Consider the following 57,494-nt stretch of genomic DNA (forward strand, 5'->3'; position numbering starts at 1 on the left):
CCGGCAGCGACCCTGGCCTCCAAACGCCCCCACTGCCTCAACGCGGCCACCGAAGCGTCATACACCGCTTCCTGCTCCGCCAACCACTCACCCGCAGCAACAACCCCCGCAGCAAACACCGGATCCAGAACCCCGCCATCCCCCCGCACCGGAAACCCCGGATGCGGCCGAAACACCCCACCACCACCAGACCCGGAACCGTCCGGCAGGACCACAGCAGCCAGCAGCGCCGCCGTCGTCGGCTGCTTCCCCGACCCGCCCGCCGTCGGCTGCGTCCCCGACCCGCCCGCCGTCCCCGATGCTCCCGTCAAACCGTCCATAACCCAACACTGCCACCACCCACTGACATTCAGACCTCACCAGCACTTGCACGTTGAAAACCTGGACCTGCGAGGGCTTCTGCGCTGGGCACGCCCGGCCGTGCACAGCCGATGTAGCTGTCCTAGCCGCGGGTTGGTCCACTCGACAGCGGCACGATCAACGCCTCCCAGCAACGCGGGTACCGTCCCTCTACAGCCCCTCTACAGCCCCTCTACAACCCGTCGCACCACAACGGGCGGCGCACTACTGCTGTTGCTGATTCCCAACGCCGAAATGATGCCGCCGGCGGCGAAAAGCACCGCGGTGACAGTCAGCACGCGGTGAAAGCCGGCCACGTCGAGGGCCCCGTTGACGATAACGCCGGCAAACGCGATGGCGACCAGCCCGGCCACGCGGGAGACGGCATTATTGACTGCCGAGCCAATGCCGCTCTGGCCGGGCGGAACCGCCCCCAGGATGGCGGCTGTCAGCGGGGCAACCGTGATGGCGAGCCCGAGTCCGAAAAGGATCAATCCAGGCAGTACCTGAGTCCAGAAATCGAACGGCAGGTGCGACGTGAGCATCAGCAGGTATCCGATTCCGGCCACCAGCGGCCCCGCGGTCATGAACAACCGGGGTCCGTGCTTGCCTGCCAACCCACCGAATACCCCTGCGAGCAACAGGGACAGCAACGCCACCGGGATCGTCGCCAGTCCCGTCCATGCTGCGGAGAGCCCCGCAACTTCCTGCAGAAAGAGCACTACCACCAACTGGCCCAGCGAGACGCCGGCATAGATGAAGGCCGTGGCGAGGTTCCCGACTCCGAAGTTACGGATCCGAAACAGCCCCAGCGGCATCATTGGCTGCGGTGTTCGATGTTCCCACCAAAGGAAGCCGCCGAAACAGAACACACCGAGGACGAACGGAACGAAGACGGTCGGGTTTTGCCAGCCCAGCTGGAGTTGTTCGATGAGTGCAAAGACCGGACCGCCGAGGCCTGCCGCGGCGAGCAACGCGCCAACAAAGTCGATCCTGCGCCGCGTCCCCGCCGGTGCCGGGCTTTTGATGCGCAGCAGGAGCAGGAGCGTGGCTCCGATGGGAATGACGTTAATGGCAAAGATCAGCCGCCAGCTCACCGAATCCACCAGCAGGCCGCCGAACAAAGGGCCTGCGATAAACGCGGTGCCGGTCCAGCCGGTCCACGTTCCGATCGCCCGCGCCCGTTCCGGGCCGCTGAAGGTCTCGGTGATCATGGCAAGGGAGCTTGGAACGAGCATGGCTGCGCCGGCTCCCTGCACCGCACGGGCTGCGACGAGCAGTGCACCTTCCGGGGCGAATGCGCACCCCAGCGATGCAACCCCGAACACGATCAGGCCTGCGCGGAGGATCCGGACCCGTCCAAATGCATCCGAGACGGCGCCGGCAATCAGAATCAGCGCCCCCAGCGAGAGCAGATAGGCATCAACTACCCACTGCTGCAGCACCAGGCCGCCGCCCAGATCCGCAGTGATCGCGGGCAGCGCTACATTGACGATGGCTCCATCGAGGAACGCCACGAAGGAGGCGAGGATGGCTACCAGCAGCACCGTCCGCTCCACCGAGGCTGACGGGGATAGCTTCCGGGACGACTCACCGGAGGACTTGCGCGCGAAAATTTCGCCGTCGCGCCCTATCCCACGGGTCATCATGACAGTCCTTTCGGCGTTTCTTTCCATTAGTCAAGGGTGTGGGCCCGCTGTCAACGGTTGACGAGCGGACGAATGCAGACAATGCTGAATTCAGGCACAGGGCTGATCTCAGTTACCTCGAACCCACGCAGCAGGGAGCGCACATGCTATCGACGAAGAAACCACATGTCCTAATTCTCGGCGGCGGCTACGTAGGGCTCTACACGGCCTGGGGCCTGCGCAAGGAATTCCCTGCGGCGGAGCTGAAGATCACCGTCGTCGAGCCGAATGCCTACATGACCTACCAGCCGTTGCTTCCGGAAGTAGCAGGGGGCGAGCTGGATGCGCGCAGCGTCGCCGTTGATCTGGCGCGTGCTTTGAAGAACGTTGACCTATTTCGGGGCCGGCTGACCTCGCTGGATGTGCACACCAAAAAGGCTGACCTTGAATCAATCACCGGCGCCGCGGTCAGCATGGAGTATGACCATGTGGTGTTCGCCATCGGTGCGGTCACCAGAACTTTCCCTACGCCAGGGCTAGGCGAGAACGCTGTGGGTTTCAAGACGCTCGAAGAGGCCGTGTACATTCGGGATCTGGTTCTGCAGAATGTTGCTCTCGCGGCGGCCACCGACGATCCGGCCGAGCGTGCCAAGGCCCTGACGTTTGTCTTTATCGGCGCCGGATACACCGGAGTCGAGGCGCTCTCAGAACTGAGCGATCTGTCTAAACTTGCCATCGATCAATACCCTACGCTGCAAAGATCGGACCTGCGCTGGGTGTTGATCGAGGCGCTGGACAGAGTTGCCCCGGAGGTCGGTGAGCGGCTCTCCGGCTGGACTCTGGGCCTGCTCCGCCAGCGCGGCGTTGACGTTCGGCTCAAGACCACGATGAAGTCCTGCATCGACGCTGAGGTGGTCCTCAGTGACGGGGATTCGTTCCATGCCAATACGATCGTGTGGACCGCCGGGGTAAAGCCGAATCCCGCACTTGACGGTACCAACGTTCCCCGCGGTCCGAAGGGACATGTCAATGCCAGCGCGCGGCTGCAGGTGATTGACGACGACGGCACACCAGTTCCGGGGGCGTGGTCGGCCGGGGATAACGCGCAGATCCCCGACCTTACCGCCGAGAAGCAGCCGGCATATTATCCGCCGAATGCCCAGAATGCCGTCCGGCAGGCCAAGCTGCTTGCCAAAAACATCGCTGCCGACATTCACGGCCAACCCATCGCAGAGTACAGGTACAAGTCACTCGGTGCGGTCGCCTCGTACGGTGTCGGCCGCGGTGCTGCAATCATCCTGGGTGTGGAGCTAAAGAACAGGGCTGCCTGGTATGTGGACCGTATTTACCACGGCCTGGCCACACCTACCTACAACCGAAAGTGGCACATTTTCTCCACTTGGATCACGCACGCCTTCGCCAAGCGGGATCTGTCCCCACTGAGTGCAACCGAGCATCCGAGGGAGGCGTTCCGGCGCAGCGTCGAATCTGCCGGCAAGCCTTAACTGCGCTCTTGGTCCAGGCGCAGCGTCAGTGAAATCCGCTTTCGGCCTGGATCAACGTCGAGCACCTTGACGCGGACTACCTGTCCGGACTTCACCACCTCGTGCGGATCGGCGACGAAGCGGTTAGCCATCGCAGAGACGTGAATCAGTCCGTCCTGGTGCACGCCGATGTCAACGAACGCGCCGAAGGCCGCAACGTTGCTGACTGTTCCCTCCAGAACCATGCCAACGTCCAGATCACTGATCTTGTCGATGCCCTCGGCGAAGGCGGCCGTCGCGAACTGCGGGCGTGGGTCACGGCCCGGTTTGACCAGCTCGGTCATGATGTCCCGGACCGTGGGCAGCCCGAACGCCTCGTCGGTAAATTCCTGCGCCTCCAACGCGGCGACCGCGCCCGATGAGACGACGACGTCGTTCCGGCTGGCGCCGGCGGCAGCAAGGATCTTCCGGGCAACGCCGTAGGCCTCGGGATGAATGCTGGTGCGGTCCAGCGGCTCCGCTCCCCCGCTGATGCGCAGAAAACCGGCACACTGTTCGTATGCCTTCGCGCCCAGCCGCGGCACTTTCAGCAGATCAGACCGCTTGGCGAACGGTCCGTGGACATTGCGATGCGCCACGATATTCTCACTGAGCAGCGTCCCTACGCCGGCCACGCGGGCCAGCAATGCGGGCGAAGCGGTGTTCGCGTCTACCCCCACGGCGTTCACACAGTCCTCCACCACCGCATCCAGGGACCGGTCCAGCATTTTCGGCGTCAGATCGTGCTGGTATTGGCCTACGCCAATGGACTTCGGCTCGATCTTGACCAATTCGGCCAGCGGGTCCTGCAGCCTGCGGGCAATAGAGACGGCACCGCGCAGCGAAACGTCCAGGTCCGGGAGTTCGGCGGAGGCCAGCGCGGACGCCGAGTATACCGAGGCGCCCGCTTCGGAAACAACCAGCCTGGCGACCGTTCGGGCGGGATTCAGCCGGTTAAGTTCGGCGATCAGTTCCCCGGCCAGTTTGTCCGTTTCCCGCGATGCTGTCCCGTTGCCGATGGCAATCAGCTCGACGGCGTTCTCCCGCGCCAGGCGCGTCAGGGACGCCAAAGCGTCAGCCCATTTCCGCGCCGGTGCGTGCGGATAGATGGTATCCGTGGCGACTACCTTCCCGGTGCCGTCCACCACGGCGACCTTGACACCCGTGCGCAGTCCCGGGTCCAGGCCCAGGGTGCACCGATTCCCCGCCGGTGCGGTCAGCAGCACATCCCGCAGGTTTGCCGCGAAGACCCGGACCGCTGCTTCCTCCGCGGCCAGAAACAGCCGTGCCCGCAGATCGCCGGCAAACCGGGTGATTAGCCGGGACCGCCAGGCCAGCCGCACGGTTTGGGCTAACCAGGCATCAGCAGGCTGGTGCTCGCTGCGTAAAACGCGCTCGTCAATGCGTAAAGACCGCGCTACGGCGCCTTCATAGCGCGCCCGGGCCGTGGACAGGGCTTCGGGGTCCCGGGGATCCGCCTCCATCACATCCAGCGCGAGCACGCCTTCCTTTTCCCCGCGCAGGAGGGCCAGCACCCGGTGCGAAGGCAGCGACTGCAGCGGTTGGGCGAAATCGAAGTAGTCCTTGAACTTCGCGCCCGCCGCCTCCTGGCCGGGCTTGACCTGCGCGCGCAGCCGGCCCTGCCGCCAAAGCCGTCCGCGCAGCTCAGTCACGAGCCTGACGTCCTGGCCGGCCCGCTCGGTCAGGATCGCCCGGGCACCAGCCAAGGCATCGGCCGGATCGCCGATGAGATGCTCCTGGCTGAGGTATTTGCCCGCTTCCCGCTGTGGATCCAGCTTCGGGTTCCGCACCAGCGCGTCGGCCAGCGGCTCCAGTCCCGCAGCGCGCGCAGTCTGCGCCTTGGTCCGTCGCTTGGATTTGAACGGGAGGTAGAGATCCTCAAGCGCGGACTTTGTCTCTGCAGCGTCGATGGCGGTCCTGAGCTCAGCGGTCAGCATTCCTTGACCGTCAATGGCCTCCAGGACTGCCCGCCGCCGGTCCCTCAAGTCCCGCAGGTAGCGCAGCCGTTCGTCGAGTTCACGCAGTTGCGCGTCGTCCAAAGTGCCCGTGGCTTCCTTGCGGTAGCGGGCGACAAATGGAACGGTTGCGCCGCCGTCGAGCAGCTCAACTGCGGCCTTGACCTGCCAGGTTTTTACCCCGAGTTCACCGGCGATTGTGCTGTGGATTGTATCGATGCAGGTTCTGGCACTGGGATGTTCCGTCGTTTGTGTCACTGGATACATTTTGCCAGTACCGGCCAGGCCTTAGCGAGCGCCGGATGCAGCGGCAGACCGTCCACATCGTCTACCGGAACCCAGCGCAGTTCTATGCTCTCCGGATCCGAAACAACCGGCTCGAACGGCTCACAGACGCGCGCGACGACCGTGGTGTACTGCCAGTAGCCCAGGTCCAGGACGGAGGTGGCCAGGATCTGCAGCGCTGCTGCGGGGACGGCGGCTTCTTCGTGTGCCTCGCGCAGAGCCCCGGCGACAGGGTCCTCATCCAGGTGCAGGGCTCCGCCCGGAAGCCCCCACGTCCCGCCGTGGTCACTCCACAGCGCTCGATGCTGCAGCAGAACACCTCGATCGACATCGTGCACCAGCAAGCCGGCGGCACCGAAACGTCCCCAGAATCTGCCGCTCTTGCCGTCAACCCATGCATCTCCCAAGTCACGTGATCCCTTTGGATGGGGAGGGAGACCGGCTGCAGGGGATGTTGGACTAGTCATTGTTCCAGACTCTCACGGGTGGACGCCCAGCCGGGTGTGGAAATCCGTAGGCGACCCCGGGAACGGCACTGGGAACGCTGTCCGGACGGGGCACCATGCCACTGACGATCACCGGGCCGAAGGCTCCAGGGCCGGCCAATCCGGACCGCGCCGATCCGGACCGCGCCGAATCCGGACCGCGCCGAATCCAGACCGTGCTAATCGGGGTCACAACCCACCCCCACAGGATCTGACCCATCTGAACGGCGTGGCCATGTTGACCCTGGGAATCGACCTGCGCCTGATTCGTCTTGACACCACCCGTCGGGTCAGGGGCTGATCCTGTCATCGCACTGGCTGGATGGCTCGTTTCTGTGCCGGGATGGGCGGGAGGACGGCTTGTCCGCGGGCTGCCCTGAGTCCATTGAGGATGACCACGACTTCGGCCAATTCATGGACGAGTACGACACCAGCCAACCCCAGCACGCCGAAGAGCGCCAGCGGGAACAGCACGATGATGATGGCCAGGGCGAGGGCGATATTGCCAGCCATGATGCGCCGTCCACGGCGTGCATGGGCCAACGCTTGCGGGATGAGCCGCAGGTCTGTCCCGGTGAAGGCCACATCAGCTGACTCGATGGCTGCCGCGGATCCCGTGGCTCCCATCGCGATTCCGACATCGGCAGCAGCCAAAGCAGGGGCGTCATTGACGCCATCGCCGACCATGGCAGTGCGCTGGTGAAATGAGCGGGCTTCAATGGCGGCTGCCTTGTCCGCAGGCATTTGCTCTGCCAGGTAGTCGCCAATACCAACGTCTCGGGCCAGGGCTTGGGCGGTGCGGGAGTTGTCCCCGGTGAGCATCACCGTCGTGATGCCTTGGACGTTGAGTTCTGAAATGGCTGCGGCCGCTTCGGGTTTGAGTTCATCACGGATCCCGATCAGCCCGGCAGGGATTTCGTTGATGTCCACGACGATCACTGTCATGCCCTCAGATTCCATTCGCTCACAAGCGCTAGCCAAGGGTCCAGGCGTTACCCAGCGGGGGCTGCCCACCCGCACTGATGCGTCCTCGAGCGTCCCTGCAATGCCTTGGCCCGGAAATTCCCGGACGTCGGTGACGGTCAGAGGTGCTGGGTGTTCGGCGAGGATGGCTGCTGCTAGCGGGTGGGTGCTGTGCGCTTCAAGTGCCGCGGCAATGCCAAGGATTTGGGTGTCATCAGCACCGGTGGCCGTTTCCACAGCCACGACTGCCGGTATGTTGCGTGTGAGGGTCCCGGTCTTATCGAAGGCCACCAACTCCACCGCACCGAGTTGTTCAAAGGCTTCACCGGACTTGATAACCACCCCAAAGCGACTGGCCGCGCCGATAGCCGAGATGACCGTCACGGGCACAGCAATGGCCAGTGCGCACGGTGATGCAGCCACCAACACCACCAGGGCCCGTTCACTCCAGGTACCCGGGTCCCCAACCAGGAAGCCAAACAAGGCCACCAGCCCAGCCACGAGCAAGACGATGGGAACCAAGGGACGCGCGATCCTGTCGGCCATCCGGGCCCGGGATCCCTTTCTGGACTGTGCGCTTTCCACGAGCCGGACAATGGTCGTCAAGGAGTTATCGCGCCCGTCTGCCGTCGCTTCCAGTTCCAAACTGCCGGTGCCGTTGATTGCTCCTGCCGGCACACCATCGCCGGGCCCCACTTCGACGGGGATTGATTCACCGGTGATGGCAGAGGCGTCCAGGCTGGACCGTCCGGACGTGACGACCGCGTCTGTTGGGACCCGTTCGCCCGGGCGAACGACCAACACGTCCCGGATACGGATCTCACTGGCCGGAATGACAAGCTGTCCGGCCGGGCGAGAAATGGTGGCCGTCTCGGGAATCAGGGAAAGCAAAGAACGCAGCCCGTGCCTGGCCTTGTCCAGGGCCCGGTCCTCCAGCGCCTCAGCGATCGAGAACAAAAACGCCAATGCGGCGGCCTCTCCCACATGCCCCAGCAAGACCGCACCAACGGCCGCGATAGTCATCAATAACCCCACGCCCAGACGTCCACGCATCAGCCGACGCACAGCGCCCGGTATAAACGTCGAAGCACCCGCCAGCAAGCTCAAGGCCAAAACAACCGTGTTCGCCGGGGTACGGGCAGCCCACTCCAATAAATAGCCAATTCCGAGCAGCAGGCCGGCGGCGATGGGGACCAACAGGTGCCGGTCCTTCCACCAGGGAGTGAACTCCTCCGCCTCGTCGCCAGTATCGGGACCTTCAGGAGATGAGGGAAGTGTCTCTGTTGCGGGTCCCGTTACCGGGGGTGCGCTCGTCACAGGCAGGAGAGTCAGCCCCGGCCGGGGGCCGATCGAAATAGGCTCATCGGGCCCGCAGCATTCCCGACTCACGCCGGTACTCCCTTCCCGCAGCACAACGGAACATCACAGTCCGCGTCAACACAGTCTTCACCGTCGTCGACGGCCAAGACCACGTCCACCAAGGCAACCAACGCCCTGGTCAGGTGCGGGTCGGCAATCTCATACCGGGTCTTTCGACCCTCGGGCACCGCGGCCACGATGCCACAACCTCGCAGGCAGCTCAAATGATTGGAAACATTCGAGCGGGTCAATCCCAACTCGGTGGCCAGTTGTCCCGGATATCCGGGCTCCTCAATTAAACTCATAAGGATGCGCGAACGGGTCGGATCAGCCATGGCACGGCCAAGACGATTCATGACATCTACACGGGAAGCAATAGTCAGCATGCACTGACTATACAGTGGATACTGACCAATAATCCACCAGTCAACGGCGCTGTTGTGTGATCCGGGAACCGATTCAAACGGGTTGCCTCCCCAGGAGCATGCGGACCGCTTTATCTTGGACTTCGGTTCGTACAACAAGATCCAACGTTTCGCATGGCTGGCTATGCCAGCCATCAAAGGAGCAGCCTGCCCCTACCTACGCCCCATCGGTCCGGCGACAGGAAAACCCTAACGTCGCCTCGACGACCAGAGAATCGGCCTGTCCGACCCGTGAAAAGCGAAATCCACCACGACAACCAGCGAAGTGGCCAGGAAATGGCAAAGATACGAAAGATCCACACTGTCCTATAACGACCGGTTCTGCTAGGCCCAGACGGAGTTCTGCAAGCCCGGAAGGGGAACTCTGACAGGGACGCTTGCTACCGATCCAATGTAGTTAGGGGTTGGACCCACGAGCAAGGGTAGTGCCTCTTGCTTGATCGCTGATCTCAGAAGCACCAAGCCGGTAGGCTCATCTGCGGAGATCGCACTGTTATGGAGAAGACAAAATCAATGATGAAGGTGCCGGAGGTTGCTCCAGAAGGACGCCTTGACTTGGATCAATAAGAAGCACCGCTTGCTTGCTCATGAGGATGGATCTTACGATTGGACCCTCTCTGGAGACTACCGAACAAGCGAAGCGTGTATGTTTCACGACGTCACTCAAAGTAGAAGAAACAAAGCAGCAACGATCACAAGACAACCTTCTGATCCGCGGCGATGCACTGCACGCATTCAGCCCCCCCCCACACAGCTCCCTGAGTTTGCGCGCCCCTACGTGGGGAAGGTGAAGCAGGTGTATATCGATCCCCCATTCAACACAGGGCAAATCTTCAACCATTATGACGATGCTCTGAAGCACTCTGTTTGGTTAACAATGATGAGATACCGGTTAGCGTGGTATTTGTTCAGGTCGGCCTGTTCAGTGCTACTTAGGGAACAAAGCTGACCCATCGAACATGAAGCACTCGTTCCAATTGCCGGTCTTGTAGCGAACTGTGCTTTGGTACAAAGTTGCCCATGCACCACCGTTGAAGTTGTAGTAAACATAACCATTATTGTTCCCCGTACACAGATATTGGATCTAAGTTTTCCATACGTAGGCACTTCCGGGGTTGGCAAAGCAGAAAGTATTACCATTCCAATCAATCATCCGGTAATAATCGAGGCGTCCACCGCAAGCGACTTCATTCGTCTGGGTGGAGAGTTCCGTGGATTCGGGGCTGGCGAAGGAAGTAGTCGCTCTGAAACCCGAACCGGGGCAGGGATGCTATTGGATGGAGAATTTTTCCGATGATTTTCAGGGTTCGAACGTCTGTCCACTCTGTGCCTACTAGAGTTGTCCCGCCGCTCCCGTCGGCACTACCGATGGGCGGTTGATTTGGTGTGGACGCCGCTGCAGTACTGGAACCAATTAGACATAAGACACTTAAAATAGCTAATGTTTTACTGACTTGGCTCAGAATATTTCTAGACATTGACAGCCCCAATCGCTAATGTTGCTCCCCCATTGAGTGGCGTTCTCAACGTAGTATGTCGGGTAATTCTACGGAAGTTTTTTTGTGAACGCTTATTTTACTTTCTGGCGATGATCGCCGAGTTCGAAGCCGACCTCATCACCATGCGCACCCGCGAAGGAATGAAAGTTGCCAACGCCGAACTGGCCGAACTATTCTGGCTCTTCAGAATTGAGAGTGTAGTTTCGGTCTGAATCCGCCGGATTCCAGCAGTGATCTGGCCACATAGTTGGTGAGATTCCGGAAGCCGAGGGCAGATCCTCGTAGGTGTTCGAGTCTGCCATTGATCGCTTGGGCCGTTGGAAGTGCCGGGCCGGTCGAAGTAGGCCAGCACGTCTGCGGCCCGGCGTTTGAGAGTGCGCCCGAGAGTCCTCAGCTCGGTCAGGGCGGTGGGGACGCCGCTGCTGAGGGAGTCAATCACAGCTTGCATCAGCTCCCGCCCTATGGTCCGGTCTGGTTCCCGGTAGGCGGCAACCATGCGCTGGTAGGCGCCCCAGCTGGCCTCCACCTCGACATGCGTATCGGCGGTGAACAGGGTTTCCAGGCGTGTGCGTTGTTTCTCGGTGAGCAGGTCCGCGCCTGTGTGGAGGGTCCGGCGGGCCGAATACAGCGGGTCCCCGGCTCTGCCGCGGTGCCCGCAGCTCTGTTGCTGAACCCGCCGGCGGCACGAGTCCAGGGCATCGCCGGCCAGACGGACGACGTGGAAGGGATCCATCACCGGGACCGCGTCGGGGAGTTCTTCGGCAGCGGCGCTCTTGAACCCGGAGAACCCGTCCATGGCCACGACCTCAACCCCGTCCCGCCAGTGCTGGGGGCGTTCCTGCAGCCAGGTCGCGAAGGCTTGTTTCGAGCGGTCCTCGACCATGTCCAGCAGGCGGGAAGGGCCGGTGCCGTCGCGGATTGGGGTCAGGTCAATGATGACGGTGACGTACTTGCCTCCGCGGCGTGTGTGCCGCCAGACATGCTCATCAACACCAATGACTTTCACACCGGCGAAGCGGTACGGATCATCGATCAAGACTCTCCGTCCTTCGGCCAGGACGGCCTTGTTCGCGGTATTCCAGGTGACGCCGAGTCCTTCCGCGATCCGGGCGACCGTGAGGTGTTGGCAGACGATGCCTTCCAACGCCCAGCGCAGCCCCTGGCGGGAGAGTTTCGCCCGCGGCTCGGCAGCCTTGGAAGTGTCCTGCCGCCACACGTGCCCGCACCCCGTGCAGCGGTATCGGCGGATACTGAGCAGCAGCGTGGTCGGCCGCCACCCGAACGGCTCATGGCCCACTTCGCGAGTCACCGTGTCACGGGGAACGCCCTGGCACCCGCACTTCCGGCACCAGTCATCAGGATCAACAACACGGCAGGCAAGGACGGCGCGATCCGGGCGCACATACTGCCCGGTCACTTCGAGTCCGAGTCCGTCGAGACGGCAGAATGTGGTCAGGTCAGGGCATTGGAAGGTAGCGTTAAACACGAGGGCCTTGCGGTAGACAAATCAAGATCTAGACAATCCGACTCTCTCCCAAGGCCCTCACCTCAGCCGAAACAACCTCCCGCCCCGGACTTCTCACGAGGCAGCGCCGATTACACTCTCAATTCTGAAGAGCCACTATTCTCCATCAGCCGATCCACCATCTACTTGGCTGTTGAACGCGGACAACGCAGAGCAGCCGAGCTAAGACACCCTAAAAGTGAATTTCCGTACCGATCCTCCTCAGAGCCCCTAATCCAGCTCGCGGATCCGGGCCCATTCGGCCATTAGTTCCGGGAGCCTGGCCGCCAAAAAGCGGTAAAAACGCGCCATTTCCCGCACCCGATGCGCCACGGGGGACGCCGGGTCCGCCAACGCGTCGACGGCCTTGTCCGCCAGTGAAGCCAAGGCGCCGTAGACCGGACTTTCACTGGCTGCCGCGGTATACCAGGGGTCATCCGGAAGTTCGTAGCGGTCCCGACGGCTTCCGGACTGCGCAACGCGCCGCAGTATCCCGATGCTCTGTAGATATCTCACGGCGCCGGAAACGGCCGCCGGGCTGGCCTCGAGCTGCCCGGCGAGCTCTGCTGCCGTGAGGGCGCCGTCGTCGGACACCATGAGGGCCATCAGCACCCGGGCCGGCATTTTCGGCAGCCCTGCCGAGGTGAGGACTGCCGCCGATTGCTCGACGGCGGTCCGCAGCGCTTGTTCATCTCGTGCCATCTGTACTGTGTCCTAATCCTCGGGTTTCTAATTGCCCATCAGTTGGGTCGGAGTTCGCGCCTTCGCATGGCCACCAACGCGACGGCCACTGCAGCCGCGGCGATAACCAGCATCCACAACGCCCCACTGAAGTCTGCGCCACTGGAAGGAACAGGGGTGTGAGTAAAGGGAGAGATGTTCCGCGCCCATTGCGGCACGCCGACCAATCCACCAAAGAAGCCAAAGAAAACGCCCGCTCCGATGCTGATCCACGCCAGAGTGATGGTTACACCAGGCAGGACGACGAAGAGCAGAGCGAGCACCCCAAGATAGACCAGCGCCGCCGGCAGCTGGGCGGCCGCGGCGGCGAATGAATCGCCGATCCTCGCAGGATCGCCGCCCACGGCAAGGGCACTTAATCCCGATACAACCGCCCCCGAGAGCAGCACCAGGACAATCGCTGACAGCCCCAGCAGCAGGTAATCCCGGAACCAACGCGTCCGGGAAACCGGTGACGCCAGAATGAGCTCGGCTCCACCTCCTGCTTCCTCTTGGCGCATCCGGATGATCGTCTGGGTCGCGGCGGTGGCGGCGAGGATGCCAATCAGGGAGAACATGACGGAGAGCAGGACGTGGTGCATTGAGCCACCGCCCTGCACCATGTCATGGAGCACCTTGCTGACAGTGGGATCTGCGCTGCCCGCCTGCTCGACAAGCTTGGACAAAGTGCCGGCGAGCAAACCGGTGAACGCTCCCCCCAGACACCAGCCAATGATCGACGGCAGCTGCAGCCGCCAGCCTAGTGCCAACGGCCCGGACAGCACGGAACGGGCAGTGATCCGCCCGGCCCTGCCGGCCAGCAGGCTTGCCCCGCTGTCGCGGCGTGCCTGTAAACCGAACACGGCCAGCAGGCACACGGCAGCAAGGACAATGCTCAGCAGCATCGGCGCGGCATTGTTCGCTGTGTACGCAGCCGACTGCTGCCCCCAACCAATCGGGGAGAGCCAGCTTGGCCAGGCCGGGCTCATCTGTGTCCCGTCCGTGCCCGAAGTGCCCAGTGCATCACCGAGCCCGCGCAGTACGTAGGCTATTCCGACGACGGATGCTGCGGTGCCGTTGGCACCGCGCGAAGTGCGCATGAACTGGGCAGCGAGCAGACCGACGGCGAGGAACGCCACTCCCGTCGATGCGACGGCAGCTCCGGTGACGAATGATCCATACGCGTCGAGATTCCCGGCGATAAAGGCAAGGGCAACGACGATGCCGAGCAGCACACTTGCCAGGACCCCGTGAATCAGTGTCGCCACGGTCGGCGTCATCCTGGCGGCCGGTGTTGCGGAAACGATTTCGGCGCGGCCCGATTCTTCCTCCGCACGGGAATGCCGGACGGCCAGAAAAGTGCTCATGAACCCGGCCAGCAACGCCAGAAAGGTGAAAATTTCGAAGAAAACAAACGCATCGAGTCCGCCTCCCCGCGGGGTCCCCCGCAACATCAGAATGGCCGGATTGGCGATGGCGAGACGCAGGATGCTCACCCGCCCCGCATAATCGCCGTATGTCTGTGCGACCGCGGCGGCCGAGAACAAGGCCAAAAGCCCGGTGCCGCCGATCCAGCTGACCAACTGCCACCGGTCGCGGCGCAGGCGCTGGCCCAGCAGCACTGACAGCGCGCTCATCGCGCCGAGGCCTGCGCTGCCCGGCGGCCTCTGGTGCCTTGCGCTTCATGACCATAGTGGCGCAGAAAGAGCTCTTCCAGAGAGGGCGGCTTCACCGTCAGTCCCTGCACCTTTAGCGCAGCGAGCATCGGCAGAACGGCGTTAACCCCGTCCGTGTCCGTCGTGAAGCTGACTCGGCCGCCGGTTACCGTGAGCTCGTGGGCACCCGGAATGCGGCTGAGTTGGTCCTGGTCGAGACCCTGCGCGGCGAAGGAAATCCCGGTCCGCGTCAGATGCCGCATTTGTGCGAGTGTGCCGGTCTCCACGGTTTTGCCGGCGCTGATGATGCTCACCCGGCTGCACAGGTGCTCTACCTCAGAAAGAATGTGGCTGGACAGAAGAACCGTAGCTCCCGCCGCCGAAACGCGCTCGATCTCCTGGCCGAAAACAGCTTCCATCAGCGGATCCAGCCCGCTGGAGGGTTCGTCCAGGATGTAGAGGTCCGCGGGCGTGGCGAAAGCGGCAATGAGGGCGACCTTTTGCCGGTTTCCCTTTGAGTAAGTCCGCCCCTTTTTGCCGGGATCCAAAGCAAATGTCCGTGTTAGCCTGTCCTTGGCGCGGGCATATCCAGCCCGGTCTGCTGTTCCGCCGCGCAGCCGGCTGATCAGATCAATGGCTTCGCCGCCGGAGAGGTTTGGCCACAGGCTGACATCCCCGGGGACGTAGGCAAGGCGGCGATGAAGCTGCGCTGCATCCTTCCATGGGTCTTGGCCGAAGACCGTTACGGTGCCAAAACTGGCGCGGGCCAAGCCAAGCAGCACCCTGAGGGTGGTGGATTTTCCTGACCCGTTGGGTCCCAGAAAACCATGTACTTCCCCGGCGGATACACGCAGATCCAGCCCGTCCAGCGCGCGTACCCGCCCAAACCGCTTACCGAGCCCGCGGGCCTCGATGACCGAAGCTCCGGGCGTCATGCCGATCTCATTTATGCCCCGCATGGCGCTCATAGGATCAAGATACGCTTATTTCACAATTTTGTGAATACCCAAGTATCCAGCCGGGCCACGCCATAGTGGCAGGCGGAAATGTGCCCATTCGGCGGTACCCGGATGCGTCCAGATGCGTCCAGATGCGTCCAGATGCGTCCAACATGGGAGATTGTCAGCTTTGCCCGGTGCTCTTGAGGTCGCCGGCTATAAGAGCGCTAACATCGTCGGCGACACTTTTCTCCAACGCAGCACGGACGCAGGCAGCCGCCAGTCTCGGCAGGTCCGCGGGGCTGACCAGATCAGCCAGCTCTCGCGCTGCGGTCGGCAGCCCAAGTCGGGAGGCGCCGTCGGCCACTTTTTGATCCAAAAACGGCGCGACGTCGGTCCAGACGGCTTGGACCTCCCGACAGAAGATCGCCGCACCCACCGGTCCGACGCCGGGAAAATCCTGCAGGCTAAGGATCAGCTCCGGCGTACTGCCCGCCAAATCATGGAGCCGGCGCAGGTCTGAGCGGTATTTCGCCGTCAAGAGCTCGGCGCCCTCCCCCAGCATTGTCGCCGTGCGCTCGTCGTAGCGGCGGTAGTGGCCCCGGCCCAGGGCATCGACGCGCTGCTGCCAACTGGCCGAGCACATCGCGCGCGGCGTACGGTACCCGGCCGTGAACAGCTCATGCGCTGCGGCGACCGCCACGGAAGCACTGATTCTGGCCGACAACAACGTGGACAACACCAGCAGCTGGTAAAGCGGCGACGGCGTATCCTTGACGGTGATCCCGGCTTCCTGCGCGTAGGTGCGTCCATAGCGTTCCAGCAGTACGCCAACCGTCCTATCCTGGGCCGTTGTCATGGAAAATCCTCTCAGTAGTGCGTCATCGTGACTCTACGCTCGGCGTAGTCTGAAAGAGTACCTACTAAGGAGTTCTAATGTCCCACCAGCAGCGCTTGGATATTTGGCAAGTCGATCCTGCAGCGTTGCAGGCCGTTCTGGGAATGGAAAAATCTGCACATCGGGGATCGTTGGAAAATTCATTGCTGGAGCTGGTCAAGATCCGTGCGTCACAGCTTAATGGCTGCGCCTGGTGCCTGGACATGCACAATCGGGATGCTGCTGCCGAGGGCGAATCGCCTCGACGCCTCTACGTATTGGCCGGCTGGCGTGAAGCTCCTGAACTCTACACTCCCCGGGAACAAGCCGCGCTGACTATGACCGAGGCCGTGACGCATGTATCGCAGGAAGGAGTGCCTGACCACGTGTGGAACCAGGCAAAGGACTGCTTTGATGAAAAAGAACTAGCACAGCTGTTAATGGCCATAGCCACCATCAATGTTTGGAACCGGATGGCTGTAGCGACGCGGCAGGCGCTTCCCGACGAGCCGCCAACTGCAGATTGACTGCCCAAGGCCACGAGCATGCAGCACGCACCGCTGCCAAATAGCAATGACGGTGGGGCGTGGCACAACTGAGGGGTTGTGGCGCGGCTTAGTTGCCGGCAGGGAGGAGTTCCGCTGAGATCTGCCGGGCGGCGGCGAGGATCTCGTCCTCGCTGGCATCCATGTCTCCGGCAGTCATCCCCACCATATTGATGACGGCCAAGGAAAGACGGGCCCGCAGTTGGTCAGCCACGCTGGCATTGGGCGGAGTGAGAATTGCAAAAAGCCGTTTCAGCTGCTCTGCCATTCCCGATTTATCCGGCGTAATCTCCCGCATGGCCACATGATTGGCACTGATAAAACGAAACATCCGCAGTCCCTGGTCCTGCATGATATCGGCCCATCTGGAGAGCACTTCCCGGCGTAGCGCGGGGCCCGGTTCCTGTTTCTCAGCCCATTGAATAAGTTCCGCAGTCTTCAGCAGCATCGTCTCGACCAGCGCGCGGACAATGTCCTCCTTGCTGGCGAAGTGGTAATACAGGGCCGCCTTGGTGATACCAAGCTGCTCCGCGATCGCCCGCATGGATGTCGCTTCGTAGCCGTGGTCGGCAAACAGCTGCAGGGCCACCGTTTGGATCTGTGCCCGGGTGCCACCCGTTTTACGTCCTGCAGCAGCACCCACTGTGATCCTCGCCTATCCCTTGGTTTGGTCGGTCAACTTGCTAACTGACCGGTCGGTAAGTACGATACTAACCGAGCGGTAAGGCAGACGCAATTCCGGCCCCACCGCAATGGCAGCAACTCACAGGAGAAGAAAGAACCCGATGACCGAGTTACCGGCTGTACCGCCATCTGTGGCAGCAGCGAATAAACGCAACATCCTGCTCGTTTTCGCGGGGCTGATGGTCACGATGCTGCTGGCATCGTTGGATCAGACCATATTCAGCACCGCCCTGCCGACTATCGTCGGCGAGCTGAACGGCGTGAACCACATGCTCTGGGTCACGACGGCCTACATCCTGGCTTCCACCATCATGCTGCCCGTCTACGGCAAGCTCGGCGACCTCGTCGGGCGCAAAGGCCTGTTCATCGGAGCCATTGCACTGTTCATTGTCGGTTCCGTAGTCGGCGGCCTTGCCCAGGACATGACATGGCTCATTATTGGGCGCGCGGTCCAGGGCCTTGGCGGCGGCGGCCTGATGATCCTCTCGCAGGCCATCATTGCTGACGTTGTCCCGGCGCGGGAGCGTGGCAAGTACATGGGCATCATGGGCGGCGTGTTCGCACTCTCATCGGTTGCAGGCCCGCTGCTGGGCGGCTGGTTCACCGAAGGCATCGGCTGGCGTTGGGCATTCTGGATGAACATCCCACTGGGGATTCTGGCCATTGCCTCGGCAATGTTCTTCCTCCGACTGCCCGAGGTTGCCAAAAGGAAACCTCGTCTGGATGCCGCCGGCATCGGCCTGCTGGCGATCGCTTCGACCTGCTTGGTCCTGGTCACTACCTGGGGCGGAACAACCTACGACTGGAACTCGGCAACCATCACCGCCCTGATGGCCGGCACCGTCGTTGCAGGGACCGCCTTTGTCCTGGTGGAGCGACGCGCCGCCGAGCCGATCATGCCGCTGCACCTGTTCAAGGACCGAAACTTTAACCTCACCACGGGGGCTGGTCTGATCATCGGTATTGCGATGTTCGGTGCTCTCGCCTATCTGCCGACCTACCTGCAGATGGTAACGGGAGCCAACGCCACCGAGGCAGGGTTCCTGATGATCCCGTTGATGGCGGGGCTACTGGTCACCTCGATTATTTCCGGCCAGCTGGTGAGCAAGACCGGGCGCTATAAATGGCTTCCACTGGTGGGAACTCTCATCGTTGCCGTCGCGTTGGGCTTGCTCTCCACGATGACTCCGGCACTCGCTACCTGGGTACTGTGCAGCTATCTGGCAGTCATGGGCGTAGGTCTTGGGATGAGCATGCAGATTCTCATTTTGATCGTGCAGAACTCATTCCCGATCTCTCAGGTGGGTACGGCAACCGCGTCCAATAACTACTTCCGCCAAATCGGTGCGTCCTTGGGCTCCGCCATCGTGGGAAGCCTGTTTGTCGCCAAATTGACCACTCTGCTGGCAGAACGCATGCCTGCACCCGGTGCCGGCGCAGCAGGTGCCAGCAACTCCTTCACTCCCGCAATTGTCAGGGATCTGCCCTCTGCAGCCCGCAATGTCATCATTGGCTCCTACAACGATGCGCTGACACCGGTGTTCCTGTACATGGTTCCGCTGGTCCTCGTCGCCGTCGTCCTGCTCTGCTTCGTCAGGGAGGTTCCGCTGGCCACCACGATCGAACGTGACATCCTGCCGGAATCACTGGAAATTGACGGCATGACCAATAACCGGCTCGAGAGCCCAGTACAGAGCGGTGTGCTGGAAGAGGAGCTTGCCGGCGGCCGGGGGCGCTGAAAGTCCGGCCCGCTAAAATGAGCACATCGGAAGGCACGGCGCTAAGTGGCGGGCTGCTGCGGGTAGGCATCGCGCCACAGTTCGGTGATGACTCTTTGGGCCGGTTCTGCCCGGCTGTGCCTAAATCCGGTGCCTGCCCACAGCGCCAGGCCATCGGGATCACCGGCCCGTGCCGCGGCGGCCCGAAGCGGCCGCGTCAGCTGATTGACCTCAGGGTATGCAGCGGGAGCCTGACCGTCGTGCTCACGGATGAACCGGTTAGTCAGTCCGCGGGCCGCGCGTCCGGAGAAAGCCCGCGTCACGCTCGTGCCGGTGTATTCACCCGAGGCCAGAGCGTCCTTGTGCGTCTGCTGCGCCCCGGATTCGGGAGTGCGCAGCAGTAGCGTCCCCAGTTGCACTGCGCTTGCGCCGGCAGCCACTAACTTCCTGACATCGGCGCCGGATCCGACTCCGCCGGCGGCGATCAGCGGCAGCACGGTGAGCTGCGCCAGTTCCGTCAGGAGCGCTGTCAGGGACTGGCGGCCCGGCGATCGGTCTGCGGCGTGGGTTCCGCGGTGACCGCCTGCATCGGGCCCCTGCACGCACAGGCTGTCGGCTCCGCGGGCGACGGCGGCCCGCGCCTCGGCAGCGTCGGTGACGGTCAGCGTCAGGTGCGTTCCGACGTCGTGCAGGCGTTCTACGATCTCCGGCTGCGGCAGCCCGAAAGTGAAGCTGACCAGCGGCACCGGATAACGGAGAAGGTAGGCAATCTTCTCCGTATAGCCGTCGGTGTCAGCCGGGTCCGGTGTCGGAAGCGTCACCGCGTACCGTTGCGCCTCAGCTTCGAGGACATGTCCGTATTCGGCCACACGAGCCGCACGATCGGCACCGCCAGCAGGACTCGAACCGGCGGATCCGGGCATTGCTGCCGGAACGAATAAGTTGACACCGAGTCGATTGCAGCTCAGTTCACGGGCGACCTCAATTTCGTTCGCCATCGCCGTGACAGTCTTATAGCCGGCGGCCAGCATTCCGAGTCCCCCAGCTTGTGCAGCGGCTGCTACCAGAGCCGCAGTGGACGGACCACCGGCCATGGGTGCCGCCAGCAGAGGTATCCGCAAGTCGTTGATTGTAAACATCGTGCTCCTGTTCCTCATTTTTACCACCCGTAGATCGGGAGAAACCGGGCCCAGGTCACTGCCAAATCCACCATCACTAGAGTAGATCCGCCAGCGCAATCCCAGCACCTGACGCGGCAACGGCCAGCAGCATAGTCACATCCACGGCCAGCGAACTGTTGGTGGTAAAAGCTCCCATGAAGCCCGTCCCCACGAGCAATCGAAGGATCCGCAGTTTCCCGGCGTCGATGCCACGGCGGACCAATGACTCCAGAAGCAGGCCGAGCAGAAAAGCTCCGGCGAGACGGACCAGCAGCGTCGTCAGCGGCCAGCCGCCTGGAGCTGGAATAACCGTGGTCAGGGCGTAGCGCACGAGAGTCCCGACGGCACCGAGTACGCGCGCCGGTTCGCCGGTAAGCAACCGGAGCGGCCATGCCACGGGCACGGCAGGATCCAGCACCAGCTTCCGACCTTACCGGCCACTGCAACCGGGTGTCAGTATGCCTTCCCTCCCTCGGCTCTGCAGGACTACGCTGTGCGCATGAGCGAAACGCCAGAGAACCGTGACCCTGCAACCGACGACGAAGAAGCCAGGGACTCGCTGGCCGGTGACTTCTCCAAGTTCCTCGATCCGGACATTGCCGACCTGGACGAGGATGCCGGCGCCGGAACGGAGCGGCCGAACCCGGACCGCCGGTAAATCAGGATTTTCCGGCACCCAGCATGGACCTCAGCAGTTCGCCGGGACCATCCGGGCAAGAACGTCACCAAAAATGTGCCACATCGATCACGAGTCTTGAGCCCGAACCGGGGCCGTCAAGGGTGAAGATCTGAAACGGCAGCCGTGCCCGAACACCTAGTCCAAAAGTCGTACGGTTCTCAAAGCTCCCGGCAAAAGCCACCTCGCGGAAGGTGGAAAATCCGGAAACATCCACCACCTCTCGCCCCACAACGCCTGCGCCCGGCGCGGCTGCCGTAACGCTGAGGAATGCGCCGCCGCTCAGCGGGATGACCCGCCCGGAGCCTTCGGCGTGCACCGCGTCGACGTAGGCCACCTTGAACCCTGCTCCCCTGCCGTTGATGTCAATGACCAGACGGTCGTAGCAGTTGTGCCGGCCGGCCCGAACGCCGGCGATCGGCGCCGTCGTCGTCATAACACTGGACTTCGCGACCGAGCCCCAAGTAATTCCACAGTATGGGGCTGCCGACGCGGCGCCCGGTACTAACAGCCCCAGCCCTACCGCCAGCAGGACTGCAGCTAACCATGCAGAAATTCTTTTCACATCCGCAACGCCTCCCCGGTTGCATAATAGATATGAGTATGATACACGAAATTGGATCAACACCACATAGCCGGGTTTAACGCCATAGCCCGCGTGGCAACGAAAAGACAACAACAAAATATAAGAAGTAACCTTCCCAATTGGCGGTGTTATCGGCCTAAGGTGGATTAAGGAGTACCTCTGTTGATCTCCCGACCTGCAGTCCGATAATTCAGCTCATGTATTGAAAGCGAGAACATCATGATCAGCGCGGAAAACCTGACTGACATCGCAAACGGTGGGGGCGACGTCCTGACCACTGACGGAGACAAGATCGGCTCGATTGGGCAGCTATACGTGGATGACGAAACGGGCCGCCCCAATTGGGTCACGGCCAAAACCGGGCTGTTTGGCACCGGCGAATCCTTTGTCCCCCTTGGCGATGCCACGATTCGAGGCAACGATATTGTCGTCCCCTACAGTAAGGACGCGGTCAAGGACGCGCCACGGGTGGACGCCGACGGCCACCTTTCGGAGGAGGAACAAGACGGCCTCTACCAGTACTACGAACAGACCGGAGGAACGCGCACTGCGGCTGACACCGAGCGCCGGAGAGCCGGCGCCGCCGGTACCGATGCCGACAGAAACGACGGCGGCGGCAATGACGACGACGACGACGACGCACAAGCGCGCATTGTAGGCGCCGGAACGGCAGGAACGGCTGGAACGGCTGGAACGGCTGGAACGGCTGGAACGGCTGGAACGGCAGATGAGGATAAAACGACCCGGGCAGCCGGCAGCGACGCGCTGGGGCAGGATACCGGCGATGCCATGACCCGTTCGGAAGAGCGATTGAAAATCGATACGCAATCACGGGAAACCGGGCGGGCAAGACTCCGCAAATATATCGTCACCGAAAATGTCACGAAGACCATACCGGTTAGCCACGAAGAAGTACGGATCGAGCGGGAACCGATCACGGAAGACAGCCGCGGCGCCGGGATTCGCGGCACGGACCTGAGTGAAGAAGAGCACGAGGTGACACTGCACTCGGAGCGCCCAGTGGTGGAGAAGGAGACGATCCCCGTCGAGCGGGTTCACTTGACTACCGAAACCGTGACGGAAGAGGAAACGGTCAACGAGGAAGTCCGCAAAGAGAAGATCAGCACAGACGGAGCCGACGATACTTCGGCCGACGACTCCGACTCCGGTAACACCGGCTCCGACAGGCGGCACCGGTCATGAGCAGCAGCATTAATCCCGGGAGCGGGAACTCCGACCCGTCCCCATCGGATCCCGGTCCTCGGGAGGATCGAGCCTTCCGCGCTGATCGGGAAGCCCGGCCCGGCCGGAAGGATCAGGCCAGTCGATCAAACAGGGTGAGCCGGGACGAAACGGTGGCCCGCGAAAAGGAGCGCTACGGGGGAATCAAGGTCGGCTCGGCATTCTTCGGCTGGCTGACGGCTACGGGAGTGGCCGTGCTGCTGACTGCGTTGGCCGCTGCAGCTGGTACCGCAGTCGGCGTGGCCAATAACACCGACGCCGCGCAGGCCTTGGATCAGGCATCGAGGAGCCCGCAAACGGTTGGCATGGTGGGCATCATTGTCCTTCTCGTTATCCTCTTCGTGGCCTACTACTGCGGCGGCTATGTGGCGGGACGGATGGCCAGGTTTAATGGCGCCAAGCAGGGACTCATGGTCTGGATCTGGGCCATCATCATCGCCGTCGTGGTAGCCATTCTGGGCCTCGTAGCGGGAAGCAAGTTCAATATCCTAGCCAACCTGAACAGCTTTCCGCGAATCCCGGTCGATGAGGGCCAACTCACCGGGGCCGGTATCCTCGCCCTGGTGATTGTCGCCGTCGTCAGTTTGGGCGGAGCTCTGCTTGGCGGCCTGGCGGGGATGCATTTCCACCGGCAGGTCGACAAAGCCGGCTTCGCTCCGGCCGAGGGCTGAGCTCCAATAAACGCAAGCCACTAACGAAATCGGAGGGAAACCCTAATGAGCAGCTATCACCCGGAAAATGACCCGGCCAACCCGGACCAACCAGGTGCGGAAAAACCGGCCGGAAAGAACAATAACGACAAGGGGGCTGCGGCAAATCCGGACCCTCTCAACGGCAATATCACCGGTCTGGAGCCCGGCGGCGGGGTTCCGCCCGGCGAAACACCACCGGCCGCCGGTCAAATGAGTACCGATCAGGGACACGACGAATAAGGGGGCAGAACGAGACGGGGGGACGAGCGCCGGCGCAGGCCGTCGGTGTTTACCAGGCGCGGGAATAAACGCATTCACCGCACACTATTGCCGGCCGCCGCTAAACTACGCGGAAGTCCCGGAACGAGCCGGTGGCAGGAGACCGAAAGGAGGCAACATCGTCCACTTTTCCTGGTGGCTCCGAGGAATTCAGCCAAGCCTGTAGTTCCACCACGGCTACCGCCGGTCCTTCGGCAATCACCTCCACTGACCCGTCGAACTGGTTTGTGGCGGTCCCCGTCAGTTCCAGTTCCGCTGCCCGGCGGGCCGTCCAGTACCTGAAACCGACGCCCTGCACCGCTCCTGTGACCCGTGCAGTGAGACGAATATTGTCAGTGGCGTGCGCCGCGGGTTTTTCTGCCATATGGCCCAACGTAGCCCAGACCGGCCCCGCACCGCGACTAACGGCGCAGACGTACCAGACCTGCGATGGCAAAGACCACACCAAGCCCTTGGGCAATGGCGCTGATGGACTTTTCCGGGAACCACAATGGATCGTACATGGCTGGAATCGGGCCGATGGCCGGCACATCGACATAGTTATACAGGAGCACAGCCGCCAATCCGGCGGCCAACACGATAAGAGCCAGCCAAAATGCCGGCCGACTTCCGCGGATCAGAACGTAGAGCGCGGCCACGATGGCGGCCGCTGACTCCAAGTAGAACAAGTTTCCTTCCCCTATTCCGTCCGGGGCGGCCAGCTGGTACCCGGGTGCGAGCCGGATATGCACGACGGCGTCAACGGCCAGCGCTGCGACAACCAGGATCCGCAGGACCACCCCGAGGCCGCTTCGCTTCGACGTTGCAGGGGCAGGTGCGCGCGTGGCTCGGTCAGCGGCGCTCACTTTACGACCAACGTCCCGTGCATATTGCCGTGGTACGTGCAGTGGTACTTATAGGTGCCGGGGGTTGTCGGCGCCTTGAACGTCACGCTTTCCCCTGGTTTCACTACCACGTCGAAGGCTGATCCCTCATCGGCTGTCACGGTATGGGCGGTACTGTCCATGTTCATCACGGTCACCGTTGACCCCGGGGCCACACTGTCTGGACCGCTGTAGGCAAAATCCTGAATGTGGATGGTTTCCGCCGCTGCGGCGGGTGCGGACGTAGAAGTGTCAGGACTCGTTGCGGAGGCGGCTGGGGAGGACGGCGCCATGGATGTGGCGGACGTGGAACCTGCCGGGCTGGTGGTATCCGTGCCCGTCCCTGCCCCCGATGAAGAGCATCCACTTAGGGCCAACAGCAGTGCTGCGGACGGGATGATGACAAACTTAACCTTATTGATGTTCATAACATTACCTTTTTGGCCTAGGGTCCATTGTTGAGGAATTGTTGCTCTCATTAGGATATTCGTTGTGATCCGCCTCACGGATGGTCGGAAACCGGAACGCGCTATTTTTCGCCGTCACCGGTGGTGCCGTCACCGGTGGTGCCGTCACGGATTGCCCTGTCACGGCCGTGTGGCAGATCGCCATCGGAAACATTATTTTCCTGGTCCGCTATGGTCTCCGGCCAAAGGGCATGCTCGCCGTGCGGCTCCGCCTCCCCTGCACCTAAGAGCTGCCGATCGGCGAAACCGATTACTGACCCATCACCGCTGAAGAGCAGACGCCGGCTTTGCGCGGCCGCCGTCTGCCCCTGCCGGTCCTCCTCTGTTGGCTGTCCCATCATAATCCTCTCTCACGGCGCCCGCCGGGGTATCGGATCGGCGTCAAAGCGCATAAATTCCCGGCCGCGAATGGCCTGATGTCTGCGCCCGTCGGTCGCCGGGCGGGCAAGGAAGAATGCTGAAAAGGCATGGCTCGTGTGGTAAGTGAGGCGCCGTTATCCAAGGGGCAAGCATCCTAACCTGCGGACATAAGCTATTCGATGCAAAGAGGGTGGTTGGATGGGCCATCCTTGGGACTGGAGGGCTCCCTGTGAAGAGCGGGAGCCCGTCATCAACCGAAGAAAGAACGGTCATACCTCTATTGTCCGGGAGCATGCCGTGTGGACATCGCCGCCAAGAACCCTCCTTTGCCGAGCAGACGGACCACCAATCGCGACAAGCAGGCACTGCGTCAGTCCTGGTCGCCTTGGGCGCGACAGACCCTGAAAGGGATCGTCCTTCGCCTTAGGTGCCGTCGCCGTCGTCGTCGTCGGACTCTTTCGCCTTATGCTCGCTCTCGCGCAGATGGCGCTCAAGCTTCTCTTCCGCATCCTCGCGCCGCTGCGCTACCGCGCGGATTTCCGCGGTAGACAGCGAATGCTGCTCCGTGTTCGTCCGCTCTCCGTTACCCGTCCGCCGCGAATGCTGATCCTTGCTCATGCCAGCATGATCCCACGTCCGGATCCAAGAAGAAAAGGGGCCGACGCACTGGTCTGCTGCAGAGTCGTCAACCAAGTCCGGCTTCTCCTGTGCAGTATTGGGCGACAGAGGCCATACTGGGGCTCTGGACGCCCGGCCCAAGGCTACCTCGTGGAAAGACACGGGCTTGTCCCCTCGGTGGTACCGGCGGGCCGCCAGCACTGTGGTGCTGACCGGACAGCGAATTTTCTTTCTCGTCAGCACATTGCTGGTCGGCTGGGGCGTCTATGTCCTGCTGTTGAAAGAGATCGACGACGGTGGCCGACAGCCTTGGGCGTTCCTGCTGATTTGGGTGCTGGCCTCCTACATCCTGCTGCCGGGGCTAAACCGCGTTTTGACGCGTATTTACGTCCCAAACCATCTTTTTGGCAGGACACGTACGGTGGACGGGCTGCTCGGTGATCCGGTGAACCTGGCCGTGATTGGATCTGCCGAGTCGCTGCGGGACACCATGCTGACGGCCGGCTGGACTGCGGCCGATCCGGTTACTTTCCGAAGCTCCTGGCATATTGTCGAGGCGTCCCTCCTGCGGCGAAGCTGTCCGTCGGCCCCCGTCAGCCCACTCTTCGTGTTCGGTCAGCGGCAACTCCTGGCCTTCGAGCAGGAGTTGTCCGGCAACCCGGTGCAGCGCCATCACGTGCGTTTTTGGTGCTGCCCGCCAGGGTGAAGGCTATTGGGGGCTTCATTCGGCTCGATCGCAAGCACAAGCACGGGAACGGCCGCCGTCGCGGGTTGCCCATCCCAACCGGAAACGGCGCTGGGCCGATGCAATTAGGCGCCGTTATGCCCCGAAGCGCCCCGTCAGCCGACGATGGAACTTCAGGCTGTTCTCATCCAGTCCCTGGAACGTGACGGCAATCCCGTGGCCTCGGTACTTAGTCTCGATAGAATCCAGAGCCGCGACAGTGGACGCGTCCCAGATCTGTCCGTGCGTGAAGTCAATGCTCACGTCCGCGGGATCGAGGGCATAAGAAAATTGGTCAACGAGATCGTTGCTGCTCCCGAAGAACAGCGGCCCGCGGACGTCGTACCTCACCGATGCGCCGTCGTCGGCCGGAAACCGTTCGACCCGGACTACATGCGCAATCCTGCGCGCAAACAACACCATGGCCAGGACGACGCCGACGAGGACACCGATGGCAAGGTTACCAGTCACGACGACGACGATCACCGTCAGAGTCATGACGAGAGTCTCCGGGACGGGCATCCGCCTGAGCGTTGCCGGTTTGACGCTGTGCCAGTCGACGGTGCTGATTGCGACGATCATCATGACGGCGGCAAGGGCCACCATGGGAATCTGTCCCATCAGCGAGCTCAACCCTGTCACGAGGGCCAGCAGGAAAACACCTGCAATGAACGTGGAGATGCGGGTCCTGGCCCCGCCGATCTTTACATTGACAATGGTCTGACCGATCATTGCGCAGCCGGCGATGCCGCCGTAGAAACCGGCAGCAATGTTAGACACTCCCAGAGCCCAGGACTCCCGGCCTTTGTGCGAACGAGTGTCCGTCAGGTCATCGACGAGTTTGGCGGTAAGCAGTGTTTCCATCAGACCGACGAAGGCGATGCTTAGTGCTGTGGGCCAGACGATGTGCAGGGTTTCCAGATTAAGTGGAACCAGGAAGGGCGTAATGCCTGGCAGGCCTCCGGTTAAGGGGCCTTCGTCGGCAACGTTCGGGACGTTAAGACCGGCGATGATGACAATCGCCGTGACCGCGACGATCGCGACCAAAGGTGCCGGCACCGCCGTCGTAATTTTTGGCAGGATCAAGATGATACCCACCGTCAGTGCGAACAACGGATAGACCAGCCACGGAACATCGATCAGATGGCGCACCTGTGCAAGGAAGATGAGAATCCCCAACGCGTTGACGAACCCGATCATCACCGACCTTGGAATGAACCGCATCAACCGCGCCATACCGCATAGACCAAAAAGTATCTGCACGATCCCCGCCAGAATCACGGCAGGCAGAATGTATTCGGCGCCGTGAGCCTTCACCAGGGGCGCCACAACAAGCGCGACGGAACCAGCTGCGGCGGTAATCACTCCTGGCCTGCCGCCGAGGAATGACATAGTGATGGCCAAAACGATCGACGCGACGAGGCTGACGATCGGATCCACTCCGGCAATCACGGAGAACGAGATGACCTCCGGCACCAGCGCCAGCGTAGTGACGATTCCGGCCAAGACTTCCCTGCTCAGGAACTTAGGTGTCCGAAGGGCTGCCAAGACAGTCGGAACTGCGGGAGACAGCTGCTTGCTTGCCGGTTGTTTGGCCATTGCCAGTGTAACTTTCAGGGGTTGGGCTCTCGCGCGGGAACCTGTGATGGACATAGCCAGGCGTTCCGATACCGGGGCCAGCACGACCACACTACTATCCCGGACCCTGAAGTCGACAGCCGAGCGGGATCCCGGTGCTGCCGTCGCCGCCGTCCACGGAACCACTTCCTGGCGTGAATCTCTTGTCCCGCACTTGGGGTGGGAGTCGGTTACGAGAGATCCGACAGCTGCGGAAATTGCCACAATGACCCGGAGGTGCTGCTTTTTATGGAAGCGGATATTACGTTGCAGGTGGACGGCGTAGAACGGTCGCTCACTGTTGATACGCGCACCACGTTGCTGGATATGCTGCGGGACAGACTGGGCATCATGTCACCGAAAAAAAGCTGTGACCACGGCCAATGCGGGGCATGCACGGTCTTGCTCAATGGCAGGGGGCGACGACATGCCTGGCTTTTGCGGTGGCATACGACGGCGCCGAGATCACCACGGCCGAGGGCCTCGCCGACGGCAAGACGCTGCACCCGGTGCAGCAGGCCTTTTTGGACCAGGACGGATTCCAATGCGGCTATTGCACGCCCGGACAGATCTGTTCCGCGGTCGGCATGCTGGTGGAAGCCGCAGCCGGCCAGCCAAGCCACGTCACGGCACCAGCCTCTCCCGCAGATAAATCAGCGGAGATTACCCTCAGCGACACGGAAATTCGTGAGCGGATGAGCGGCAATTTGTGCCGGCGCGGGGCCTACGTCAATATTCTGGCCGCTGTTCGGCACGCGGCGGCCACCTCCGGAGGCCAACCATGATCCCCTTCGACTACCGTCGCGCCGAGGATGCCGATGCCGCCGTCGCTATGGTTTCCGGACATGAGGGCACCGCATACTTGGCCGGCGGCACCAACCTCGTGGACCATATGCGATCCCGGCACGGGCTGTTCGGCGCTGGAGGGGTACACGCGGTAGCACGCAATTTTGGGCGCTTCTGAGGATTGCGTGGCAGTTCATCCCTCGGATATGGCGGTGGCGATGGCGGCGTTGGATGCGACAGTGGTGGTCCGGCACGCCGGCGGCGAACGTCCTGATTCCGGTGGTGGACTTCCATCGGCTTCCCGGTACCGAGCCCGCCCGCGACACGGTTCTGGAACACGGCGACTTAATTACCGCCGTCGAACTTCCGGCGCCCGCCTCCGGGCAGCGGTCCGCCTCCCGAAAGGTCAGGGACCGCGCGTCCTATGCGTTCGCATTGGTGTCGGTGGCGGCTATCCTGGACCTGGAGTTGCCGGATCAGGAGGACGACGGCGGCACAGCCAGTCGCGGCGGCACAGCCAGTCGCGGCGGCACAGCCAGTCGCGGCGGCACAGCCAGTCGCGGCGGCCCTCCGCTGATCATCAAGGACATTCGGCTGGCGCTCGGCGGCGTGGCACACAAGCCGTGGCGTGCGGCGCGGGCCGAAGAAGCTCTGCGGGGCGCACCGGCAACGGAGGAAAATTTCCGCCATGCTGTGGACGCAGAACTCGCCTCAGCGCAGGCCCTGCGGGATAACGCCTTCAAAATCCCGATGGCAGGAAATACGGTTGTGGCCCTCCTGCGCGACCTGACGTCTGCGTTCATCGCGGGCCATTGGCACCGGGCTCCAGCGCCTGGACGGCGCCGCCAAGGTCCGCGGTACCGCACCCTACGCGTACGAGCAACCGGTGGACAACCCGCTGTACCTGCACCCCATTCAGGCCACGATCGCGTTAGGCAGGATCCTGGCCATTGGTTGCGGGGCGGCACAGGCGTGCGAGGGCGTGATGACCGTGTTGACCCATTTCAACGCACCCAAATCAGCAGACACGGCTGATGCGGAGCTCGCCATCCTGCAGGACGCGAACGTCGGTTTTCGCGGCCAGTTCATCGGTGCTGTACTGGCCCGGACGCCCGAGATCGCCCGGGAAGCCGCCGCCCTGGTGCACGTGGAATACGAACCCGAGGAACACGATGCCCGCTTCCGCCCGGACCATCCGGGTCTGTATGCACCGGAACAGGTCAACGCCGGCTTCCCCACCGATACCAGCAGCGGTGACGCAGATGCGGCGCTTGCAGATGCCGCCGTCGTCGTCGACCAAACCTATTCGACGCCGCCGGAACACAACAACCCCATGGAGCCGCACACCACGGTGGCGCAGTGGGTCGGCAGGACCCTCACGCTTTATGACTCCACCCAGGGCGCCCACACGGTGCGGCAAACGGGGGCGCCGGTGCTGGGTCTGGACCCGGCCGACGTCCATGTAATTTCTCCCCATGTGGGCGGCGGCTTCGGCTCCAAAGGCATGCCGCACGCCCACGTCGTGCTCGCTGCGCCGGCGGCAAAATGCAGCAATGGCCGCCCGGTGAAATTTGCCCTTACCCGGCAGCAGATGTTTTCGCTGGCCGGTTACCGCACGCCGACAATTGCGCGGGTGCGCTTGGCGGCCGACGACGGCGGGAAGCTAAGCGCTGTCGTTGTCGATGTAGTGGAACAAACATCCAAGATCAGGGAATTTGCCGAACAGACGGCGGTCCCGTCCCGGATGATGTGTGCCGCTCCGAACCGGCGCACCACGCACCGTTTGGCGCCGCTGGATATTCCTGTCCCCTCGTGGATGCGCGCTCCCGGGGAATGCCCGCACATGTTCGGCCCGGAAGTGGCGATGGATGAGCTTGCGCAGGCGTGCGGAGTCGATCCCATTGAACTTCGGATCCGCAATGAACCCGGGATTGATCCGGAATCGGGGAATCGGTTCGGGAGCCGGCATCTGATCAATTATCTGCGCGCAGGGGCCGGGCGATTCGGCTGGGAGCAGCGGAATCCACGGCCACGGGCCCGGACGGACAAGGACTGGCTCATCGGCATGGGCGTAGCCGCCTCCACCTATCCGTTTCGGCGGCAGCCGGCCAACGCAGCGAGCGTCGCTTTCGGCAACGACGGTATCTATACTGTCCAGATCGGAGCAGCGGACATCGGCACCGGTACTTGGACGGTTCAAACGCAGATCGCCGCCGATGCCTTGCAGGTCCCGGTGGAACGAATCCATCTTGAGATCGGCGACACGGCACTTCCGCAAGCCTCGGTGGCCGGCGGATCCACCGGCACGGCGAGCTGGGGCGCGGCTATTTTGGCGGTAGCCGGAGCCTTCCGGGCTCAATTCGGTTCCAATCCGGTGCGCGGTGCCCGGGCGCAAGCTCAGGGTTCGGCCAATCCCGACCAGGAAAAGTTCGCGCTGCATTCCTTCGGCGCCCAGTTCGCGCAAGTACGGATCAATGCCGATACCGGCGAGATCCGGGTGTCACGAATGCTGGGGGTGTTTTCCGCCGGGCGCATTATTAATCCGCGGACCGCCCGGTCCCGGTTCATCGGGGGGATGACCATGGGCATCGGTATGGCCCTGCATGAAAACAGCGTGATGGACCCGCGGTTTGGGATTATTGTCAACCACGACTTTGCCGAATACCACATTCCCACCAACGCGGACATTGAGGATGCGGATGCCATCTGGCTGGAGGACCACGATGAACATGCCGGTCCGCTCGGTGCCCGCGGGATCGGGGAAATCGGAATTGTAGGCGCTGCCGCGGCGATAGCCAACGCTGCATACAATGCCACCGGTCTGCGCATCCGGGATCTGCCGCTCACTGCCGACAAGTTCCTTTTCTGACCCCTGGGAGGCCCGCGATGGGACCGATTTTGCGGTTTTGGCCCCACCGCCGGCACTCCAGATCAGAATGGAGCGGATTATTGGAGGTCCGGGTAGGGGTTGATCCCCCAGGTCGCGGTGTGGCTTTCGCCCGGTTCCAGTGTAATTAGCCCGTGCCCGGAGTTGAAGGCGTTTGGCGCACAGGTCATCGGCTCGACTCCCAGGCCGGTGCGGCGGCGGGCGGGCTGAGGCAGGGTATCCCCGGTGAAGATTTCCAGATACGAATAAGCCTCGTCCACCCACAATTCCACCCCCGCGGCGCGATCGGGCGCGAGCATGCGCACTCGGGCACGGCCGTCTTCGCCGCGATGCAGATCCGTGTACGCCACGTCGATCTGCCTCTCCCCCACGACCTGTTCGCTGCGCAGGTCATAATGCGTCCCGTCCACCGGTTTGCTGCCGGTGGGAATCCCCAGCTCATCCACCGGCAGGTAGATGGACCCCGGGGCCTGGACAAAGGCGCTGTCAATGTCGGGTGTGCCGACGCTGAGGTATGGATGCGCACCCGTTCCGTATGGGCAAGGCTCCGTTCCGACGTTGGTGGCGCTGGTGCGCACGGTCAACCCGTGCTCACCGAGGGAGTAGTCCAGCCGGCAGTCCAGAACGAAGGGCCAGCCTGGGCAGGCGTGCAGGACGTACCGGAAACTGGCACTGTCCGGATGGTGCTCGACCTGCGTCCAGTTGGCCCATCGGGTCAGCCCATGGATAGCGCCGTGCTTTTCCGGCTCGGTGAGGTCCAGCTGACGGCTGCTGCCGCGCCAACCGTAGTGGCCGTTGGAGATCCTGTTCGGCCAGGGAATGAGCGACTGCCCGCGGGCACCGGTGCACTGCTCGTCCACTTCGTAGCCGTCCAGCACGTGACGCTGCCCAGCAGTGTATGAGCGCAGTGCTCCCCCCACCTCGGTGAGGACCACCAGCTGTTCCCCGGCACGGATTTCAAATTGGCTGCCCGACGGCGGCACGGGAACGGGCGCGACACCGTTATTCGGCTTTTCCTGAGTGTTCATCGGTGACCTTCCACAGGGCATGGGGCAAAGATATTTCACACTTTGGCACAGCCATTGCGGGAATCACAACCCCACCTGTCCGCGTGGCCTGCGCGCCAGGTCCGCCAGTCTTAGCCAGGGCAGAAAGGCCGAAATTTTTTTACGCAGGCCCTGCCGCAATTGATAAGCGGAGAGTAGCCTCAAAACGGATTTAAGATTTTACCCTTCAGTAGCTAAGCCCGCCGTGTCGGCAGGTGAACTTGAGGAGCTCATATGGCCAGTGCTGCAGCCACGCAAAACCAGCAACCCGTTGTGAGTCTGATCCCGGCCAGAATGGACCGGTTGCCGTGGACCAGATTCCACTGGACGGTGGTTCTGGGTCTGGGAGTGTCATGGATCCTGGACGGTCTCGAAATTGAGCTCGTGGCCTCGGCCGGCTTTCAGAAAACGCTACACATGAGCGCGGAGGAAGTCGCACTGACAGGTACCGTCTACCTCATCGGACAAGTAGTGGGTGCGCTGGTGTTCGGCCGAATGGCCGACCGGCTCGGACGGAAGCGCTTCTTTATTATCACCTTGGCCATCTACCTGATCGGCAGCGGGGTAGCCGGGCTTTCGTTCGCCGTATGGTTCCTTTACCTCTTCCGGTTTATTGCAGGGCTGGGCATTGGCGGTGAATACACCGCCATTAATTCCGCCATCGATGAGATCATCCCCTCGCACTACCGCGGCCGGGTGGACATCGCCATCAACGGGACCTACTGGGGTGGTGCCGCGCTGGGTGCCTTTGGAAACGTGTTCCTGCTGAACCCGGATGTTGTTCCGGTGGACTGGGGCTGGCGGATCGGATTCTTTATTGGCCCGGCGCTGGGATTGATCATTATTTATCTGCGCCGGCACATCCCGGAAAGCCCCCGTTGGCAGCTTATGCATGGACACGCCGACGAAGCGGAACAAAACGTGGACCGGATTGAGGCCGAGGTCCGCGCCGAAGGGCACGATCTGAAGGACGTTCCGTCGGAACGGGCCATTACGGTAACTCCCACTAAGAGCATTCCCTTCCGGCAAGTCGCTGCCGTGTTCTTGAAGAAGTATCCCCGGCGCACCATGGTTGCCTTTGTCATGATGGTCACACAGTCGTTTCTCTACAACGCCATTTTCTTCACCTACGCGCTGGTCCTGCAGAATTTTTACGGAACCAGTCCCAGTTCCACGCAGTATTTCTTTTTCCCCTTCGCCATCGGGAACCTGATTGGCCCACTCGTTCTCGGCCCGCTTTTTGACACAATCGGCCGGCGGAAAATGATCTTCGGGACTTATGCGCTGGCGGGCATTGTTCTGGCGTTTTCCGCAGTGCTCTTCAACGCAGGTGCGCTCACCGCCACGACCCAGACCGTGCTGTGGTGCATTTGCTTCTTCTTCGCCTCCGCCGGTGCCTCAGCAGCGTACCTGACGGTGAGTGAGAACTTCCCGCAGGAGCTGCGCGGGCAGGCAATCTCGTATTTCTTCGCCATCGGACAAATTGCAGGAGCCATCGCGCCCGCCATCTTCGGCGCTTTGATCGGCGATGGCAGCAGCCGTGAACCATTAACCATCGGCTACTTCTTCGGTGCCGGCATGATGGTTTTTGGTGGCCTCATCGCCTTGTTCTTTGCCTTTGACTCCGAGCGGAAATCGCTCGAGGACATCTCCGATCCGCTCTCGAAAGTGTCAGCACCATGACGGGTGATCAGAAAAAAACCGGCGAGGTCGTTGTGGTTGGGGTCAGCCCCACCAGCGGCTCCAGAGCAGCCCTCGAATGGGGAGCCGACGAAGCCCGACAGCGTTCCGCGGAGCTGTTTGCCGTCAGTGCGTGGCGCGTGCCCCGTCCACCCATGGCGGCCGGGACCCGTCCACCGCTGATCACCGCTGTGCCCGACGCCGATTTTACCGCGGCGGAAGAGAAATTACGCGAGCACGTACGTGCGGTCCTGGGCGACGAGGCTAGCATCACCTGCCGGCTGATCCACGGTACCGCGCTCAACGTGCTGCTAAGCGTGTCCAAACAGGCCACGTTGCTGGTGTTGGATGCACCACAGCGCACCGACTTTTCGCAATCGCCACTGCTGGCACACCGGCTGGTCTATCAAGCCCAGTGTCCTGTGGTGATCATGCCGCCGGACGTCGCCGATCAGGCCGACACGCCGTTGGTCCGGGGCAGTAAGCGTTTTGGGATGAACGTGGCCAAGTCAGCTGCTACAGCAGGCCGCCCGGGGCTGCATCTGCCGCCCGGCAGCGGCGCAGAACCCATCTGAGGTATGCGTGGCGGGTCCACTGTCATGTCCTGTCTTCGCTGTGCCGTCGCGGAGCCCGCCCGGCCGGCTGCGATGGCCGGGGACCGGTCATCGGCAGCTCCGGAATCGGGCACACCATCGGCTCAGCCGTGGTGACACTAATCTGGGCACCGTGATGCAGTATCTCCAGCGGCTTGCCGTTCCGCAGGACATAAGACGCCGCCGTCGCCGTAATTTCCACCCGCAAGGTCCGGCCCGCCACGAGTACACCGAAGGCAAGCCGGCTGAGCCCCGGCGGAAGCCGGGGGGCGAAGCGCAGCATCGCGGTGCCGTCCGAGATACAGGTTTCGCGCATCCCGCCGAAGCCGGCGGTCAAAGCGGTCCAGACGCCGGCCAGGGCGGCAACATGCAGCCCGTCCGAAGTGTTGTGTTCCAGATCGTCCAGGTCCATCAGCGCGGTTTCGGTCAGGTAGTCGTCGGCCAGTTCCAGCTGGCCTACCTCGGCGGCAAGCACCATCTGCACGCAGGCCGAGAGCGACGAGTCCCGCACGGTCAGCGCCTCATAATAGGCAAAGTTCCGTGCCTTCTGCGCCGGGCTGAACGCGTCCGGCCGCAGTTGCATGGCCAACACCAGATCCGCCTGTTTGACCACCTGTTTGCGGTATAGGTCAAAGTACGGAAAATGCAGGAGCAATGGGTATTGGGCCTGCGTGGTCGCAGCAAAGTTCCAGGTCTGGTGACCGGTGAAACCCTCCGCCTGTGAGTGGACACCTAGAACATCGTCATACGGGATGTACATTGCCGCAGCGGCATCGTGCCAGCTGGCAATCTCCTCCGGGTCCACACCAAGTTGACCGGCACGTTCACGGTACCGGCCTGCGACGTCTGCGGCAGAGGTGAGATTGTGCTGCGCCATCAGATTGGTATAGACATTGTTGTCCGCCACTGCGCTGTATTCATCGGGGCCGGTGACCCCGTCAATGCGGAAGCTGCCCCGTCCATCATGGTGTCCCAGGGAGCGCCAAAGTCTGGCTGTGTGCACGAGCAGGTCAACCCCGACCGTGCCTTCGAATGCCTCGTCGCCGGTAGCTCGAACGTAACGGACGACGGCGGCGGCAATGTCCGCGTTGATGTGGAAGGCTGCAGCCCCGGCCGGCCAATACGCGGAACATTCCTCACCACGGATGGTCCGCCAGGGAAAAGCTGCCCCTGCCAGTCCCAGCTGCTGTGCCCGCTTCAGGGCCATCGGTAGGGTGGTGTGCCGCCAGCGCAGTGCGTGCGCGGCGGCGTTCGGAGCGGTGTAAGTCAAGACCGGCAGGACATAGGTCTCGGTATCCCAGAACGTGTGCCCGTCATAGCCGGGCCCGGTCAGGCCCTTGGCCGGAATAGCCCGGCCCTCGGCCCGGGCCCCGGCCTGCAGCACCTGAAACAGCGCAAACCGCGCCGCCTGCTGGATCCGGGTATCGCCGTCGAGCTCCACATCCGCGCACTGCCAAAAATCGTCGAGGAACTGCGCCTGTTCTGCGCACAGTTGGTCCCAGCCGGTGTGCATTGCGCCCGCCAAAGCGGCATCTGCCTGATCCCAAACCGCCGGCACCGAGCGTGACCCGGACCAGCCGTAACCAACCATCTTCGTCAGTTGCAGCCGCTGCCCCGGCTCCAGCGTGACGGTGATGGTGGTGCGGCCCAAATCCGGAAAGCTTTCCGCTTCGATACTTGTGCCGGCGGGGCCCTGAACCAGATGATCCATCACCGCGGCAACAACCTGGGCCGAGTCGGCCACCGTATGCACCAGCCCTGCCCTCGCGCCATGGGCGGCATGTTCAGCATGGACCAGCGGGCACTCCAGTGCCGCCGCGACGCGTGGATCCCCGCGCGGAGCCGGCAGCGGCTCATTGGCGATGATCTCAGACTGCACCACGATCCGAATCGGGCTGCTGAGCGCCTCCACCTCGTAACGAATGGCCGCGATGGACCGCTGCACCAAGGAGACCATCCGGGTGGAAGTCACCCGCACGTCCCGGCCCGCCGGCGAGACCCATTCGACTTCCCGGTGCAGCAGTCCCGTGCGGAAGTCCAGACAGCGCTCATGCGAGGTCAGCTCACCGTATCGAACGTCGAAGGGCTCGTCATTGACCAGCAGCCGGATCGGCTTCCCATTGGTCACATTGATGACTGTCTGTCCGGACTCGGGATAGCCGTAGCCGGCTTCGGCGTATGGGAGCGGACGCAGTTCAAAAACCCCGTTCAGATACGATCCGGGCAGCGCATGCGGCTCCCCCTCGTCCAGGTTTGCGCGCCAGCCGATGTGCCCGTTGGACAGTGCAAAGAGGGATTCCGTTTGCGCCAGGCGCTCCAGGTCCAGCGCCGTTTCGCGCAGGCACCACGGTTCGGTCGGAAAGTTGGCGTGCTCGATCATGCGCGCTCCATCATGGTTGTTCCCGGGTGGGTTTATCGGTCAGGTCATCGTGACTCGGTGGCAGCAGGTCGGCAAGATCGCAGACCACGACGTCGGCACCCGCGTCACGCAGGGCCGGCGCCTGGCCCGCTCGGTCCACGCCCACCACGCGCGCAAAGCCGCCGGCCCGTCCGGCAGCGACACCGGCGAGCGCGTCCTCAAACACGGCGCACTGCTGCGGGGACATTGCCAGCGACCGGGCGGCAGCCAGGAACATGTCCGGCGCCGGTTTACCCTTGAGCTTGTCGGTGCGCGCCGTGATCCCGTCAACACGGACGTCGAAAAGGTCTTCGATGCCTGCCGAGGCGAGCACGGCCTGGCAATTTGCGCTGGAGGACACGACTGCGCAGCGAAGCCCGGCCCTGCGGACAGCGCGAACGTAGCCGACCGAACCGCTGTAGACATCGACGCCGTCCTGTTCCAGCCGACGCAGGACAATCCGGTTTTTACGATTGCCCAGGCCGTGAATGGTTTCACCGCCTGCGGACCCGTCGGCGTCGCCGTCCTCCATGTCGCCTTCAGGAAGGGTGAGCCCGCGGGAGGCAAGGAAGGAGCGGGTACCGTCGGCCCGGGCCTTCCCGTCCACGTATTGGTCATAGTCCGCGGCGGGATCAAATGGGACGAACGGTTGATTTGTCCGGGCGGCAACATCCTTCAGGTAAGCATCAAACATTTCCTTCCACGCAGCAGCATGCACTGTTGCCGTCTTAGTCAGCACCCCATCGAGGTCAAACAAGCACGCGTAGACGGTATCGGGAAGCCCGACTGAGACGGCACCGGTGGCCGGTGCCTGCCCGGCGGCCGGTGCACTGCCGGGGGAAGATGTGTCGCTGGGTGAAGATCTACCGCTGTTCAACTTAACTGTCCTCTCGAGAGTCCGGTGGTCGGTTATCAGATTGCCTCAGCCGACCCGCGCGGCCAGAAGCGGTCGTCCGGAACGCGGCGGCCCTCGCCGTCATTCGCTTCCCCGCAGATCCTGCGGAACTGCACCTTCGGCTTCGCTGCGATGCCACACCCCTGCGCGTCGGGTCTTGGCCGGGTTTGATTATGCTCCCCGGCATTGCTCTCTCCGATGCAGCCCGATAAGCAGCGGCGCGGTTTACTGGGCGCTGTTGCCCAGCGTCACCGACAGTGTCTTGGTGTTCTTGCCTCGCTGCACTACGACGTCGACCTTATCCCCCGGCTCCTTTTGCCGAATGGCTGCCGTCAGATCGAGCGCATTGCTGATCTTCTTTCCGGCGAAGCTGACGATGATGTCGCCGGGCTGCATACCGGCTGCTGCGGCCGGACCGCCCTTGGGCACATCCAGAACCAATGCACCTTCGGTTACGGCGAGGTTAAAGTGCTGGGCCACCTGCGGGGAGATGTCGGTCGGAATCACGCCCAGGACAGCGTGCCGGACCTTTCCATTGGCCAGCAGCTGGTCCGCCACCTCGGTGACAGTGGTGGCCGGAGTGACAAACCCGATGGCAACCGCCCCCGAGCTCGGTGGCAGATACGCCTCGGACAACCCGATCACTTCCGAGTTGCCGTTCACCACGGCCCCGCCTGAATTACCGGGGGAGATCGGAGCGTCCGTTTGAATCAGGTCCGTAATACCCTGCGGAGACTCCGCCGACGCCGGCATATTGCGGTGCAGAGCGGAAATAATACCAGCCGTTACGGTCTCGGCCAGCCCCAGCGGACTGCCGAGAACTACGGCCAGGGAACCCACCTCAGGGACACCGGAGGAGAACGTCGCGGCCGGCAAGTTGGACCGCTCAGCCTTGATGACCGCGACGTCGCTGACATCGTCGACGCCGATTACGGAGGCCTGCACCTGCGTTCCGTCCGCGAACTGGACCTGGACGGTACTGAACGGCTGCTTCTGTTGATCCTCCACGACGTGCGCATCGGTGACGATGGTCCCGTCGGCGTGATAGACCACGCCGCTGCCAAGGCCAATGGCGGTCCTAATGGTTACCACGGACGGCTCCACCGTTTTGACGATGCCCGGCACGGCGGCAAGACCCACGTGGGTGACGTCACCGGACGCACCGGAGGAAGCGCCACCTCCGTCTGCGGAGGTTGTTGAAGCAGACGTAGCTGGTTGGCCCGCTGACGTCTGGCTGGCGTCGGGGCTACCGGTGCATCCGGTCGCCGTGACGAGGGTTGCAGAACTGAGAACTACGGCACCAACGACGCGCAGGTACTTTTTCACGGAAGGTTCCTTTCGTTTGTCTTAGGTCCAAGGGATCGCAGTAAGAGTCAAGCACGCAGCATCGCCCAAGAGCCTCCTGCCCGAATCGGTGAGCGGGACCGAGGGCACGCCGGCGCTGTCTACGTCGCCGGCACCCCATGTCACCGCGTTGGAAAGCTGCTCTTGTCCGGCTATCCGGCCGTAAAGCTCGCTGTTCCACTGCCATCGCATCTCCGGCAGACCGGCGCTGTCACGCGCACCTACGTCCAGAATCAGGCTGTCCTCCCAATCACCGACCTGTTCCAGATGATCCCCGAATCCGAGGATCCCCCCGGTCTCATCCAGCGAGGTAACGCTGACGTCCAACGCGTACCGGCAACCGTTCGCCGCCTCGGGCTCCAAAAAGAGCGTTACCAGCGGTACCGGGGAGTCCGGCGTCGAAAGCTGCTTGGCTTCGGCATTGATATCCACCGGGCAATAGTGGGCGGCGGTCTGCTCGTGTAAAAGCACCGGGATGCCACGCACCGCCAAACGCACGTCAGCCTGCCAGACGCGGTCCTCCAGCTCGGCCGGGATCAGGCCGCGCAGCCCGACTTCCAGCCGCAGCCCACCAAAGAAAAAACACTTGAGATTTTGATACGTTTCCTCGGAATTGACCAACCCGTACCTGCCGCTGTGCGATCGATGGACGTAGGCACGGGCTGAACCGACAACGTAGGCGTTGCGGATGGCCACCAAGCCGTCGCTTTGCACCCCCATAACCACGGTGGAAAGCCCGTTGGCGACGGCATAGTCAGCGGAGTCTGTCCCAACGATGCTCAATACCCGGCTCGCGGGAAACGGCCCCACCATCCGGCGGGGATCCCACTGCCCAGTACGCGGATCGACCCCGGCGTTTTCCGGGGCGCCGGCTGGAAGCATGTATTCACGCATATGGTCCGGGCTGAAAATGTTCGAACCATCGGGCCCGAACTTGTCCATCAACCAGCCACCGATGCCGCCGCCAAGCTGGGGATCGATTCCGCCATGCGGAGTGCCGACGGTACACAACTTGGAGACGGACTCTTCCGGGTCCGGCATCAGCCGTTGCAGCGCCGTCCGACAGATTAGACCCCCCATCGAATGCGCCATCAGGTTGACCCGGGGGTTTCCGTACGTCTTGGACCGCACCAGTGAGATGAATGCGGCCAGGCCCTGTGCCGAGGTGCCGATGTCGTACGGCTTAGGTTCGTTTCCGAACGAACCGGACTCCTCATCGTAAAACCGGTAGATCCACACCGAGTCCGGAGGGAGTTCGTCGGGACCGGCTGAAAGCAGGACCTGCTGCTGGCTGCCTGCCACCTGAACGTGGTATCCCTGCTCATTGATCAACCGCAGCAGTGGGCCTTCGAACTGATAGAACCGCGGCTGTCCCCCCGCCCCAACGCGAATGTGCGTCGAGCCCTCGTTCAATCCATAAAATGCGTCGTCCACCGCAACATCGATAGCACCCTGCCCGCCGGCGAAACCACGGACAAAGATAATGGGAAGCCGATCATTCATCTGCATCCACCATCCTGACTCATGCCGAAGCCATCTGCGGGGCTCTGTCATCAGTGTGCCACCGGGAGGCCCAAACGTATACCGGTTTTGGGAATTTCCGGAGGCACCCGATATTAAGCATTTGTTGGGCCGCAGCCGTCCCCGGCTGCTGCGAACAGCCCAGCCGCGGCACTTTGGGAGCCGTCAGCACTCCCAGAGGCACGGGCCGGCGCGCCGCGACAGCTCCGTCCGGCGTCGAGCCTCATCCGGCCGAAGCTCCGGCCATATTAACCGCTCGTCCCGCTCCGGTCCGCGCCCGTCCCGACACCGCTTAAAGTCAGTCTTCACCGCGCAGGCGGTCCATGATTCTGCGGTCCCTTTTAGTCGGCCGCCCGGCGCCCCGGTCACGCATCGGCAGCCCGAGGGCCGGCATTGCAGGACGCTCCGGTGTCTGATCGGTGAAAAAGTGTGACGCGGCTTCGGCTCCAACGCGTTTGGAGATCAGTCCCCTAACGAGCAGGATCCGATCGTATCCGGACTGCCGGACACGAACGGTGTCGCCGGGGACTACCGGCTGTGCGGCCTTGGCGGCGGCGTCGTTGACCTTGACGTGGCCGGCCCGGCAGGCAGCGGTGGCGGCCGAGCGCGTTTTGTAGGCGCGGATGGCCCATAGCCAGGCATCGATACGCACCGAAGCTAGGGCATTCTTGGGAACGTTTCCGGCAATGCTCATGGTGATGGTGAGTCTACCGTGTGCATGAGGGACGCTGATCGCGTATGAATGACGCGCGGCCGCTCGTCATGGCACAGGGGTCATTATCCGCTGGTCCCCTGAATCCGCTGCGGTCCGCCGCATCCAGGCGTGCTGAGAGAAGTAGGCTTAGTATCCAGCTCCGAAACCATCTCTTATCCAGAGGAACCATGCCACCTACGCGCAAAGACCTGGGGAATGCAGCTGCGCAGACCTTTGGCTGGCGGAATTTGCGTCCGGAGCAGCTGTCCGCGATGGAAGCTGCCGTCCACGGCAGGGATGTCCTCGCCGTCATGCCCACGGGTTCGGGCAAATCGGCGATCTACCAAGTACCCGCTTTGGTTCTTCCCGGTGTGGCCGTCGTTGTCTCTCCATTGATCGCGCTCCAGCGGGACCAGGCGGAAGCCATCAACGCCGCCACCGGCATGGACAGGGCGGTTGTTGTGAACTCCTCGCAATCCCAGGCCGAGCTTGACGACGCGTGGGCGGCCGCGGAGGACAGCGATGAGAAGCGCAAGGCAAAATACCTTTTCCTGGCGCCCGAACAGTTGGTCAAGGAAGCAACGATGACCCGACTTGCTGATCTGGAGGTGTCCCTGCTGGTGATCGATGAGGCGCACTGCGTTTCGGCCTGGGGACATGATTTCCGCCCGGATTATCTTCAGCTTGGTGCCGCGGCCGCACGGCTGGACAAGCCGATCATCGCGCTTACAGCTACGGCCGCGCTTCCCGTTCGGGAGGAAATTATCCAACAGCTGCGGCTGGAGAAGCCGTTGGTTATTGCGCGCGGCTTTGACCGGCCGAATCTGTACTTGGAGGCGGTTCACCATGAGAGTGCCGAAGGTAAGCGCCGTGCGATCATTAACCAGCTTCCGCAATTACCGGCCCCGGGGATTCTTTATGTCTCCACCCGCCGGCACGCTGAGGACTACGCCGCCGACCTGGGCGGGATGGGTCTTCGCGCGAAGGCGTACCACGCGGGCCTGCGCAAAAGAGTCCGGGAAGACGTTCATCAAAGTTTTTTGGACGGTGACCTTGATGTGGTTGTTGCCACGAGCGCGTTTGGCATGGGGATTGACAAGCCTGACGTCCGCTTTGTACTGCACGCTGATATTCCCGAGTCGGTGGACAGCTATTACCAGGAAATAGGCCGCGCCGGACGTGACGGCAGGGACTCGCTCGCGCTCCTGCACTATCGGCCCGAAGATCTGGGATTGCGCCGATTCTTCGCTGCACACCGGCCGGATCCCGATGCCCTCCGTCAGCTGTTCGGCCTCCTGCGGCAACAGCAAGGACCGGCGACGGCGGCGGACCTTGCGCAAGCGTCCGGCCTGAACATCCGGAGGATGACGGGTCTGCTGAGTCTGCTGGAGCAGAGCGGGTCGATCACTGACAGTGAGGCGGCCGGCAAGCCGGCCTACCGTGCCGGGAGCCGACAACGGACGGCTGCCGGCGCCAATTTCTCCTCGGATATTTTGGCGAGGAGCTTTTAGAGTCCTGTGGAAACTGCGACAACTGCGACCGGGTCGCTGCAACAGCCGGGCGCCCTTGCGGAACACCCGACCCGGCGGCCAGTCAACCCGGGCAGCAACGGCCCTTCCCAACTCAATCCACCGTGACCCACCGGCAGTGGGGCAGCGGTGTCGTGATGCGCTCTGAGAAGGACACCGTGACGGTGCTTTTTAAGTCGGAGGGCTACAAGACACTGTCACTGGACCTCGTGGAGGAGAAGGGCCTGCTGGCCGCCGATGGCGATGAGGCCGTCCGCGGGTAAGACGGGTAAGTCGATAAGGCAGGTCGGGGGGGGGGGCTCCGCTCAGGCGCTCCGTGAGGGTTGCCCCCGGCCTTCGGCCTCCTGCTGCGGGTCGTCCTGGAGATTTCGCTGCAATTTCGTCAGGACACGGGCGAGCAGACGTGAGACCTGCATCTGAGTCATTGCCAGCTGACGCCCGATCTGCTCTTGGGATTCTTCGTGAAAGTACCGTCGGTAGAGCAATTGCCGTTCCCTGGCCGGCAGTTTCCGGATGGCGGCTCGGAGCATCAGAATTTCCTCGATCCGGTCCGGCCAGCTGTCTGAGTCGGCGATGACCTCCGACAAGCTCAACGTCGGTTCATCTCCTCTTTCGCCCAGCGGTGCCTCCAGAGACTCCGGACGGAGGCTGCTTTGGCAGTTCAAGGCCTCGGCGACATCCCGTTCATCGACCTCTAGCTCAACCGAAAGGTCCGCCAGCGTCGGTTCACCGCCCAGCCGCTGAGCTAACGACGGTGCGGTTTTGGAAAGGGTAGTCCGCAGGTCCTGTAAATGCCGCGGCGGCCGGATCACCCAGCTGCTGTCCCGCAGATGCCGTTTCAACTCCCCCCGCACAGTGGGCATTGCGTATGCCAAAAACGTTGTTCCCCGGTCCGGATCGAAGCCGCGGACAGCCTTGATCAGTCCTATGGACGCAATCTGCCTGAGATCATCCAGGTCCCTTCCGCCAATGATGAAGGCACGGGCCGCGGTCTCTGCTATGTCCAAGTGGCCGAGGACCAATTCATCCTCAAGGGCCCTGCGCAAAGAACCGACGGAGCGGCGCGCACGGTGGAAAGTCTCGAGGGCTTCCGTGTGATTCATAACAGGCGACAAGTTTGTCTCCGCTCTGCTTCGAGGACGGCCTTTCCAACCTTTCTCCTAGAGAATCAGAAGCCTGCTTATTGCACAATCGTTTTGGCGAAAATTTCCTGAAACAACTTCTCATTCCCCGAAGCAGAAGGTATAAGTTACTTCACGCCGAAACGCCCTGTGCACCGCCTCTCTGACGGCCGTAAGCTCGTGACATGGCTAAATTCTTTGACGTCCATCCGGAAGATCCTCAACCGCGCGCGATCGCACAGATCGGAGATCTCCTCCGATCCGGCGGACTCATCGCCTACCCCACGGACTCCTGCTATGCCCTCGGCGCGCAGTTGGGGAACAAAGCCGCGCTGGAGCGGATCCGGGCGATCCGTCATCTTGATGACAAGCACCACTTCACACTGGTCTGCAAGGACTTCGCCCAGCTGGGGCAATTCGTGCACATCGACAACGACGTGTTCCGCAGCATCAAGTCCGTCACGCCGGGCAGCTACACCTTTATTCTGCCTGCCACCAAAGAGGTCCCGCGCCGCCTCCTGCACCCGAAGAAGAAAACCGTTGGTGTCCGGATTCCCGGCACCAAGATGGTGCAGGCCCTGCTGACTGAGCTGGGAGAACCGCTGCTTTCGAGCACCCTGCTGTTGCCCGACCAGGAGCAGCCGCTCACCCAAGGCTGGGAAATCAAGGAAAGGCTCGACCACGAGGTGGACGCGGTGATCGAATCCGGCGACTGCGGCGCCGAACCGACAACCGTTATCGACTTTTCCGGGGGCACCGCTGAGATTGTTCGACGCGGGACCGGCGACCCCTCCCGGTTCGAGTAACCAAAAGGGGCCCTTAGCTACTTCGTCCCTCCTGCCCAGAGATCATCGAAAGTGACTGTGAGCGGGGTGGGAGTGCCGGTAGTACTGAGATAGCTGTAGAGCCCGATTGCCCCGGCGGCCTGGAACCCTGCAGTGGAATCGGTCGTCGCCAGCTGCCAGTTCGCAGGTTCCGTGGTTCCGGTTTTCCAGACCTTCGCCTGGAGGGTGGTCGGGGAGGTACCGGTCACCTGCAGCCGGACCTGGAGCCGGTCACCGGAGTTGAAGGTCAGACCGGAGATGGTGGCCGACTTCAGAATCGTATCTGTATTGCGTTGCAGGTTCAGCTGCACCGTTCCGGTGGAACTGACCACGACACGGGCGCCGTAAGTATTGGTGCCCACGCGCCGGCCGATTAGACCCGCGTAGATACTGCTCGCCGTTGGCCTGTTGAATCCGATAGTGGCCCGCACCTCCGTATCACTGGAACTGACCCCGTTGAGGTAGGCATACCGGTTAGATCTAGCCGGGCTCGCGATAGTGGCCGCGCCGCCTTTGACCGCGAAGTCTCCGACTGCACCGGAGATCGTCCAGGGGCCTCCGGTATCGGCCGTTCCCAGACCGCCGCTGACCGTGCGGTTGAACGCGTCCTGCGCCAGGGGCACCGCGACCGGCGGCGGACCGCCGGTAACAGTAACCGGATGATTGACAGTTCCCGTGGCGCCTCCGTTATCGGTGACGTTCAACGTGACCGTATAGGTTCCGGCGGTCGCATAGCTGTGACTGGCACTCACGCCGGTCCCGGTACTGCCGTCACCGAAGTTCCACGCGTACGAAGAGATTGTGCCATCCGGATCCTTCGAAGCCGACCCGTCCATGCTGGCCGACAACGCGTTCACACTGGACGTGAACGCCGCAACCGGCGCCACATTCACCGGCGGCGGGGTGCTCGCGACAGTGACCTGATGGTTCACCGTTCCCTTAGCGCCGGCATTGTCCGTCACCGTCAGCGTGACCGTATAGCTGCCGGCCGCGGCGTAGGTGTGGTTCGCGCTCAGGCCGGTCCCGGTACTGCCGTCACCGAAGTTCCACGCGTACGAAGAGATTGTGCCATCCGGGTCCTTCGAAGCCGACCCGTCCATGCTGGCCGACAACGCGTTCACACTGGACGTGAACGCCGCAACCGGCGCCACATTCACCGGCGGCGGGGTGCTCGCGACAGTGACCTGATGATTCACCGTTCCCTTAGCGCCGGCATTGTCCGTCACCGTCAGCGTGACCGTATAGCTGCCGGCCGCGGCGTAGGTGTGGTTCGCGCTCACGCCACTTCCGGTACTGCCGTCACCGAAGTTCCACGCGTACGAAGAGATTGTGCCATCCGGGTCCTTCGAACCGGACCCATCCATGCTGGCCGACAACGCGTTGACACTGGACGTGAACGCCGCAACCGGCGCCACATTCACCGGCGGTGCCGTGTCGGCCGTGTTCGCCAGACCGGGCGTACCGCCTGTGGTTGAAGCCGCCCGCCAACTGGCCGCCACGGCATTGTCCGCGCTCGGCGATACCAGCTCAAGTGAAGGGCCTGTGCCATCGGCTGCGGCCGGCCAAGGTGCCTGGTTGGAATAGGTCACCGAATCGACCGTCCGGGTCGCGTCGCGGAGCACAACCGCCTCACCCGCGTCATCGAGAGAACCGGTGAACTGGCCTCCAACCAATCGGTTCGCACCGGTGTAGGCCTGGCGGAAGGCCTTGTCGTTCGCTACGAAAACAATCCGGCCACCGGCCGGAATCACCGTGCCGGCCTGAATCGTCAATCCGACGGCGTCGATAGCCCAGCCGGAGATGTCGACCGCGGTGTTCCCCGGGTTGGCGAGCTCGATGTACTCTCCACCGGTTCCCGCCGGATGGTACTGAATCTCGTTGATGACAACATTGGCGTCGGCCGCCTGCGTAGTCGGCACCGGCTTTCCGGCACCGGTGTTGTTGTTGATCGCGTTGCGGCGGTCGGTCAGGCCGTTAACGAACGCGCTGCGGGCATAGGCGGGCGTGTATCCCTTCCATTTGGCGTAATTCAGGTTCCAATCCGGCGTCGTCTTGGCCGAGATGGCATCCCAATGGGCTTCGTATTGACCGGGTGCAAGGAATTGGTCAGCCAGCGTGCGCAACCGACGGTAGAACATCTCCTTGATCTCGGGATAGGCAAGCATCGCCTGGGTGAAGTGGTTTGATGTATCCGGGGTCAGGAACAGCCCTTTGCCGTCGGAGGCCGCGGTGGTGAAGATCCAGTTCAGATCCCACTGCCACATCTCCCACCGGCCTGTGCCATCCGTATCCCGTGCCAGCCACCAGTTGTACCAGCCGCTGTCCTGATGCCGGATAATCGAGTTGATCGCCATGTAGTTGACCAGTTCCGGGAGATTCACATTCTGGTAAATCCAGGCCTGCTGCGCCGCAGACGGCGGGGCGTCCACCGTGTTGGACAGGGTCCAGACATCGGTGAAGTCCTCAGACTTCCGCGTCTTCTTAGCAAGCCAGCCCTTTGCCTGAAGCACGGCCGGTGACGTTGTCCGACCCACGCTTCCGCCGATGTCGGCCTTGTAAATCGCCCAGTCCTTCACGCCTTGCGCCGCACGCCAGGAGCCGTCCTCAGTTTCCATAATGCGGCCCAGGCTCCAGAACGCCCCGTTGCGTTGCGTCCGCACAGGCACGATGTTCAATGCGCGATTGCCTGCGGCCTCAACGGTGGCCCAGCCAACGTCGGCGAAGTTGTCGGAATAGTTCTGCAGTGCGAACGAGTCCAGCGGATAGGGCAGTTGCCCGGCAAGGTCAAACGTGTAGCCCTTCGGAAGCTCGACCTTCCAGTTCACCTTGGGCTCCGTGCGGGAGGAGTTCCCGCGGACGCTCATCAGTGCGCCGTCGATGACCTCGCCGTTGTAGGACCACACCGCCGCCCCTTGCACGTCATCCGCGCGGTGATTGGCGAGAATGTCATCGTAGACGGCGTCCTCCATGAACCATTCAATGACGGGGAGCTGGCTGCTGACGGTCGAATTCACCACCACTACACCGCGGTAACGGGCGGAATCGCCCGCCGCCGGTACCGAGTAGGACGTGCCAGCGGACTTGGCGTCGACCCGGTATCGGATCAGCTTGCCCGCGCTCTGTCCGGGAATCGAAGCGGCGTAGACGCCGTCGCCGGCCCCGCCGGGACTCGCCGCATCATCGAGGAACGACACCACGACGTCGGCGCCGAACATAACCTTGTAGGTGAGTTGAGCGGTAGAACCGGGCTCGAGCCGGGCCGAGACCACCACCGGTTGATTGTTGGCCGGACGGGACGGAGCCGCTGTCAGGCCCGCTACGACGGGTGCCGTCCCGCCCACACTGCCATCAATGGAATTCCGGGCCCCGGGCGTTCCGCCCGCAGCCAAGCTCGCTCCCCAGCTCTGCGGCAAGGACTTGTCTGCCATGAGATCGCGCAGTTCCAGCGAGGGGCCAGTTCCGTCCGGGGCGGTCGGCCATGGGGCGACGTCCGCGTATGTGACGGTATCCATGGTGGCCAACGCGGCATCCACCAGTGTAACCGTCTCACCGCCGTTGCTCAGGTTCCCGCCATATACCGCGTTAGGCGCGAAACCGTAGGTGGTCTGGAACTGTGCAGTGTCCTTAGCCACCACAAGATAGCCCTTCGCGCCAAGCACAGTGCCAGCGGCGAACGTTCCCGTCACGCCGGCGCTGAAAGACCATCCGGAGATGTCAACCGGCGCGGCCGTAGTATTCGTCAGCTCAACGAAATCATCCGCGTCAAGGTCGGATCCGGCGTGGTAATTCAGCTCGGAGATCACTATCGAGCCCGGAACGGCGCCGGGTGCCGCATGCACGGGCCCGGCTATGGATACCACCAAAATGCCTGCCAGCATCGATGTCGACGCAACAACCGATGTTGCGCGCAAGCCTCTACCTATCGCCATTGCTAGGTCCGTTCAAGAAGATGTCAGCCCAGGCACCTTGCCTGCTGCCCCGCCGCACACGAGTGCTGCGTGGGATGAGTATGGAGCAGTCACAGGTGATTGTCGATGCGTAATACGTACTCTTTTTTTCGACCACTCAGTTAACCGTGGCGACGGCACCGAGATCAAAGCTCAAATCCGGCGTTGCATGGTAGTTCAGATGGGTCTCCACAGCGATGGTATTGACGCCGTCGACCAGCAGGGACAGCGGCACGTTGACTGTCACCGGACTGGCAGCGGCTTTCGCCGTGCGGAATCCGGTGGTGGCGTAAGTCCTAAAAGTGATCGGGCCCGTTGGCATACCGCTCCGGATGACTTCCGTGCCATTGACGTAGACCACTACCCCGTCATCGGCTATCGTCTTCAGTGACAATTTTGATACCTTTGACGCCGTCGCAACGTTGAACTGACCGATGAAATAGGCGGCCAGGGGCCGGGTGCTGACAGGACCGGAGACATCGATATTGGTGCCGAGCCCGGCAGCGCCAAAGCCCAGTGTCCCTGACCCCACGTTCCACGATGACGCGTCATAGCCCCTGTTCTTCCAGGCCGCATCCGGAGCGGTCGGGGCGAAGCGCCAGCTCCACGCTGCTTTCGTCGGCACCACGACCACGTCAACTGGACCTGTTGGCGCAGCCACCGTTACGGGAGCCGACATGACACCGGTGGCACCCTGATTATCCGTCACCGTCAGGGTCACAGAATAGGTGCCCGCTGCCGCGTAGGTATGTGCCGCCGTCGTCCCGGTTCCCTTCGTTTGGTCACCGTAGTCCCAGGCGTACGAGGCGAGGGACCCATCCGGATCCGAGGAGGCTGAACCGTCAACGGAAGCAGCAAGGCCGGACACACTGCTGGTGAACTTTGCCACGGGCGACTTGTTGGTCACCGGTCCTCCCCCACCTCCGGAAGTGGTGGCTGTCGCCGTGAGGTCGAAGCTGACGTTCGCTGTCCCGTGGTAGTTCAGGTGGATCTCGGCGGCGATGGTATTGGTCCCAGTTACCAGCAGTGACACAGGGACGTCAATCACCACCGGGTTTGCGGCGGCAGTTGCAGTATTTGTGGTCGAGGAAGCATAGGTATTAAACGTCACAGGACCTGCGGGCATATTGCTTCGGCCCACTTCCGTACCGTTCACGAAGACGACGACGCCGTCATCGGCTACCGTCCTCAGGGACAGTTTGGTCACGGCAGAGGCGTTGTCCACGGCGAACTTCCTGATGAAGTAGCCGGCCAACGGCCGCGTACCGGGGGTCCCGCTGACATCGATGTTCGTGCCAAGCCCGGCGGATCCATACCCAAGCACCCCGGCTCCGGATTTCCAGCCTGATGCGTCATAGCCGGGGTTTTTCCACGCTGCGTCCGGGGCCTTGGAATCAAACCGCCAGCTCCAAGCCGATTTTGCAGGAACGACGACGGTGTCCTCGCCGGGGCCGGAAGCAACCGCGGCCACCGTGACGGAACCCGTCTTGGATGCCGTCGCACCGTGACTATCGGTCACCGTCAGGGTTACCGAATACGTGCCGGCGGCAGCGTACGTGTGCGACGGCGAGACACCCGTGCCGGAGCTTCCATCTCCGAAGGTCCAGCTGTATTCTGCCACGCCACCGGCGCCCGTAGAGCCGGAGGCGTTGTACGAGGCCGACAGGGCGTTGCTCGTGGTGGTAAAGGACGCCACCGGCAGGACCGGATTCCCGAAGGGGACCTGTTCAACCTGGAGTACGGACGCCGAACTGACGACAGTCACTTTCAGCCACTGCGCCACGTTGGGACCGCCTTGGATCGTGAATCTGGACAGGTTCGGGACCGCAGTGGAGATGCCGTAGTAGGACAACCAGGTCGACGACGTCAGAGGCTTATCACTGGCGAACGAGTGGGTATCGCCGTTGAACAAAAACACCGGTTTGTTATACGCCGAAGCCTCCGAGGCGAGCGCTTTCACCAACGGCCCAAAAGCGGTGCGGTTGGGTGAGCCGGTAAACATGTCGGCCTGCGTCATTAGGACCACGGCCCTGCTGTTATTGGTTTTCGCAGTTGAAAATGTGCTGTGGATGAGGGCGATATCCGCAATGTTCCGGGCGTCCACTTCCGCCTTTTGCTCCGGAGTGACCGCCCTATTGCCTTTCCACCACGCCAAATCATTTTCCGACCCCACAATATGGACTACGCCGAACGTGATGCCCGCCTGGTCCAGCATGACGTTCTCCGGATACCCGGGCTGCGCGAGGACGGCGGCGGGGTTTTGGCCAAGGCTCTGCCCGGGTTGTGGGAAGAATACCCGGCGCAGAGCCGCCAGCCGATTCAGCGGGTCCGCAGCGCCGATGGCAGCGTTGGAACAGTCCGCCCACTCGTTGTCACCGGGGGTGTACAGCAGAGGATCCTCAAATCCATCAAAGGCCGATTTGATGGTGGCGTAGTAAGAATCAGAGCAGTTAGGCGGCCCGCCGATATCACCCAGATGGGTCACCAGCTGCACCTGCGGATCGGCATTAAGCTGTTCTACCCGCTGCGGAAACATACTCAGCTGGCTGGAACCATAGGGAATATCACCGATGACGGCAAAGCTAAAAGGCGTCGCCGCCGAACCTGTTGCTGCCACTAATCCAGTGATCGCCCCGGCGAAAATGGCCCCGATAATGACCGAAGCAAGACTGCGTTTCACGGTGTCTCCTCGTGCTGCGCGACTGACCTTAGGAGACCTGCTGGCCGCTAACTGGCTCTGTCCGTCGTGTCATTGCCCCCCGCCCACGGGGCATCACTAAGACTACGTCGGTATCGGCACTCTACAAGTGCTCACTGGCGCTGTCTACGCGTAATTATCCGGCCATAATCCCGCAGCCATGAACGAGGTTCATGGCGAGTCCATCCGGGAACACGTCCCCCGCGTGGCGCCCTGCCGAGCCGAGCTCTTTATGGACCGGGCGCAGGAAATAATAGCAGGAAGTAATACTTGTCGGGATCGACGCCCTGTTGGTTACTACGCCCTGTCGGTTACGACACAGAGCTGCACTTGGGCGGACACGGCCGATCAGGATGGGACCTACGCGCCTACCGCCGCGCGGAATGCTGCGCAGCGGTAGGCATAGGCAGGTATTTTCCGGTTTAGACGTCGGGGCCTCTAGTCATCACCGTCGCGGTCGTTGTCCCCACTGACATTAATGGAGCCATTCACACCGTTGGGGAAAAAGCCGCCCGAGCGCGCGCGATGCCCCGTCAGATATACGATGTTCAGCACTTGGGCAGTGGTGCGTCCAAAAGCGATCCCGTTGCCATCGGCGGGGACCAGGTTTGCCACCCCGTTGAGAATAATAGGCTGATCGTCATCCGGCCGACCGTCGACGGTGTCGCGCAGATCCGAAATGTTCACCGTGGGTGCCGCCAGACCGAGCCCGTACAACGTTGTCCTGATGACGGCTGCATGATAGGCCTCCACCGCCAGAATGCCGGCTGCCGCATCAAGGTAGGTCTTGTTATTGATCAGCGGCGCCGCGCCCTTATATGCAGTCACTCCCACATCCTCAAATACAAAAGCTGCCAGCAGGAAAGTCTGCTCGCTGGCGTAGACGTCGAACTTCTGACCCTTCTTAATCAGACCGGCGGCGACCGCTGCGGCGGCAAAACTGTCATCGATGTTGATCGCCGGCCGCGACACGGCCGCGCCGCCAAGTGCGGAACGCAGAAAGGTAACGTGGGCCTTTTCATCGCCGGCTATTTCCTGCGCGAATTGGCGGATGGCGGGGGTCTTGAACGGCACTGTGTGGCCACCGCTCACCCCGCCCCGCCGTCCGGTACCTCCGGTGAGGTTATCGGGCAGACCCTGCCCCGTGGTCGCCCGGAGGTAGAACTCGGCTTCCAGGTATTCCAAGTTCAGCGCGAAATTCAAGATCGCGGCATCGCTTGGTGCTGTGGCATCCGTGCTAGCTGTAGTGGCGTCGGAGGCATCGGCCATTCCGGCGGTGCCCGCCACGAGGGCCGCAGCGCCAACACCTAATCCGGTCAACCGGGCGGCTCTGAGGAAATTGCGCCGATCGGTAGGGTTTTCTGCGCTTCTGTTAATTGCGGCAGTGATAAATTTCTGGTCAAACATCATCGTTCTCCTGGGATCGTTGAAACAGCGAGTCCCCAGCTGGGGAAACTGTACGCCCCCCGTTCGCCAAACGGAAGGGTGCGGCCATCGGGAACGGGTCTCCTCCACGGCAGAAATTTCGGCCGCGATTGTCCACATCTCGTTGATACCGGGTTCCGGATGCCTTCGCCGAGCGGCAGTCTCTTCCTTAGGAAAGGAGAAGCATCATGGAAGAAGCATCCGACGAGCAACCCTCGATAGTTGCCGAACTCGAGAACCAACTACGTATGCGGGTCCACGATATTGACTATGCGCAGCCTGGGTGAATGCATGGCGTGCTATGTACAGAGGATGCTTAATTTTGGCTGTCTCGGGCTGCGCTGGGCGACTCTCTATCGCGATCGAACGGCTCCTAAGGCCACGGCACTGACGTTGCCTCGGCAGGATGGGAGCATTCTGCGATTGCGCGATTTTCCTCAACGTTTACGAGCCGAACCCGGAGCACTTTGAACTCGATCAGGACGGGGGGATCGTTGATCAGCCCAGCCCGCTCTGCCGAGGTGTCCGGCAGGGGTCGGTCCAGCCGTGCGGACTGTGGTTGCCCGTACGAAGATAGAGCGAGGGCACAGGTGACGGGCCAGGGTGCGCCGGTAGTTGGGGAGCTAAAAGGTTCTGTGGTTATGGACCTTCGGAGGATTCGTCCTCAACAGCCACAGCCGGACGGTCCGGGTGGTTGTAGCGGACCAGAATGTCCGGTACTTGAACAAGCTCGTCCTGATACCGCGCCAATACCGGCACCGTGAACTGTGCGGGTATTGGGGTTCTGCGCTTGAGTACCGGCTCGTCCATGCTCAACAGAACGGTGAGGTCGAAGTCCAGCCAGCGCCCCAGCAGCATTGGCCCGGACACCAGCAAAACCAATCCCGGTTGTGCCTGTTTCCGCGCTACACGCACGGCACGATCCGTTCGAACGTCGTACAGGCGCGGCAGCCACGAGGAAGAAGCTCCCGCCTCAGGAGCCAACGGGTCCAACACCTCCCGCCCAAGGGCGGCGTAGTCGAACCATCGAAACTCGTAGCTGTCCGGATCGTCACGGCCGGTCTCGAGCCGCTGGGAGGCAGGCAGCTGGAAGTCTTCCAGATCCACTACGGCCGCTGGCCGTCCGTTCTCCCGTAGCCACTGCGCGGTCCGGTCCGCCAGAGACCGCGGATTACCGGCCGGCGGTCCGTCGATCGCCACCCTCAGCCTGCTTGGACGTTCAAGGCAGCGTGCACCGATCAACCTCACTAGTGCCTGCGGCGAGTACGGCGTGAATCGGTGCATTTTCCGATTATGCCGCCAATCGCCGGCTCAGGCACGCAACATCTGCAAAGCGGTAGGCCACCACCCCTTTTTGCCGCGTCGGACCAACTGCCCGCAACGCTTCCACGGAGATCGTGTACCTACATTCCTTCGTCCCGCTGGTTTCAACAACGGATTCTCCGACGAATTCCGTGCTCGTTTTCTCTAAGGCCAACGTCTGCAGAATTAGCGCAGTGCCCGATCCGGGCAAGCGCTGGATATTCCCCGGCTGCTGAGCCGACGCCGCCACGAGTTGCCCGCCGCCGCCGCCGCCCAGTTCGCCGTCGCGCACTGACATTCAGCAGCACACTGGCCGGCCAACTTCTCTGCAACCCTCGACCGTTCACACCGTAGGCTTCATTCTCATTCTAGGATGCCGTTCATGAACAAGCTCCTCCGTCAGCATCCTTACCGGTACATAGTTATTCCCCTGGTCCTGCTGTGGGTAATAGCGTCTTTGCTCACGAGGATGTTCGGCCGTGACTGGTCCGATGCTCTCTGGGGCCCATCCGGCACCTGATTGTGTACTCGGCCTTCGCCGCAGTTTCGGTGCGTCAAAGGCGAACAACAGATGCCAGACTCAAAACTGAAGGCAGGACGCTCGCTTACCTCCGCTACCCGAGAGCCCTCCCAGGATCGCTAAGCAGCACGTGGAACCGAGGCACGGCCCGCCTTAGCCGCGGTCAATTAACATTCCAGGCGGCAGTCTACGAGTCGCTCGAGCCGTCCGGCCGGCCCACCACGTTCACCGTCGTTGGCATCCTTAATGAGGCCCGGGAACTACCGCCGCGCCAGGCCAAATACGTGACCGACAAAGGTCTTGAAACAATAACGTTGAGAACCACGGCCGAAGACATCGAGATCGCGGCATTCCCCACAACCATGCAGGATATCCGTCGGGTGGTACTCGACCACCCGGAACCCGTCACCTAGTCCTGCGCTGCCCGAACAGCGCAGTGCCCTGGCTCAAGCCGCTGAACCGAGTGCGCGTACAGCCCGCTCGAGCGAGCCACCCAGACCCCACTTCCCGGACAGTGATTCCAGCTCCTTACGGCGTTCGGCACTCACCGTCTGGATGCGCGCATCGACATCTTCGAGGTCGAGATCCCTGGCGACCGCGACGACGTGCGGCGCCACCTGAAGATACGCGGCGGAAGCGGTGATCTTTTTTCGCACCGACGCTGACAGCGCGGTTGCGGGCTCTTGGGACGCTTCGATGATCCTTGCCAGATCGCCGAACTGCGACAACAGGGCGGCCGCTGTCTTCTCGCCCACCCCGGGGACGCCAGGAAGCCCGTCGGACGGGTCCCCACGCAGGACAGCGAAGTCTGCGTACTGACTCGGTGCAACCCCATATTTCGATACGACGACTGCATCAGTAACGAGCTCGAGCTTACTCATCCCGCGGGCGGTATAAATGACGCGAACTCCCGATGTGTCGTTGACCAGCTGAAACAGGTCACGGTCGCCGGTGACAATATCGACAGGAAGCCGGGACCGCGCCGCCAACGTGCCAATGACATCGTCGGCCTCGTAATCCTGCGCTCCAACGATCGGTATGCCGAGTGCGCCGAGAACCTCCCGGATGATCTTGATCTGCGGGAGGAGGAGGTCCGGTGTCTGCTCCACGTCGTTGCCACTGGGAACCAGCTTGGCCACGCGGTGTGCCTTGTACTCGGGTACCAGCGCCACCCGCCAGCGCGGGCGCCAATTATCGTCCCAGCAGGCGACCAGTTCAGTCGGCTCGAAATCCGTAACCAGCCGGGCGAGCATATCGAGCAGCCCACGAATAGCGTTGACCGGTGATCCGTCCGGGGCCCGGATGGTGTCCGGCAGCCCATGGAAGGCGCGGAAATACAGCGAAGCGGTGTCGAGGAGCATCAATCGTCCGGTCACACCAGCGATCATGGCACACCACCGCTGGTTGCAGTGCGCTGATCGAGCCGGGTAAACCGCATCAATTGCCGCCGCCTCTTCAAATTCAGCACAGACTGTGTCAAGCTAAGTATCCTTATGTTTCTGATATTTGGAAAGGCTAATTCCATGATTGAAAAGCTTCACGATGCCGGCATCAAGAGCGACTATGCCTACATAGGTGGATTCGCCTCCATCGCGCTGTCCCTGACGTCATGGCTGGTGAGCCGGGCCCGGCCGTCCCATTCCAAGGCACAGTCTGACAGGTGGGGGATCTTCGTGGGGCACTGGGCGCCGACGTTTTTTGCTTTGGGGATTGCGCTTCGGCTGGAGGAGAAGAAATAAGGTCCGGCTTGTCACCCCAGCTACCAAGCCTGCCAGGGATCCGGGCTCCTGCGATCCCGGCGCTGGACAAACCTCAGACGCTCCCCACGGCCTTGCGGCTGTGGGGAGCGTTTCGCGGCCAGCGGCTCTGAAGCGGCC

The 57,494-nt window shown here is 62.3% G+C and carries 50 protein-coding genes and 4 pseudogenes; 20 read left to right on the forward strand and 34 right to left on the reverse strand.

Going from position 1 to position 57,494, the window contains the following annotated elements; all coding sequences use genetic code 11:
* On the reverse strand, positions 1–320 hold a 320-nt coding region (locus IV500_RS00005; protein WP_230854277.1), incomplete at its 3' end, for a hypothetical protein.
* Positions 321–521: 201 nt separating this feature from the next.
* The gene (locus tag IV500_RS00010) at positions 522–2,015 is read right to left on the reverse strand and encodes an MFS transporter (protein WP_230854278.1); all 1,494 of its coding nucleotides are present in this window, start codon (positions 2,013–2,015) and stop codon (positions 522–524) included.
* A gap of 116 nt (positions 2,016–2,131) precedes the next feature.
* Between IV500_RS00010 and IV500_RS00015 the strand changes: the two genes are divergently transcribed.
* On the forward strand, positions 2,132–3,472 hold the full coding sequence (locus IV500_RS00015) for an NAD(P)/FAD-dependent oxidoreductase (RefSeq protein ID WP_196394789.1): 1,341 nt from the start codon (positions 2,132–2,134) through the stop codon (positions 3,470–3,472).
* Here IV500_RS00015 and IV500_RS00020 read toward each other — a convergent pair.
* The 4 genes from IV500_RS00020 to cmtR form a co-directional block, all read right to left on the reverse strand.
* Entirely contained in the window at positions 3,469–5,724 is a 2,256-nt protein-coding gene (locus IV500_RS00020) for a Tex family protein (protein ID WP_312875762.1), read from the reverse strand. The two genes, IV500_RS00015 and IV500_RS00020, sit on opposite strands and share 4 nt — an antisense overlap.
* Positions 5,721–6,218, reverse strand: a complete 498-nt coding sequence (locus IV500_RS00025; RefSeq protein WP_196394791.1) for an NUDIX domain-containing protein — start codon at positions 6,216–6,218, stop codon at positions 5,721–5,723. Before IV500_RS00025 ends, IV500_RS00020 begins: the two co-directional genes overlap by 4 nt.
* Positions 6,219–6,542: 324 nt before the next feature.
* Positions 6,543–8,516: a heavy metal translocating P-type ATPase gene (locus IV500_RS00030; protein WP_196394792.1), complete on the reverse strand. Its 1,974-nt coding sequence runs from the start codon at positions 8,514–8,516 to the stop codon at positions 6,543–6,545.
* Positions 8,517–8,584: 68 nt separating this feature from the next.
* Positions 8,585–8,944: a Cd(II)/Pb(II)-sensing metalloregulatory transcriptional regulator CmtR gene (cmtR, locus tag IV500_RS00035; RefSeq protein WP_196394793.1), complete on the reverse strand. Its 360-nt coding sequence runs from the start codon at positions 8,942–8,944 to the stop codon at positions 8,585–8,587.
* Positions 8,945–10,553: 1,609 nt separating this feature from the next.
* Between cmtR and IV500_RS21165 the strand changes: the two are divergent.
* Positions 10,554–10,643 (forward strand): annotated as a pseudogene (locus IV500_RS21165) (recombinase family protein); the annotation flags it as partial.
* Between the two features lie 22 nt (positions 10,644–10,665).
* Here IV500_RS21165 and IV500_RS00040 read toward each other — a convergent pair.
* The 5 genes and pseudogenes from IV500_RS00040 to IV500_RS00060 form a co-directional block, all read right to left on the reverse strand.
* Positions 10,666–11,968, reverse strand: a pseudogene (locus IV500_RS00040) (ISL3 family transposase).
* Positions 11,969–12,217: 249 nt separating this feature from the next.
* Positions 12,218–12,688: a GbsR/MarR family transcriptional regulator gene (locus tag IV500_RS00045; RefSeq protein ID WP_196394794.1), complete on the reverse strand. Its 471-nt coding sequence runs from the start codon at positions 12,686–12,688 to the stop codon at positions 12,218–12,220.
* 38 nt (positions 12,689–12,726) lie between these two features.
* Positions 12,727–14,343 carry an ABC transporter permease gene (locus tag IV500_RS00050; protein WP_196394795.1) on the reverse strand — a complete coding sequence of 539 codons (1,617 nt, stop codon included), beginning with the start codon at positions 14,341–14,343 and terminating at the stop codon, positions 12,727–12,729.
* Positions 14,340–15,329: an ABC transporter ATP-binding protein gene (locus tag IV500_RS00055; protein WP_376770171.1), complete on the reverse strand. Its 990-nt coding sequence runs from the start codon at positions 15,327–15,329 to the stop codon at positions 14,340–14,342. The genes IV500_RS00050 and IV500_RS00055 overlap by 4 nt, the downstream gene beginning before the upstream one ends.
* Positions 15,330–15,483: 154 nt before the next feature.
* Positions 15,484–16,158: an HhH-GDP family DNA glycosylase gene (locus tag IV500_RS00060; protein WP_196394796.1), complete on the reverse strand. Its 675-nt coding sequence runs from the start codon at positions 16,156–16,158 to the stop codon at positions 15,484–15,486.
* A gap of 77 nt (positions 16,159–16,235) precedes the next feature.
* Here IV500_RS00060 and IV500_RS00065 point away from each other — a divergent pair, with 77 nt between their 5' ends.
* Positions 16,236–16,703 carry a carboxymuconolactone decarboxylase family protein gene (locus IV500_RS00065; protein ID WP_196394797.1) on the forward strand — a complete coding sequence of 156 codons (468 nt, stop codon included), beginning with the start codon at positions 16,236–16,238 and terminating at the stop codon, positions 16,701–16,703.
* An 88-nt stretch (positions 16,704–16,791) separates the two neighbouring features.
* On the opposite strand, the gene IV500_RS00070 is transcribed toward IV500_RS00065, so the two are convergent.
* Positions 16,792–17,364, reverse strand: a complete 573-nt coding sequence (locus IV500_RS00070; RefSeq protein ID WP_196394798.1) for a TetR/AcrR family transcriptional regulator — start codon at positions 17,362–17,364, stop codon at positions 16,792–16,794.
* 142 nt (positions 17,365–17,506) lie between these two features.
* Here IV500_RS00070 and IV500_RS00075 point away from each other — a divergent pair, with 142 nt between their 5' ends.
* Entirely contained in the window at positions 17,507–19,144 is a 1,638-nt protein-coding gene (locus IV500_RS00075; RefSeq protein WP_196394799.1) for an MDR family MFS transporter, read from the forward strand.
* A gap of 41 nt (positions 19,145–19,185) precedes the next feature.
* Here the strand turns inward: IV500_RS00075 and IV500_RS00080 are convergent, their stop codons facing one another.
* Together IV500_RS00080 and IV500_RS00085 are read right to left on the reverse strand one after the other, a co-directional pair.
* Positions 19,186–20,262, reverse strand: a complete 1,077-nt coding sequence (locus IV500_RS00080) for a nitronate monooxygenase (protein WP_196394800.1) — start codon at positions 20,260–20,262, stop codon at positions 19,186–19,188.
* Between the two features lie 76 nt (positions 20,263–20,338).
* Positions 20,339–20,680: a CrcB family protein gene (locus tag IV500_RS00085; RefSeq protein WP_312875763.1), complete on the reverse strand. Its 342-nt coding sequence runs from the start codon at positions 20,678–20,680 to the stop codon at positions 20,339–20,341.
* Between the two features lie 102 nt (positions 20,681–20,782).
* Between IV500_RS00085 and IV500_RS00090 the strand changes: the two genes are divergently transcribed.
* Complete coding sequence (locus tag IV500_RS00090) at positions 20,783–20,941, forward strand: hypothetical protein (protein ID WP_196394802.1); 159 nt, start codon at positions 20,783–20,785, stop codon at positions 20,939–20,941.
* 64 nt (positions 20,942–21,005) lie between these two features.
* On the opposite strand, the gene IV500_RS00095 is transcribed toward IV500_RS00090, so the two are convergent.
* Complete coding sequence (locus IV500_RS00095) at positions 21,006–21,524, reverse strand: AMIN-like domain-containing (lipo)protein (protein ID WP_196394803.1); 519 nt, start codon at positions 21,522–21,524, stop codon at positions 21,006–21,008.
* Between the two features lie 240 nt (positions 21,525–21,764).
* On the opposite strand from IV500_RS00095, the gene IV500_RS00100 reads away from it, so the two are divergent.
* Genes IV500_RS00100 through IV500_RS00110 form a run of 3 tightly spaced genes read left to right on the forward strand, consistent with a single transcriptional unit; the run spans position 21,765 to position 23,719 of the window.
* Positions 21,765–22,748, forward strand: coding sequence for a DUF2382 domain-containing protein (locus IV500_RS00100; protein WP_196394804.1), 984 nt, complete (start codon positions 21,765–21,767; stop codon positions 22,746–22,748).
* Positions 22,745–23,458, forward strand: coding sequence for a hypothetical protein (locus IV500_RS00105; protein ID WP_230854279.1), 714 nt, complete (start codon positions 22,745–22,747; stop codon positions 23,456–23,458). The genes IV500_RS00100 and IV500_RS00105 overlap by 4 nt, the downstream gene beginning before the upstream one ends.
* 45 nt (positions 23,459–23,503) lie before the next feature.
* Positions 23,504–23,719 (forward strand): DUF6480 family protein, encoded by a 216-nt coding sequence (locus tag IV500_RS00110; RefSeq protein WP_196394805.1) that lies wholly within the window; start codon positions 23,504–23,506, stop codon positions 23,717–23,719.
* Positions 23,720–23,819: 100 nt separating this feature from the next.
* Here IV500_RS00110 and IV500_RS00115 read toward each other — a convergent pair whose 3' ends face one another.
* From IV500_RS00115 to IV500_RS00135, 5 genes are all read right to left on the reverse strand, one after another.
* On the reverse strand, positions 23,820–24,122 hold the full coding sequence (locus IV500_RS00115; protein WP_196394806.1) for an acylphosphatase: 303 nt from the start codon (positions 24,120–24,122) through the stop codon (positions 23,820–23,822).
* 37 nt (positions 24,123–24,159) lie between these two features.
* Positions 24,160–24,603, reverse strand: a complete 444-nt coding sequence (locus tag IV500_RS00120) for a hypothetical protein (protein ID WP_312875764.1) — start codon at positions 24,601–24,603, stop codon at positions 24,160–24,162.
* Positions 24,600–25,049, reverse strand: a complete 450-nt coding sequence (locus tag IV500_RS00125) for a cupredoxin domain-containing protein (RefSeq protein WP_196394807.1) — start codon at positions 25,047–25,049, stop codon at positions 24,600–24,602. Before IV500_RS00125 ends, IV500_RS00120 begins: the two co-directional genes overlap by 4 nt.
* A gap of 101 nt (positions 25,050–25,150) precedes the next feature.
* Entirely contained in the window at positions 25,151–25,429 is a 279-nt protein-coding gene (locus tag IV500_RS00130) for a hypothetical protein (protein ID WP_196394808.1), read from the reverse strand.
* Between the two features lie 442 nt (positions 25,430–25,871).
* The gene (locus IV500_RS00135; protein WP_196394809.1) at positions 25,872–26,066 is read right to left on the reverse strand and encodes a hypothetical protein; all 195 of its coding nucleotides are present in this window, start codon (positions 26,064–26,066) and stop codon (positions 25,872–25,874) included.
* 166 nt (positions 26,067–26,232) lie between these two features.
* Between IV500_RS00135 and IV500_RS00140 the strand changes: the two genes are divergently transcribed.
* A complete protein-coding gene (locus IV500_RS00140) occupies positions 26,233–26,772 on the forward strand; it encodes an LssY C-terminal domain-containing protein (RefSeq protein ID WP_230854280.1) in 540 nt (179 codons plus the stop codon).
* A 114-nt stretch (positions 26,773–26,886) separates the two neighbouring features.
* Here the strand turns inward: IV500_RS00140 and IV500_RS00145 are convergent, their stop codons facing one another.
* Positions 26,887–28,389, reverse strand: coding sequence for a SulP family inorganic anion transporter (locus IV500_RS00145; protein ID WP_196394810.1), 1,503 nt, complete (start codon positions 28,387–28,389; stop codon positions 26,887–26,889).
* A gap of 410 nt (positions 28,390–28,799) precedes the next feature.
* Here IV500_RS00145 and IV500_RS00150 point away from each other — a divergent pair, with 410 nt between their 5' ends.
* The 4 genes and pseudogenes from IV500_RS00150 (at position 28,800) to IV500_RS00160 (ending at position 32,062) form a co-directional block, all read left to right on the forward strand.
* On the forward strand, positions 28,800–29,192 hold the full coding sequence (locus IV500_RS00150) for a (2Fe-2S)-binding protein (protein ID WP_312875765.1): 393 nt from the start codon (positions 28,800–28,802) through the stop codon (positions 29,190–29,192).
* Positions 29,189–29,371, forward strand: a complete 183-nt coding sequence (locus IV500_RS21170; RefSeq protein WP_230854281.1) for an FAD binding domain-containing protein — start codon at positions 29,189–29,191, stop codon at positions 29,369–29,371. The genes IV500_RS00150 and IV500_RS21170 overlap by 4 nt, the downstream gene beginning before the upstream one ends.
* 53 nt (positions 29,372–29,424) lie before the next feature.
* Positions 29,425–29,859 (forward strand): annotated as a pseudogene (locus tag IV500_RS21175) (FAD binding domain-containing protein); the annotation flags it as partial.
* A gap of 166 nt (positions 29,860–30,025) precedes the next feature.
* Positions 30,026–32,062 carry a xanthine dehydrogenase family protein molybdopterin-binding subunit gene (locus IV500_RS00160; protein WP_230854306.1) on the forward strand — a complete coding sequence of 679 codons (2,037 nt, stop codon included), beginning with the start codon at positions 30,026–30,028 and terminating at the stop codon, positions 32,060–32,062.
* Between the two features lie 77 nt (positions 32,063–32,139).
* Here IV500_RS00160 and IV500_RS00165 read toward each other — a convergent pair whose 3' ends face one another.
* Positions 32,140–33,108, reverse strand: coding sequence for an aldose 1-epimerase family protein (locus tag IV500_RS00165; protein ID WP_196394812.1), 969 nt, complete (start codon positions 33,106–33,108; stop codon positions 32,140–32,142).
* A 252-nt stretch (positions 33,109–33,360) separates the two neighbouring features.
* On the opposite strand from IV500_RS00165, the gene IV500_RS00170 reads away from it, so the two are divergent.
* Together IV500_RS00170 and IV500_RS00175 are read left to right on the forward strand one after the other, a co-directional pair.
* Positions 33,361–34,809: an MFS transporter gene (locus IV500_RS00170; protein ID WP_196394813.1), complete on the forward strand. Its 1,449-nt coding sequence runs from the start codon at positions 33,361–33,363 to the stop codon at positions 34,807–34,809.
* A complete protein-coding gene (locus IV500_RS00175) occupies positions 34,806–35,381 on the forward strand; it encodes a universal stress protein (protein ID WP_196394814.1) in 576 nt (191 codons plus the stop codon). Before IV500_RS00170 ends, IV500_RS00175 begins: the two co-directional genes overlap by 4 nt.
* A 22-nt stretch (positions 35,382–35,403) precedes the next feature.
* On the opposite strand, the gene IV500_RS00180 is transcribed toward IV500_RS00175, so the two are convergent.
* The 5 genes from IV500_RS00180 to IV500_RS00200 form a co-directional block, all read right to left on the reverse strand.
* The gene (locus IV500_RS00180; RefSeq protein ID WP_196394815.1) at positions 35,404–37,779 is read right to left on the reverse strand and encodes a glycoside hydrolase family 65 protein; all 2,376 of its coding nucleotides are present in this window, start codon (positions 37,777–37,779) and stop codon (positions 35,404–35,406) included.
* A gap of 10 nt (positions 37,780–37,789) precedes the next feature.
* Entirely contained in the window at positions 37,790–38,674 is an 885-nt protein-coding gene (locus tag IV500_RS00185; protein WP_196394816.1) for a beta-phosphoglucomutase family hydrolase, read from the reverse strand.
* Between the two features lie 243 nt (positions 38,675–38,917).
* Positions 38,918–40,018 (reverse strand): S1C family serine protease, encoded by a 1,101-nt coding sequence (locus tag IV500_RS00190; RefSeq protein ID WP_312875766.1) that lies wholly within the window; start codon positions 40,016–40,018, stop codon positions 38,918–38,920.
* Positions 40,019–40,039: 21 nt separating this feature from the next.
* Positions 40,040–41,545 carry a lipase family alpha/beta hydrolase gene (locus IV500_RS00195; RefSeq protein ID WP_196394817.1) on the reverse strand — a complete coding sequence of 502 codons (1,506 nt, stop codon included), beginning with the start codon at positions 41,543–41,545 and terminating at the stop codon, positions 40,040–40,042.
* A 310-nt stretch (positions 41,546–41,855) separates the two neighbouring features.
* Positions 41,856–42,251 carry an Hsp15 family ribosome-associated heat shock protein gene (locus IV500_RS00200; protein WP_196394818.1) on the reverse strand — a complete coding sequence of 132 codons (396 nt, stop codon included), beginning with the start codon at positions 42,249–42,251 and terminating at the stop codon, positions 41,856–41,858.
* A gap of 272 nt (positions 42,252–42,523) precedes the next feature.
* Here IV500_RS00200 and IV500_RS22045 point away from each other — a divergent pair.
* Positions 42,524–43,435: pseudogene (locus IV500_RS22045) on the forward strand (RecQ family ATP-dependent DNA helicase); the annotation flags it as partial.
* Between the two features lie 449 nt (positions 43,436–43,884).
* On the forward strand, positions 43,885–44,043 hold the full coding sequence (locus IV500_RS22050; RefSeq protein ID WP_312875767.1) for a hypothetical protein: 159 nt from the start codon (positions 43,885–43,887) through the stop codon (positions 44,041–44,043).
* Between the two features lie 42 nt (positions 44,044–44,085).
* Here IV500_RS22050 and IV500_RS00210 read toward each other — a convergent pair whose 3' ends face one another.
* Complete coding sequence (locus IV500_RS00210; protein ID WP_196394819.1) at positions 44,086–44,883, reverse strand: sigma-70 family RNA polymerase sigma factor; 798 nt, start codon at positions 44,881–44,883, stop codon at positions 44,086–44,088.
* Positions 44,884–45,086: 203 nt separating this feature from the next.
* Here IV500_RS00210 and IV500_RS00215 point away from each other — a divergent pair, with 203 nt between their 5' ends.
* The gene (locus IV500_RS00215; RefSeq protein WP_196394820.1) at positions 45,087–45,707 is read left to right on the forward strand and encodes an L-threonylcarbamoyladenylate synthase; all 621 of its coding nucleotides are present in this window, start codon (positions 45,087–45,089) and stop codon (positions 45,705–45,707) included.
* A gap of 17 nt (positions 45,708–45,724) precedes the next feature.
* Here the strand turns inward: IV500_RS00215 and IV500_RS00220 are convergent, their stop codons facing one another.
* The 5 genes from IV500_RS00220 to IV500_RS00240 all read right to left on the reverse strand — a co-directional run bounded on the left by IV500_RS00220 (position 45,725) and on the right by IV500_RS00240 (position 55,395).
* Entirely contained in the window at positions 45,725–49,636 is a 3,912-nt protein-coding gene (locus IV500_RS00220; protein ID WP_196394821.1) for a PKD domain-containing protein, read from the reverse strand.
* 154 nt (positions 49,637–49,790) lie between these two features.
* On the reverse strand, positions 49,791–52,352 hold the full coding sequence (locus tag IV500_RS00225) for a PKD domain-containing protein (RefSeq protein WP_196394822.1): 2,562 nt from the start codon (positions 52,350–52,352) through the stop codon (positions 49,791–49,793).
* Between the two features lie 456 nt (positions 52,353–52,808).
* The gene (locus IV500_RS00230; protein ID WP_230854282.1) at positions 52,809–53,780 is read right to left on the reverse strand and encodes a ferritin-like domain-containing protein; all 972 of its coding nucleotides are present in this window, start codon (positions 53,778–53,780) and stop codon (positions 52,809–52,811) included.
* A gap of 654 nt (positions 53,781–54,434) precedes the next feature.
* Positions 54,435–55,079, reverse strand: a complete 645-nt coding sequence (locus tag IV500_RS00235) for a nucleoside/nucleotide kinase family protein (RefSeq protein WP_196394823.1) — start codon at positions 55,077–55,079, stop codon at positions 54,435–54,437.
* Between the two features lie 7 nt (positions 55,080–55,086).
* Positions 55,087–55,395, reverse strand: a complete 309-nt coding sequence (locus IV500_RS00240) for a hypothetical protein (RefSeq protein WP_196394824.1) — start codon at positions 55,393–55,395, stop codon at positions 55,087–55,089.
* A gap of 84 nt (positions 55,396–55,479) precedes the next feature.
* Between IV500_RS00240 and IV500_RS00245 the strand changes: the two genes are divergently transcribed.
* Positions 55,480–55,617: a hypothetical protein gene (locus IV500_RS00245; RefSeq protein ID WP_196394825.1), complete on the forward strand. Its 138-nt coding sequence runs from the start codon at positions 55,480–55,482 to the stop codon at positions 55,615–55,617.
* Positions 55,618–56,063: 446 nt separating this feature from the next.
* Here IV500_RS00245 and IV500_RS00250 read toward each other — a convergent pair whose 3' ends face one another.
* Positions 56,064–56,978, reverse strand: a complete 915-nt coding sequence (locus tag IV500_RS00250; RefSeq protein WP_196394995.1) for a 5'-3' exonuclease — start codon at positions 56,976–56,978, stop codon at positions 56,064–56,066.
* 162 nt (positions 56,979–57,140) lie between these two features.
* Between IV500_RS00250 and IV500_RS00255 the strand changes: the two genes are divergently transcribed.
* On the forward strand, positions 57,141–57,356 hold the full coding sequence (locus IV500_RS00255; RefSeq protein WP_196394826.1) for a hypothetical protein: 216 nt from the start codon (positions 57,141–57,143) through the stop codon (positions 57,354–57,356).
* Positions 57,357–57,494 lie beyond the last annotated feature (138 nt).

The sequence above is a fragment of the Arthrobacter terrae genome (assembly GCF_015708085.1).
GTDB classification, from domain to species: Bacteria; Actinomycetota; Actinomycetes; order Actinomycetales; family Micrococcaceae; genus Arthrobacter_M; species Arthrobacter_M terrae.

What these genes read in the sequence shown, in the direction of transcription:
- IV500_RS00230 (WP_230854282.1), bottom strand. Translation starts at nt 53,780, where the DNA reads ATGATGTTTGACCAGAAATTTATCACTGCCGCAATTAACAGAAGCGCA.
- IV500_RS00115 (WP_196394806.1), bottom strand. Translation starts at nt 24,122, where the DNA reads ATGGCAGAAAAACCCGCGGCGCACGCCACTGACAATATTCGTCTCACT.
- IV500_RS00180 (WP_196394815.1), bottom strand. Translation starts at nt 37,779, where the DNA reads ATGATCGAGCACGCCAACTTTCCGACCGAACCGTGGTGCCTGCGCGAA.
- IV500_RS00055 (WP_376770171.1), bottom strand. Translation starts at nt 15,329, where the DNA reads ATGAGCGCCATGCGGGGCATAAATGAGATCGGCATGACGCCCGGAGCT.
- IV500_RS00065 (WP_196394797.1), top strand. Translation starts at nt 16,236, where the DNA reads ATGTCCCACCAGCAGCGCTTGGATATTTGGCAAGTCGATCCTGCAGCG.
- IV500_RS00010 (WP_230854278.1), bottom strand. Translation starts at nt 2,015, where the DNA reads ATGGAAAGAAACGCCGAAAGGACTGTCATGATGACCCGTGGGATAGGG.
- IV500_RS00255 (WP_196394826.1), top strand. Translation starts at nt 57,141, where the DNA reads ATGATTGAAAAGCTTCACGATGCCGGCATCAAGAGCGACTATGCCTAC.
- IV500_RS00170 (WP_196394813.1), top strand. Translation starts at nt 33,361, where the DNA reads ATGGCCAGTGCTGCAGCCACGCAAAACCAGCAACCCGTTGTGAGTCTG.
- IV500_RS00105 (WP_230854279.1), top strand. Translation starts at nt 22,745, where the DNA reads ATGAGCAGCAGCATTAATCCCGGGAGCGGGAACTCCGACCCGTCCCCA.
- IV500_RS00100 (WP_196394804.1), top strand. Translation starts at nt 21,765, where the DNA reads ATGATCAGCGCGGAAAACCTGACTGACATCGCAAACGGTGGGGGCGAC.
- IV500_RS00060 (WP_196394796.1), bottom strand. Translation starts at nt 16,158, where the DNA reads ATGACAACGGCCCAGGATAGGACGGTTGGCGTACTGCTGGAACGCTAT.
- cmtR (WP_196394793.1), bottom strand. Translation starts at nt 8,944, where the DNA reads ATGCTGACTATTGCTTCCCGTGTAGATGTCATGAATCGTCTTGGCCGT.
- IV500_RS00150 (WP_312875765.1), top strand. Translation starts at nt 28,800, where the DNA reads ATGCACGGTCTTGCTCAATGGCAGGGGGCGACGACATGCCTGGCTTTT.
- IV500_RS00025 (WP_196394791.1), bottom strand. Translation starts at nt 6,218, where the DNA reads ATGACTAGTCCAACATCCCCTGCAGCCGGTCTCCCTCCCCATCCAAAG.
- IV500_RS00235 (WP_196394823.1), bottom strand. Translation starts at nt 55,079, where the DNA reads ATGCACCGATTCACGCCGTACTCGCCGCAGGCACTAGTGAGGTTGATC.
- IV500_RS00240 (WP_196394824.1), bottom strand. Translation starts at nt 55,395, where the DNA reads ATGTCAGTGCGCGACGGCGAACTGGGCGGCGGCGGCGGCGGGCAACTC.
- IV500_RS00080 (WP_196394800.1), bottom strand. Translation starts at nt 20,262, where the DNA reads ATGTTTACAATCAACGACTTGCGGATACCTCTGCTGGCGGCACCCATG.
- IV500_RS00215 (WP_196394820.1), top strand. Translation starts at nt 45,087, where the DNA reads ATGGCTAAATTCTTTGACGTCCATCCGGAAGATCCTCAACCGCGCGCG.
- IV500_RS00250 (WP_196394995.1), bottom strand. Translation starts at nt 56,978, where the DNA reads ATGCTCCTCGACACCGCTTCGCTGTATTTCCGCGCCTTCCATGGGCTG.
- IV500_RS00175 (WP_196394814.1), top strand. Translation starts at nt 34,806, where the DNA reads ATGACGGGTGATCAGAAAAAAACCGGCGAGGTCGTTGTGGTTGGGGTC.
- IV500_RS21170 (WP_230854281.1), top strand. Translation starts at nt 29,189, where the DNA reads ATGATCCCCTTCGACTACCGTCGCGCCGAGGATGCCGATGCCGCCGTC.
- IV500_RS00195 (WP_196394817.1), bottom strand. Translation starts at nt 41,545, where the DNA reads ATGCAGATGAATGATCGGCTTCCCATTATCTTTGTCCGTGGTTTCGCC.
- IV500_RS00050 (WP_196394795.1), bottom strand. Translation starts at nt 14,343, where the DNA reads ATGAGCGCGCTGTCAGTGCTGCTGGGCCAGCGCCTGCGCCGCGACCGG.
- IV500_RS00015 (WP_196394789.1), top strand. Translation starts at nt 2,132, where the DNA reads ATGCTATCGACGAAGAAACCACATGTCCTAATTCTCGGCGGCGGCTAC.
- IV500_RS00200 (WP_196394818.1), bottom strand. Translation starts at nt 42,251, where the DNA reads ATGAGCATTGCCGGAAACGTTCCCAAGAATGCCCTAGCTTCGGTGCGT.
- IV500_RS00165 (WP_196394812.1), bottom strand. Translation starts at nt 33,108, where the DNA reads ATGAACACTCAGGAAAAGCCGAATAACGGTGTCGCGCCCGTTCCCGTG.
- IV500_RS00210 (WP_196394819.1), bottom strand. Translation starts at nt 44,883, where the DNA reads ATGAATCACACGGAAGCCCTCGAGACTTTCCACCGTGCGCGCCGCTCC.
- IV500_RS00245 (WP_196394825.1), top strand. Translation starts at nt 55,480, where the DNA reads ATGAACAAGCTCCTCCGTCAGCATCCTTACCGGTACATAGTTATTCCC.
- IV500_RS00090 (WP_196394802.1), top strand. Translation starts at nt 20,783, where the DNA reads ATGAGCGAAACGCCAGAGAACCGTGACCCTGCAACCGACGACGAAGAA.
- IV500_RS00135 (WP_196394809.1), bottom strand. Translation starts at nt 26,066, where the DNA reads ATGAGCAAGGATCAGCATTCGCGGCGGACGGGTAACGGAGAGCGGACG.
- IV500_RS00130 (WP_196394808.1), bottom strand. Translation starts at nt 25,429, where the DNA reads ATGATGGGACAGCCAACAGAGGAGGACCGGCAGGGGCAGACGGCGGCC.
- IV500_RS00110 (WP_196394805.1), top strand. Translation starts at nt 23,504, where the DNA reads ATGAGCAGCTATCACCCGGAAAATGACCCGGCCAACCCGGACCAACCA.
- IV500_RS00075 (WP_196394799.1), top strand. Translation starts at nt 17,507, where the DNA reads ATGACCGAGTTACCGGCTGTACCGCCATCTGTGGCAGCAGCGAATAAA.
- IV500_RS00145 (WP_196394810.1), bottom strand. Translation starts at nt 28,389, where the DNA reads ATGGCCAAACAACCGGCAAGCAAGCAGCTGTCTCCCGCAGTTCCGACT.
- IV500_RS00125 (WP_196394807.1), bottom strand. Translation starts at nt 25,049, where the DNA reads ATGAACATCAATAAGGTTAAGTTTGTCATCATCCCGTCCGCAGCACTG.
- IV500_RS00045 (WP_196394794.1), bottom strand. Translation starts at nt 12,688, where the DNA reads ATGGCACGAGATGAACAAGCGCTGCGGACCGCCGTCGAGCAATCGGCG.